We start from the raw sequence: 52,907 nt of genomic DNA, 5'->3' as shown, positions 1-52,907 counted from the left end.
GCGCCTTCCATTGGCAGCCTGTACGCAGCACGTACACAATCGCTTCAAACACCTGCCGCGCTGGCTTGGGTGGGCGGCCCGCCCCGGGCTGACGGACATATGCCTTGTCACTGGGTCGTTCACGCACGGGTATCAATGGCTCTACGCGCTGCCAGAAATCATCTGTGACCACCCAGGAATCCACACGCTTTTTTGTCGCCACGGCTTCGCCCTTGGCCGCGTCTGCTGCGGCTCAGGGCGATAGTTTGCTATTTGCGGATAAATTCTCACTCAGTCTCTCGGGCCGTGCTGGGCAGCACCGTCCAGCGAAGGTCCAACTGTTCGCCCAGGTACCGCAGCAGATCGGCCCGGTCAAACGGCTTGGCCAGGAACACCTGGGCCCCGGCTTCCAACGCTTCATCGCGGTCGGCATTGGAGGCATTGGCTGACAGCGCGATGATGGGCAGGTTGTGGGTGAGCTGCAGGCTGCGCAGGGCCCGGGTGGCCTGCAGCCCGTCCATCACGGGCATGGCCAGGTCCATCAGCACCAGATCCGGCCGGGCCTGGCCGATGCGGTCCAGGGCTTCCTGCCCATCGGCTGCCTCCACCGTGTCGAAGCCCAGCGGGCGCAGGATGTCCACCAGCATGGTGCGGTTGATCTCGACGTCATCGACGATCAGGATGGTGCGGCGGGGCCCTTCGTAGCCGGTCATGTCACTTTGCGGGGCCGTGGCTGATGGCTGGGGTTGCGCCAGGGTGTCGATGGCGGGGCAGTGCACCCGCAACTCAAACCAGAAGTGGCTGCCATGGCCGACCTGGCTTTCCAGGTGCACTTCGCCGCCCATCAGGCGCACCAGCTGGCGCACGATGGCCAGGCCCAGGCCGGTGCCTGCGGCGCGGCTGTGGGCGTCGCCGGCCTGCTCGAAGGGCTCGAACACGCGGGCCTGTTCGTCTTTGGGGATGCCCACGCCGGTGTCGCGCACCTCGAAGCGCAGGGTGGCCATGGTGCTGTGCAGGGCCGTGTCGGTGCGGCGCACGCTCAGGCTCACAGCCCCCTTGGCGGTGAACTTCACGGAGTTGCTCAGCAGGTTGAGCAGCACCTGGCGCAGGCGTTTTTCGTCGATGTCGATGGCCGGGGGCACATTGGCATCGCAGTCGAGCACGTAGTTCAGGCCCTTTTCCTCGGCCTTGATGCGGATGATGTCCGACAGGCCCTGCAGGAAGGTGGAGACGGCCGCGGGCGCCGGGTGCAGCTCGGTCTTGCCGGCTTCGATCTGCGACAGGTCCAGGATGTCGACGATCAGGAGCAGCAGGTGCTCGCCGCTGCTGTGGATGGTCTTGAGGCTCTGCGTCTGGCGCTCGCCCAGGCTCTTGTCCATCTTGAGCAGCTGTGCGTAGCCCATGATGGCGTTGAGCGGGGTGCGCAGCTCGTGGCTCATGCGGGCCAGGAAGGCGCTCTTGGCCTGGTTGGCGATCTCGGCGCGCTCCTTGGCGGTGCGCAGCTCGGCCGTGCGTTCGCGCACCAGGTCTTCCAGGTGATCACGGTGGCGCTGCAGCTCGTCGCCGCGCTCTTGCAGCACGGCGATCATGCGGTTGAAGGCCTGGGCCATGTGCTCGATGTCCTTCGGGCCATCGACCACGGCGCGCACATGCGCCTCGCCGCGTTCGGCACGGGCCATGGCTGCCGACAGCACGTTCAGGGGCCGCGAGATGCGCCGGCTGAGGTAGCGGATGGCCAGCAGGAACAGCGCGGCGAAGAAGAAGGCGCAGGCCAGGTTCACCATGAAGATGTCGGCCATCATGCGCACCAGCGTGGCCTTGCTGTGCACCACCCGCACGTAGCCCAGGAACTCTTCCGTCGGCGCCACGACCTCGAAGGGCGTGTCGGCGGGCTTGGTCCACACCGGCGCCACGAAGCGCCAGGTGTCGTCGGTCTCGGCCTCCAGGTAGGCCTCGCGCGGGTGCAGGCGCGGCAGCGGCAGGTTGCTCGCGCTGCTGTCCTTGCCTACCGCCCCGCGCACCAGCAGCACGCCGCCATCAGCCTTGCGGATCTCGACGCGCAGCACATCGGGGAAGGTCAAGGCCGCGTTGACGGGGTCGGCGGCGTTGTCGCTGGAGGCGTACAGCAGGGCCAGCGTACTTTGCGCGGCCAGGCTGGTGGCGATGTGCGCGCCCTGGCGCATCAGCGTGTCGCGGATCTGGCGGCTTCCTTGCCAGGCGCTGGCGATGGATGAGAACAGGGCCAGCAGGACCACGCCTGCGGCTACGGCGATGCTGAGCTGGCGCTGGAAGGTCATGCGGCGTAGGATGCCGACGGAGCTTCTGTCTTCCGTGGGCAGCGGGGAGTGAGTGCTGTGGCTCGTCATCTCAAGGCTCCGGGAAGACCAGGTGGAAGCGTTGGGGAGTCGCAGTGAGGTTGATGCCCAGGTGGCTGGCGGTGCGTGTGTTTACGGCCAGCAGGACATCCTTGAGGGGGTGCAGGCCACGCGCCGGAGTGCTCGCGGTGCCGGACGGTGTCAGGGCGGTGGAGGCCAGGGCCCGGCCCAACTCCATGTTGTCGGGGTACAGCGAGAACAGCGCGCCGCGCTTGACGTGCGCCACGCTGCTGGAGAACAGCGGCAGGCTCTGGTTCCAGGCCTCGCGCAGCACCAGGGGCAGCACGGCCGATTCATCGACGGTGATGGAGTCCTGCGGCAGCCACAGGGCGTCGCGCCGGGCGTCGGACGAGGACAGCAGCTTCTGGTAGAGGCGTACCGCAGCCTTCAAATCTTCAGCTTCCTGTGCGACGAGTTCCAGCCCTTGCGCCTTGGCCGCTTCGCGGGCGAGCTTGATGAGCCAGCCGTTCTGGCGCGGGTCATAGACGACCAGTACACGGCGGGTGGTGGGCACCAGGCTCTTGAGGCGGGCGAACAGCAGGGCAGGATCTGGTGCGAGGCTGAGCACGGTGGTGTTCTGGGCCTCGGCTTCGGGCACCGACAGCACACCACCGGCCACCACGCTGATGGCGGAACGGTCCAGGCTGGCCGTGGCACGCATGCCGTTGCGGCCCAGCGCAATCACGGTGCGGATGTCGCGCCTGCGCAATTCGGCGGCCAAATCCGCCGTGCTGGCGTTGGCGCTGACCGGATACCCCAGAACGCGGCCTTTGGCCCGGTCTTCGACCCCGTTGATGATTGTTGTAAAGACGCTGCGGAACGGCTCCCCGATATCAGGGTAAACCACAGCGATTGACCGTGTGGCGTCATCCGGGCCCGCCTGGGCCGCGGGCCATTGCAGCGCCCAGAGACCCAGCATTGCCATTCGCAGGGCCACCCAGAACGCTCTGCACGCTACCACCACGGACTCCTCCATCCCGCTCTCTTGCTTGCATATCCCCATAGCTTAGCGAGTCTTTGGGGTTTGCCCCCCGCATTCACGCAGTTCTCCCATGAGAAGGGGGATGACGCGCCGGCCATCAGTTGGCATCATTTTGTTACACAAAGGCCGCGATGAGTGTTGTTTGTTGGTGCGGCCCCTGATCTGCGAGAAGCAACGTGAAGCCATTGGCAGCAGTACCCTCCGAGGCAGACTATCCAGTCCTGCCCTCATCCCTCCCGCAGACCACCGAGGCCGCGACCCTCATCGTCTCCTACCTCGAAGCCATCGGGGTGGAGTATGTGTTCGGCGTGCCAGGTGGTGCGGTCGAGCCCCTGTACAACGCGCTGGCCGTGAGTTCGCGGCGCGGTGGCCCCAAGCCCGTGCTGGCGCGCCACGAAGCCGGTGCGGCCTTCATGGCCGATGGCTATGCGCGTGAAACCGGGCGTCTGGGCGTGTGCGTGGCCACCTCCGGCCCCGGCGCCACCAACCTGTTGACCGGCGTGGCCTGCGCCTACGACAACAGCGTGCCGATGCTGGCCATCACCGGCCAGCCTTCGCTGCCCCTGTTCGGCAAGCGTGCGCTGCAGGAGTCGGCCTGTACGGGCGTGAACACCGTGGGCATGTTCCGCCACTGCACGCGCTACAGCACGCTGGTCTCGCATGCGGACCAGTTGGAGAACAAGCTGGTCAATGCGCTGATGCGTGCATCGCAGTTGCCGCATGGCCCGGTGCACCTGTCCATCCCCGTGGACCTGCTGCGCACGCAGATCGAGCAACGCCTGTCGCCCGCGAGCCTGAAGGCCCTGATGGCCAAGCCCTCGATGATCGACGAGGACGCGGTGCGAGGCCTGTGCCAGCTGGTGCGCCAGAGCAGCAAGACCGTGCTGATCATCGGTGGCGGCTGCGGCGAGGCCATCGATGCGCTGATGCATTTTGCGGAGCTGACCGATTCGAGCTTCGTGACCACGCCGGATGCCAAGGGCCTGGTGCACCCGCACCACCCGCTGTACCGCGGCGTGTTCGGCTTTGCCGGCCATGTGTCGGCGCAGAAGGCATTGCGCGACAACGTGGATCTGGTGCTGGCCGTGGGCACCAGCCTGGGCGAGTGGACCAGCGCCGCCTGGAGCGACAGCGTGCTCAACCAGCGCATGGTGCACATCGATGCCACGGATGAGCACCTGCTGCGCTCGCCCATGGCGCGCCAGCACGTGCGTGGCCGCATTCGCACGGTGTTCGAGCGCCTGCTGGACATGATGCACATCGAGCAGGCCAACTGGGGCGATGCCTGGGGCGCCGCCGAGGTGGGCCAGGTGCGCATCGCGGCCAATGCGGCCGACAAGGTGCATCTGAACGAGCCGCACAAGGTGATGGCGCCCGAGACGCCCATCAAGCCGCAGCGCCTGATGACCGAGCTGTCGCAGCGCTTTCCGCCCACCACGCGCTTCGTGGCCGATGCGGGCAACAGCACGGCCTGGGCCATCCACTACCTGGAACTGCGCAACCGCCGCATGGGCCTGGTGCCCTCGGGCCCGGCTGGCGCCGGGAATCGCCGTGGCGAGCGCCGCCATGACCACGCCGGCTGGCTGCGCGTGCTGATGGACTTCGCGCCCATGGGCTGGGCCATCGGTGCGGCGGTGGGCGTCGCCCGCGGCAAGCCTGATTGCCCGGTGGTGTGCATCACCGGCGATGGCAGCTATCTGATGAACGGCCAGGAGATCACCGTGGCTGCGCAGGAAGGCCTGAACGTGGTCTTCGTGATCCTCAACGACGCGGCACTGGGCATGGTCAAGCACGGCCAACGCCTGGCGGGTGCCGAGCAGGTGGCCTTCGAGCTGCCGCAGATCAACTACGCGGCCATGGCCGAGGCCATGGGCATCGCCGGCCATGTGATCGAATCACCGGAAGACTTCGCCAAGCTGGACATGGACACCATCCTCAAGCGCAAGGGCCCCACGCTGCTCGACATCCGCATCGACGGCGAGGAAGTGCCGCCGATGAGCCTGCGCATGCAGACGCTGGATTCCATCCAGGATTGAATGCAACCCCAGGCTGACCCGGCAGGACCACGACCATGAGCGTCTCACCCATCCATACCCGCATCTGGCAGGAAACGCCGGAACCCGACAATCCCTTCGCGACGCAGATGGCGCGCTGCCATGGCTACGACGTGTACGGTGCCATGCTGGGCCGCGCCGGCTGGGCCGACATGGTCTATCTGCTGTTCCGTGGCGAGGCGCCGCAGCCCTGGCAGGCCCGCATGATGGACATGCTGGCCGTGGCCATGGCCAATGCCGGCCCGCGTGATCCCTCCGTGCATGCCGCGATGGGCGGCGGCATCGGTGGCTCGCCCGCTGCCTCCAGCCTGATGGCCGCGCTGGCCGTCGGGGCAGGGCAGAGCGGTGGCGCGCGCGAGGTGTTCTTGGCCGTGCGCGACTGGCTCGATTGCGGCTGTGACCTCAAGGCATGGCGCGAGCGCATCGCCACGCGCCCCGAGCCCATCGAGGACACCTGGCCCACGCCCGAGCACGCTGCTGGCTTCGATGTGAATGGCGTGTCCACGCCGCTGATCGTGCGCCAGGCCCTGGAAGCTCTGGCCCGCGAGAGCCAGGGCCCTCGCCTGTCCTGGCTGCAGGCCAATTGTGTGACGCTGGAAGAGGCTGCGCGCTCACCGCTGGCCATGACCGGCGTGGCTGCCGCCGCGCTGGCCGACCTGGGCTTCCTGCCCGCACAGGCCGAGATGCTGTTCCTGTTGCTGCGCCTGCCGGGCGCGGCCGCTCATGTGCTGGAGCAGGAAGGCACCAGCTACAAGAACTTCCCCTTCTACCCGATCGAGCTGGAAGACGACCCGGCCCGGCGCGGCCCGACCCTGGAGAGCCTGCCATGAGCCACCCCCATCCCCTGCAGGCCCATGTGGGCGTGCTGCGCACGCGCGTGGGCGGTGCCTTCCCGGGCAGCCGCGCCGTGTTCCGTGGCCATGACCTGCACCAGGACCCGACCGTGCGCAACCTGACCTGGGTCGAGCTGTGCGCCTTCGGCATCACCGGCCGGCGCATCACGCGTGACCAGGCCCGTGTGATCGAGACCATGTGGGTGTGGACCAGCTACCCCGATGCGCGCATCTGGAACAACCGGGTGGCTGCGCTGGCGGGCACCACGCGCAGCACACCCAACCTGGCCATCAGCGCGGCGCAGGCGGTGTCCGAGGCCACCATCTACGGCCGCCGCAACGAGTACCGCGCGCTGTCCTTCTTCCGCTGGGCGCATCAACGCATGCTGGCCGGCGCCACCGTGGAGCAGGCCATCGACGAGCACCTGCGCGCCGGCAAGCGCCTGGCCGGCTACGGCCGCCCGCTGGCTTCGGACGATGAGCGCATCGCGCCCACCATGGCCCTGGCCCGCGAGTTGGGCCTGGCCGATGGCCCGCACGTACGCCTGTGCTTCGAGGTGGACCGCGTGTTGCAGGCCCAGGGCAAGCCGCTGCGCATGAACTTCGGCGCGCTCACCTCGGCTTTCGGCGCCGACTTCGGTTTCACGCCGCGCGAGTACGGGATGATGCATTTCCCCGCCTTCGTGGGCGGCATGCAGCCTTGCTATCTGGAAGCGCTGGACAAGCCGCCTGGCGCCGTCTTCCCGACGCCCTGCGATGGCGTGGTCTACGAGGGCGCGGCTCCGCGTGATTGGCCGGGCGCAGCCCGCTGAGGCGGCCAGGAGAGTCCGGTTTCCCGAAAGCCTCGGACTCTCCTGAAAGGCGGAGGCAGGCGGGCCTGTTTTGGGCGATGATGATGTTCATCGTTGTCCCCATTGCTGAGAGGCCCGCATGCACATCTCCGTGCGCAAAGACCCCGGCGCGCTGATGCGCCACATCATCCATGTGCGCGACCACCTCGTCCCCACCGACATGGACGTGGCGGCCGGTGGCGAGGGCAGTGGCCCGGATCCCCATGACCTGTACGACTCGTCACTGGGCGCGTGCAAGGCTCTGACGGTGCTCTGGTACGCCCGTCGCAAGAACCTGCCGCTGCAGGACATCGAGGTGACCGTGTCGCGCGATGCCAGCCAGGAACGCCAGGGCATCTACCGCCTGAACACCACGCTGCGCCTGGGTGGCGATCTCACCGACGCGCAGCGCCAGGAACTGCTCAACGTGGCCGCCAAGTGCCCCGTGCACAAGCTGATGACCTCGGTCACCACCGAGATCAGCACCGCCCTGGGCGATGAGCCGCCCGGCACCGAGGTGGCGCCATGAGCAGTGAGGGCGACACCCTGCTGCTGACCGGCCACGAATCCGACCTGGGCGGCGGCTTCATCGTGCACCGCCTGCTGCCTTCGGGCAAGCGCCAGCGCGTCGGCCCCTTCATCTTCTTCGACCACTTCGGCCCGGTGATGCACCCGCCCGAGGCCAACACCGATGTGCGCCCGCACCCGCACATTGGCCTGGCCACCGTGACCTACCTGTTCGAGGGCGCGATGATGCACCGCGACAGCCTGGGCTCGGTGCAGCGCATCGAACCCGGCGCCATCAACTGGATGAGCGCGGGCCGCGGCATCGTGCATTCCGAGCGCACGCCCGATGACCTGCGCACCGTGCCGCGTGCCTCGCACGGCCTGCAACTGTGGGTGGCCCTGCCGGCTGATCAGGAAGAGACCGAGCCCAGCTTCGCGCACACTGGCAGCGAACAGATCCCCGAGGTGCCGCTGGACGGCGCGCACGTGCGCGTGCTGGTGGGCAGCGCCTGGGGCGCGACCTCGCCGGTGAGGCCCAACTCCGACACGCTCTACCTGGACATTCGCCTGGAGCCCGGCCGCACGCTGGACCTGCCCGCGTTGGCCACCGAGATGGCCGTCTATGGCGTGGATCGCCCGCTCACCATCAACGGCGCGCCGCTGCCTTCGCACACCATGGCCGTGGTCGATGGCGCCGCGCAGATTCGCAACGACACGGATGGGGAACTGCGCTTCGTGGTGATCGGTGGCGAGCCGTTCGAAGGCGACCGCTTCATCTGGTGGAACTTCGTGTCCAGCCGCAAGGAGCGCGTGGCCCAGGCCGCGCAGGATTGGGATGCGAAACGTTTCGCCGACGTGCCCGGCGAGCATGAGCGCATCGACCTGCCGGTGCGCCGTCCGCACTGGTTCTGAGGAGGCTTTAAAGCCCCGGCCACCTCACGCCAGGTGAGGGCAGGGACGGGGCCAGCCCGTCAGGCCGCCGGCGGTGGCGTATCGGCCGCCAGGGTCTGCGTGCCGACCACGATCATGCGCACCATCACTTCGAGCTGAGCGGTGAACTCGGCGTCCTTCTCGGGCGGCAGGTCCATGGCCGTGGCGCCCATCGCGAACACCAGCCGCGTGATCGCCTTGGCCGTGAGGCCCGGCTCGACCAGCCCGGTGCCATTGGCCTGGGCCAGGCGGATCAGGTCCACGCGCAATTCGTCTTCGAAGAAGGTCAGCTCGCGCTCGACCGCGGCCTTGAAGGCCGGCGAGCCCACGGCGCCTTCGCGCAGCAGGATGTGCAGCAGCTTGTCGTCCGCGCGAAGCTGCTCCATGAAGGCCTCCACTGAACTGCGCACCACGCTGCGGTTGGCCGTGGCGCGGTGGCGGGCCTCGCCGATGATCTGCCGCAGCGAGCGCCCGGCCAGGTCGATCAGGGCCACGGCCAGCTCGTCCATGTCGCGGAACTGCCGGTAGAAGCTGTTGGGGGCGATGCCCGCCTCCCGGGCCACCTCGCGCAGGCTCAGGGTGGACACGCTGCGGTGCGGCCCGACCAGCTTGAGCGCGGCCTGGATGATGTCGTCGCGCGAGATCACGGCCTTGCGGCCCGGCGTGCCATGGCCGCTGACAGCGACAGGCGCGGGGTCGAGCGGGAGGCCGGGGGCGGTGATCGTGGTGGTCATGTCAAGGACGGCTTCACCGTGAGGGCGCTGCTGAAAGGCGCTGAGGGTGTGCTGAGAGGGCGTGAGGCGCGACGCAGCGGGGAAATGCCCATCATAGCCAAATCAATTAATGCACAAGTGTATAGACATTTGTGTTGTGGTCGTTATACTGCGCCTCATGACCACCGCTACCCTTGCCGCGTCGCGGCGCCCTGGTCTGTGGCGCCGGCTGCTTCAACCCCTGGTGAGCCCCGAAGTGTTCGACTTCTGGGCCGGCCTGGTGCGCCCGGGCTGGTCCTGGGACCGCCCCCTGGGCCGCATCGTGGCCCGGCAGGAGGCCGCGCACGAGGCCGTCACCCTGCTGATCCAGCCCAACCGCCACTGGCAGGGTTTTGCGCCTGGCCAGCACCTGAACGTGGGCGTGCAGGTGGACGGCCGCTGGGTGCAGCGCAGCTACAGCCTGAGCGGCATCCCCCGGCGTGATGGCCGCATCGCCATCACCGTGCGTCGTGTCGAAGGCGGCGTGGTCAGCGAATACCTCACGCGCCGCGCCCGTGTGGGCGAGGTGCTGACCCTGGGCCCGGCCTTCGGCGAGATGACCTGGCCGACGCGCGCCACCACTGAGCGAGTTGAACAGGCACCCTGGCTCTTCCTGGCCGCCGGCAGCGGCATCACGCCCCTGATGAGCCTGGTGCGTGCCTGGGCCGAGGCCGACATGCCCACGGGCCTGACCCTGGTCTACTGGGCCCGTACCCGTGCGGAGTTCTGCTTCGCAGATGAGCTGCGTGAGCTGGCCATGCGCAACGGGCGCTTCAAGGTGCACTTCGTGCTGACCCGCGAACCCCAGTTGCGTGACAACGAACTGCAGGGCCGCCTGTCCGAGGCGCGCCTGGCCTCGCTGGTGCCTGATCTGTCCGAGCGCCAGGTGTATGCCTGCGGCCCCTCCGGCTTTGTCGATACCGCACGCCGCGTGGCGGGCAGCGCCCGTGCCTTCCAGGCCGAGGCCTTCACGCCGCCGGCGCTCACCACGGTCGCCCCGCTCACGGGCACGGTGGCCGTGCACCTGGCCTTGTCGCAACGCACGCTGGAAGTCCCGGCTGGCCAATCCCTGCTGACCGCGCTGGAAGCCCAGGGCCTGCGCCCCGCTTTCGGTTGCCGCATCGGCGTGTGCCGCACCTGCGTGTGCCCCAAACAGGACGGCAGCACCCAGGACATGAACACCGGCGACATGCACCACGGCCACGACAGCGCCTTGCGCCTGTGCGTCAGCCGCCCCGCCTCCGACATCACGCTGAACCTCTGACCGTTATCGATCATGACCACCGCCACGCTCAGCCACCCCATCACCACACCGCTCAGCCGCGCCCTCTCACCCACCGAACTGCAAGCCTTTGGCGACGAGATCGACGCCCTGCGCGCCCGCACCGTCGCCAAGATCGGCGATGAAGATGCCCGCTACATCCGCCGCGTCGTCAAGGGCGTGCGCTACCTGGAGGTGGCTGGCCGCGCGCTGCTGTTCGCGGGCATGTTCCCGCCCGCGTGGATCCTGGGCACGGTGCTGCTGTCGCTGGCCAAGATCCTGGAGAACATGGAGCTGGCCCACAACGTGATGCACGGCCAGTACGACTGGATGAACGACCCCACGCTCAATGGCAAGACCTACGAGTGGGACATCGTCGGTACCAGCGACAACTGGCGCAAGACGCACAACTTCAGCCACCACACCTACACCAATGTGCGCGGCATGGACGATGACATCGGCTACGGCCTGCTGCGCATCTTCCCCGAGCAGCGCTGGCGGCCATTCTTCCTGGCCCAGCCTGTCATCGCGGTGATCTTCGCGCTGCTGTTCGAGTGGGGCGTGGCCATCCAGGATCTGCGCCTGGGCCGCTGGTTCGCCGGCAAGATGAAGCCGGGCGAGATGGCGCGTGCCTTCAAGCCCGTGGGCAAGAAGATGCGCCGCCAGATCATCAAGGATTACGTGATCTTCCCGCTACTGGCCGGCCCCTTCTTTCTGCCGGTGCTGCTGGGCAACATCGTGGCCAACCTGGTGCGCAATGTGTGGACCTTCTCGATCATCTTCTGCGGCCACTTCACCGCCGATGCCGAGACCTTCCCCAAGAGCGTACTCAAGAACGAATCGCGCGCCCACTGGTACCTGCGCCAGGTGCGCGGCTCGTCCAACCTGGCCGGTGGCCGCCTGCTCAACCTGATGTCGGGCAACCTGAGCCACCAGATCGAGCACCACCTGTTCCCGGATCTGCCGGCCAACCGCTACGTGGAGATGGCCCCCGAGGTGAAGGACATCTGCGCCCGCTATGGCGTGCACTACAACAATGGTCCGTTCTGGAAGCAGTACGGCCAGGTGCTGTGGCGCATCCTGCGCCATGCCTTCCCCAGCAAGCCCGCGCCCGAGGCCCCGCTGGTGCGCTGCCCCGAGGTGGACGACGAGGACGAAGTGCTCGCCATGTCGCGCCAGGGGTGATGCCCGCCCGCTGGCGCATACAGGCGGCAGCGGCGCACAATGGGTTTGCCTCTGCCTGAAGGAGAGAAAACCATGGACATCAAGCTTCAACGCCTGGAGAGCATCCCTGTCCAGGACGATGCCGGCCATGCCTACACCGTGCATGCCTTCGAACGTCTGGCGCACGTGCCCCTGCTGCTGGACAGCCGTACCCAGTGGGAGCCCACCGGCGAGATTGAATACCGCCTGGCCAGCGGTGAGCAACTCGATGTGAATGCCGATGGCGATTGGCTGTTGCCTGGCAGTGAGCTGCGTCTGCACCGCCATACCGGTGTCGCGCGCCCGAGCGCCCGCGCCACCTGACACACGCGGTTTGATCTGAGGTGGCCGTGCAACGGCCTTCCAGATTAGGGGGTTCATTTTGTGCCCCCGGATGGTGCTGATCGTGCGAGGATCGTGATCCCTTCGTTGACCACTCCCCGCCGAGGATCACCGTGCCATCCACCCTGCATTCACTGTCGTCAGCCTGCCGTGCCTTGTGTCGTCCACAGGGGCTGGCGGGTGCTGTGGCTCTGAGTCTGGCGGCTGCATGCCCGTCCGTGATGGCGCAAGGTGCCGCCACGGGTGCCAGCGCGGTCACGCCGCAGGCGGGCGCTGCCGCTGATGCGGCCCACGCCTTGCCACGCGAGCTGGGCAAGCCGGAGGATGATCTGGTGCTGGATGTCAGCGCCTACCAGATCGATGGCCTGCCGCAGGCTGAGCGTGAAGCCCTGGCCGCCGTCACTGCGCCCTACATCGGCAAGGAGCGCCATTACGAGGATCTGGTCAACGCCGCGGCGGCCATCACCCGCTACATGCAGCGTGACCTGGGCTACTACGTGGGCTTCGCCTACCTGCCGGAACAATCACCGCAAGGCGGCGTGGTGCGCCTACAGGCGCTCGAAGGCCGACTTGAGCGCGTGGACCTGCGCTGGCCTGATGAGCCCATCGCCGTGAAGCGTGAAGTGGTCGAGCGCTACCTGTCGGTGCTGCAGCCGGGCGGCATCCTGCGTGTCGATGAGGTCGAGCGCGTGGCGCTGCTCGTCAATGATCTGCAGGGCCTGAGCGCGCGCTTCGAGATCGAGGCCGGGCAGGCGCCCGGTACGGCCGTGCTGGTGGTCACGCCACAGGCCCAGCGGCGTGTGCGGGGCCGTGTCGACCTGGACACCCTGGGCTCGCGCTATACCGGGCTGGTGCGCCTGAGCGGCCTGCTCACTGTCGCCAGCCCCCTGGGGCAGGGCGATGCGTTGTCTGTCAATGCCCTGGCCTCACACAGCGGCGGGCTGACCCAGGCGGGCATCACCTACGTCACGCCGGTCGGGGCACGGGGCCTGAAGCTGGGCGCCGGCCTGTCGCAGATCCATTACCAGATCGACAAGGACGATTTTCCGACCGACTTGGACGGCCGGGCCACCGCCGCCAGCCTCTACGCGCTGTACCCCTTCGTGCGCTCACGCAACGTCAACCTCTTCGGTCTGGGCAGCTTCGAGCACAAGCGCTTCACCGATGACCAGGGCGGCGTGAGCTACAGCCGCAAGCACAGCGACGACTGGCAGATCGGCGTGATCGGCGATGCGCGCGACAGCCTGGGCGGCGGCGCCATCAACACCTTCGAGGCGCACTGGCTGCATGGCCGCATCCGCTTCGACACGGGCAGCCTGCCTGATGGCTACAAGAGCAGCTACGACAAGCTCTCGCTGGGCTACTCGCGCCTGCAGAACGTGGTGAGCAACCGCCTTCAACTCTATGCGCGCTACAAGGCGCAGATCTCGGCCACCAACCTGGACATCTCCGAGCGTTTCGCCGTGGGCGGCCCGCTGGGCGTGCGGGCGTATGCGCCCGGTGTGGCCAGCGCCGACACCGGCCATGTGCTGACGGCCGAGCTGCGCTTCCTGCCGCCTGAAACCTGGTTCGGCCGCTTCTCGCGCGAGCTGGTCTTCAGCACCTTCTACGACTGGGGTCAGGCCAAGTTCTCGCATGACCCCGACCTGCGCCCGGCCGGGCTGGACAACACCGCCACCCTCAGCGCCTATGGCCTGGGGATGGTGTGGGAGCGCCCGGGCGACATCAGCCTGCGCATGCACCTGGCATGGCGTGGTACGGGTGATCAACTGGCCGATGGCCGCGAGCGCCAGCAACCGCGTGCCAACGCGGTGTTGAGCAAGAGTTTCTGAGCCTGGCCCAGGCCTTGTCATCAGTTTCTGGAGACGATCATGAAGCCCCATTCCTTCTTCCCAGCGGCGGTGGCCGTTCGCCTGCTGCCCATCGCCCTGGCCTGCCTGCTGCCCGTGGCCGTGCAGGCGCAGGCCAGTGTGCCGCCCATCGAGTATCCCCCGACCGATGACCGGCCGGCAGCTCCCGGGGCTCAATACACGCCTGCCGCCGAGGCGGCCAAGGCGGCAGCGGGATCGTCCCTGAACTCGCCGGGTAATGCCGTTGCGCCGACGCGCGGCAGCGTCAATCTGGGGCCCCGGCCAGCTGTGGTGACCGTGGGGGGCAAAGCCGCGGGCGACGGCACGCGCGTGCTCAAGGCCCCGGCGGCGTGCACGCCCAAGACCAACAGCCTCGATTGCGTGGCGGAGACCGGCCAGGCCGGGCAGGGCGCGAACGTGTCTTCGCGTGTTCGCAACAGTGTGATCGGCGAGGTGGGGGCAGGCCGGGCTGCCACCGAAGGTGCTGGCGCCGCCAAGCGCGGGGGGCCGTGCACGCCCCAGGCCGGCAAGCTCACCTGCGATTGAGGGGTGGGCCGCAGAGAAGGGCCCAAAGGAAAACGGCCATTCCGGTTGGAATGGCCGTTGTCTCTTGACATAACCCTCCCTGGGATATCCCGGAAGCTTGCGGCAAGCTTCCGGGTCCAGTCCTCTGCAGTATTTTTTGTTTGCCCCCGAAGGAGCTGATGACAGCGCTTGCTTTAGGACGGCGACGGATGTCACAGATTTGCCACTTCTGCAGCCTTGCCAGCATCCCGGTGGCCGGGATCTCTTGCTAGACTTACAGTCGTTTACGTTTCTGTGTGTCGGCGCCTGCTTTTTTAGAATGAAGCCATTGTCTGGCACGGGGCTTGACACAGTCTTTAAGGTAACCTGAAAGTTCCTTAAATGGCCTGAAACATCAAGGGTGCATACCGATTCGGCGATGATGCGCTGATGCGACCAGTGGGTCTGTGTCGTCAATGAGATGAGAAGAGGGTTCTTTGTCTCGCAGCTACCGTTTTGACCGATTCGAACTGCGTCCCACCGAACGCCTGCTGTACGTTCAGGGAGACCCCGCCCCCTTGGGGTCACGGGCGATCGACCTCTTGCTGGCCCTCGTGGAGCGCCACGGCTGCCTGGTGACCAAGCACGAACTGCTCGACCTGGTGTGGCCGGGCGTGGTGGTGGAGGAGAACAACCTGCAGGTGCAGGTCTCCACCTTGCGCAAGGTGCTGGGCGCGCGCTCCATCGTCACCGTGCCCGGACGCGGCTACCGCTTTGTCGAGCCCGTGGTGGTGGACAGCGGCGCCGCCAGCGGCCCGCCCCCTACCGCACGCACCTCCGATTCCGTCGAAGCCCTGTGGGCGGCCGCGACAGCCGATTCCCCCTTGTCGGTGCTGCCGGCGCTGCCCTCGCGCATCCTCGGGCGCGACCGTGACCTGGCCGCCCTGGAAGACCAGGCCGACCGCCCCCTGGTGACCATCGTCGGCCCTGGCGGCATCGGCAAGACCGCCCTGGCCCTGGCCGCGGCCCATGCCGGGCGGCGCCGCATGCGCGATGGCGTGGCCTGGGTGGAACTGGCGGCCATCACCGATCCGGCCCTGGTGGTCACGGTGGTGGCCCAGGCTCTGGGCCTGCCCACCAATGCCGATGCGCCCCTGGCTTCCCTGCTGGTGGGCCTGCGCCCGCTGAACGTGCTGCTGGTGCTGGACAACGCCGAGCACCTGCTCGATGCGGTCGCGCACCTGGCCAATGCCATCGTCGAGGCCGCGCCCCAGGTGCGGGTGCTGGTCACCAGCCAGCTGGCGCTGAAGGTGCCGGCCGAGCAGGTGTTCCGCCTCAACGCCCTGTCGGTACCGGAGCACGGTGCCTTGATGGACGAAGCGCTGGCGCATGGCGCCGTCGCTCTGTTCGTGGACCAGGCCCAGGCGGCGGACCGGCGCTTTGCCCTGGCCGATGCCAATGTCGCGATGGTCATCGCCCTGTGCCACCGGCTCGACGGCGTGGCCCTGGCCATCAAGCTGGCCGCGTCGCGCATGCCCTTGCTGGGCCTGCAGGGCATCTGGATGCGGCTGGACGAGCGCTTCCGCCTGCTGGCCAGCCGCGGCACCCAGAACCTGTTGCCCGCGCGTCACCAGACCCTGCTGGCCGCGCTTGAATGGAGCCACGACTTGCTGGGCCCCGATGAGCAGGCGGTGTTTCGTCGGCTCAGCGTCTTCTCGGGCGGCTTCTCACTGGCCCTGGTCAGCGTGGTCACCAGCGACGACCGGCTGGACGAATGGACCGTGATCGACTTGCTCGGCGAATTGGTGGACCGCTCCCTGGTGTCCGTTGATGCCGTGCTCGAAGGCGCGGATGCACCCCGCTACCGCCTGCTGGAGAGCACCCTGGCCTTTGCCGAGCTCAAGCTGGCCGATTCCAGCGAGCGCGAAGCGATGGCGCAGCGCCATGCCCGCGCCGTGGCCGGGCTGATGGACCGTGCCTACGAAGGCTACTGGGCCATGCCGGACAACGCATGGCTCAACACCTACGGCCCCGAGATCGACAATGTGCGCAAGGCCCTGGAGTGGGCGCGCCAGAACGATCCGGGCTTGGCCGTGACCCTGGTGGGCGCGGCCAGCGTGCTGTTCCTGCTGCTGGGTCTGGCGCCCGAGTGCCGCCAGCACGCGCTGGCGCTGCAGACGCAGGCTGAGTCGATGTCGGCCAGCGAATCGCTGGCGCGGTACTGGGTCGAGCGCAGCCGCCTGCATTGGGGCATCTCCAACGGCCTGATGCACGAGTTCGCCTTGCGGGCCGCCAAGCAGTGCCGTGATGTGGGTGACCAGCGCGGCCTGTACATGGCGCTGCGCTGCCAGGCCGGCAGCGGCGTGGTATCACCCCAGGATGCGATGGGCCTGCTCGACGAGATGGCCCGCCTGGAGCACACCGGCTGGCCGGTGCGCCTGAAGCTGCAGCGCCTGCTGGCCGAGGTGGGCGTGCTCAAGGCGGGCGACTTCATGATCGAGGCGCGCCTGGTGTGCGACACCTTGCTGATCCGCGCCCAGGCCGCTGGCCTGGACGCCGTGGTCTCGGCCACGCTGAGCGATCTGGCCTCTGTGAGCCTGGCGCTGGGCGACACCGACGCCGCCATCCGGGCTTGCCGCAAGCTGCTGTCACGCGGGTGCCACCGCCGCGACAACTTCGTGCTCCATGCCCTGGCCATCGTGGCCAGCGCCTCGCTGATCCAGGGGGATGCGCACCAGGCCCGTGGTTCGCTGACCGACTTCGTGGCCGCCTCGCGCAGCCGTGACTGGGAGTGGCTGGGCCTGTACTCCGGGCTGTTGGCGCTGCTGGCCGCCGTGGAAGGGCGCCATGAAGCGGCGGCCCGCGTGCTGGGTCACGCTGATCAGGCCTACCGGCAACTCGGTTCGCGCGATGCCCAGGCGCTCAAGGCCCGTGCGCAGGCCAAGGCCCTGATCCAGCAAGCGCTCGATGCCACCGCCATCGAACGGCTGAGCGCCGAGGGCGCCGACATGGACCCGGAAACGCTGTGCGCCTGGGCCCTGGCGCGCGACGATGCCTGATGGCGATGGGCGCCGCATGACAGGCGCATGAAGGGGGCTGGACGGGCTGCATCGGCTCGAAGGACGCGAATGGCCCGGGGCGCGTACACTGGGCCCATGCCGCCCCAGGCCTTGAGGCCCGGGTGGCGCCAACCGGTCGGATACAGATGAAGCCGCTTTCCTCGTGGCTCCAGAGCGTCGGGCTCCTGCACCTCGAGCCCGTGCTGGTGGCCAATGACATCGCCGAAGATGTACTGACCAGCCTCAACGAGCAGGATCTGGAGAAGCTCGGCCTGTCGATGGGCGAGCGCAAGCGCTTGCTCAAGGCGATCGCGGCGCTGGCCCAGGAAGAGGCCGGTGAATCCCCAATCGTCGCACCAGTGCCCGCGCCCCCGCGTGGCCATGTTGGCGAGCTGCGCCAGCTCACCATCATGTTCTGCGACCTGGTCAACTCCACGGTGCTGTGCGAGCGACTGGCGCCTGAGCAGTGGCGCGAGGTGGTGCTGGCCTACCAGCAGGCCTCGGCCGCGGTGATCGAGCGCTACGGCGGGGCCATTGCGCAATACCTGGGTGATGGCTTGCTGGTGTACTTCGGCCACCCTCAGGCGCACGAGGACGCGCCCGAGCGTGCCGTGCGCACCGGCGTGGCCCTGATCGAGACGATCCGCCAACTGCACCTGGAGCCCGTGCAGGCCCAGGGCATGCCGCTGTCCGTGCGCATCGGCATCCATACCGGGCAGGTGGTGATCGGCGACATCGGTGCCGGTGCGCGCCGCGAACTGCTGGCCCTGGGCGACACACCCAACCTGGCGGCGCGCCTGCAAGGCCTGGCTCAGCCCGACACCCTGGTCATCAGCGATGCCACGCGCCTGCTGGCGGGTGGCAGCTTCGCGTATGCGGATCTGGGCCGCCATGAACTCAAGGGCGTGCGCGAGCCCAAGCAGGTCTGGCAGGTGCTGGATGTGCTGCAGACCGCCAGCCGCTTCGACGCAGCTACCAGCGCCGGCCTCACGCCGCTGGTGGGGCGCGCCAGCGAGCTGGCTCTGCTGACCGAGCGCTGGCAACTGGCCAGCCAGGGGCGCGGCCAGACGGTGGTGCTTTCCGGCGAGGCGGGCATCGGCAAATCGCGCATGCTCAAGGAGCTGTGCGACCGTCTGGGCAATGCCGGCCTCAACGCGGTGCGGGTGCAGTGCTCGGCCCACCACATCAACAGCGCCTTCCACCCCAGCATCGACAACATCGAGCGCTCACTGCGGCTCACACGCGAGCAGCCCATGGCCTTGCGGCTGGACCGGCTCGATGCCTTCGCGGTGAGCGAGTTCGGTCTGCCGCGCGCACAGGTGGCGGTGCTGGCCTCGATGCTGTCGATGGCCAATGAAGAGCGCTACGGCCCCATCGTCGACAGCGCCTATGAGCGCGAGCGCGAGACCATCGCCGCGCTGGTGGACCTGATCCGGGCGCGCGCCCGCCAGGCCCCCACGGTGATGATCTATGAGGACGCGCACTGGGCTGATCCAGCCTCGGTGGCGATGCTGCACGAGTTGATCGACCGCACCACCGACGTGCCGCTGCTGCTGGTGATCACGCACCGCCCGGAGTTCGATCTGCCGCCTTCGCTCAAGGCGCGCGGCCATGTCACTTCGCTGAAGGTGCCGTCATTGCGCCGTGACGAGGTGGCCTCGCTGGTGATGCGGCTGGCCGGCGACAGCCTCTTGCCCGATGATCTGGCCCAGCACATCGTGAGCAAGACGGACGGCGTGCCGCTGTTCGTCGAGGAGCTCACGCGCTGGATCCTGGAAAGCCCGGTCAGTGCCGACGGTCGCCGCAAGGAGGTGCCTGCCACCCTGCGCGATTCGCTGATGGCGCGCCTGGACCGCCACGCGCAGGCCAAGGAGATCGCGCAGATTGGCGCGGTGATCGGCCGCGAGTTCAGTCGTGATCTGGTCGAAGCCCTGGCCGACATGCCGCCACGCAGTCTGAGCGAAGCCCTGCGGGCGCTGACGCAATCGGGCCTGGCGCTGGAGCAGGTGGGCCATCAGGGCATCATCTACACCTTCAAGCACGCGCTGGTGCAGGACGCGGCCTACGACTCCCTGCTCACGCCGCGCCGCGAGGCCTTGCATGGGGCCATCGTGACGGTGCTGCAGGAGCGCTTCTCGTCCGTGGCCGAGGCCGAGCCGGAACTGCTGGCCCGGCACGCCAGCGCGGCACGCCAGCCGCGCGTGGCCATTCCCTATTGGCGCCGTGCCAGTGAGCTGGCGGTGCAGCGTCTGGCCCTGCAGGAGGCGGCCGCACACCTGGGGTCGGGCCTGAAGGCCTGTGCTTCATTGCCGCCGTCGTCAGAGCGCAACCAGATCGAACTGCAGCTGCAGGCCTCGCTGGGCACGGCCCACATGCTGGGCCGGGGCTGGGCGGCCGAAGAGGTGTCGCACGCCTTTGCCCGTGCCAACGAACTGGCCAGCGCGGCCGATCAGCTCGAAGAGGCCATCTGGCCGCTGTGGGGCGTGTGCATCTACCACCTGGTGCACGGCGAGATCAACCGCGCGGTGGCCATCGGCCAGCGCATGATGACGGTGGCGCGCCAGTCCAGCAGCCGCAACGCCTGGCTGGTGGCCAACATGATCCATGTGCAGCTGTGCATGTACAGCGGGCAGTTCGACCAGGTGCAGGGCCATGTGGAGCAGGTCGAGCACCGCTACTGCGATCCACAGGACCGGGCCCTGATCGCGCTGTACTCCACCGACCTCAAGCTGGTGTCGATGGTGCATGGCGCCCAGACGCGCTGGTTCATGGGCCTGGAAGACGATGCCGATGCCTTGTGCGTCGAGCAGGAGCACTTCGCGGCCCGCCTGAACCACCCGTACTCCACGGCCTGGACGCTGACCTGGGGCGCCATGTCCTACCTGCACCGTGGGCGGGTCGACGAGTTGCTGGTGCGGGTGGAAGAGGGCCTGCGCCTGGCCACCAAGCACGGCTTTGCCTATGTGGCCGGCATGGCCGTGATCAGCAAGGGCTGGGCCCTGGCCCGCAAGGGGCAGCAGGACGAAGGCATCGCGCTGATGAAGAACGGGTTGACGGCTTTCCGCGCCACCGGGGCCGGCATTGCTGTGCCCTTCTTCCTGGCACTGCTGGCCGAGGCGCTGGGCCGCGCGGGGCTGCGGGCCGAGGGCCTGGCGCGCATCGACGAGGCCGCACAGCTCACGGAGGCCGGCGGTGAGTGCTGGCACGCGGCAGAGCTTCACCGCATCAAGGGCGGGCTGCTGGCCATGGGCCCCGAGCCTGATCTGGTGGCTGCAGAAGCCAGCATCCGCCACGCGCTGGCGGTGGCTTCCGGCCAGCAGGCGCATGCCTGGCGTCGGCGTGCCTTGCACGATTTGCGGGCCTTGCTGCAGTCACAGCAACGGCACGACGAAGCTCAAGCGCTGCTGGTGGCGGTCTGAGCCTCAGGTGCGTGCCTGGGCGTCTTCCATGATCTTCTGCATGTTCTCAGGGCTGAAGAAATCGGCCGGCGAAACCGTCTGGCCGAACATCCCGAAGTAGCGGTCGATCTGCGGCTGGTTGCCGGCCAGTGCGCCGAGCAATTGCACCAGCTCGGGCGGTGGGGGCGTCAGTTCGGCCATCTGCTGGGCGAACAGGTGCCAGGGCACGGCGGTGGCGTCGCGTTGCGCGGCGTAGTCGGCCAGGGCCTTGTCCAGCGAGGCCGCGCCATTGAAGGCCTGGTTCAAGGCCTGCGACAGGTGCTCGGCATCGCGCAGGGCATTGGTGATGCCGGCGGCGGTGATGGGGTCGAAGGTGATGCCGGCATCGCCCACCAGGGCCCAGCCCGGGCCCGAGGCTTGGCGCGCACCCGTGGGGATGGACACGCGCAGCCAGTCGGTCTCGCGGCGACCTGCCTTGAGGCGTGCGGCCAGGTCAGGGGCCATGGTGGACAGCTCGTCCAGGATCAGGGGCTCGAGCCCTTCACGCTCGGTGCGCTGCTCGCGGCCGGGCAGGATGACGCCGCTCATGACCAGGCCATCGTTGGTCTGCCAGGCATAGCCCATGCGCTCGGGGCGGGAGTAGAACTCCACGCCATCCATGGGCACGCCGCTGAAGTAGGCGAACACGTTGACGCTGCACTGCTCGCGTGAGAACTCGTGCGCGTTGGGGCTCTCTACCGAGCGCGCCACGCGCGAGCCGCGGCCATCCGCACCGATGACGCAGCGAGCGTGGATAGTGAAGGGGCTGCCATCGGCCTGCTTGCACTGGATGCCATTGACCACGCCGTCAGCATCGCGGGTGACATCCTGGAAGGTGATGTTGTCGAGCAGCTGGGCGCCGGCTTGGGCTGCGGCGTCGCGCAGCACCTGGTCGAGTACGATGCGGCGCGGCGCGATGGCTGCCTGGGCCTGGGTGTGCGGCGGGTGGCCGCTGAGCACCAGTTCGCCCAGGTCGAGGCTGAAGTTGGTCAGCAGGGGGGTGCCGGCGCGCTGCAGGGCGTCCAGCAGGCCCCACGATTGCAGCAGGTCGACGCCAGCGTGCCACACCAGGTGGGTGGACAGCTTCATGTCGCTGGGGAAGGTGTTCTGGTCCACGACCAGTACGCGATGTCCCTGGCGTGCCAACAGCATCGCTGTTGCCGCGCCGGCGCATCGTCCACCTACCACCACCGCATCGACCGAAACTGCATCGACCATAGAAAGAGACCTCAAAGAGAACTGTCACCTCCCGCAGCACTGGCCGACGAGGGGACGGTGCAACTGGGAATCGGCAGCACGGGCCACCCATAGGGCGGCATCGGCTTGGGATCTATATGTACCACGATCACCTGGGGCTTGCCGGAGGTTTGGGCCGAATTCAGGGCTTTCACGAGGGCTGTGCGGAAGGCCTCGGGGCCCTGGTCGGGCAGGATGGCCACGGCATCGGCGCCCAGGCCCTGCGAGAACAGCACCAGATCAGGGGCGCCCAGCTTGTAGTAGTCCTGCCAGGCGGGGGCTGGTGGCAACAATTGAGCCATGCCCTGGCTGACCATGGCCAGATCATTGTCATTGAGCACGACCCACACGGCGCCGGTGCGGTATTGGGCGGCGGTGGAGACCTCGGCGCCATGCATCATGAAGGCGCCGTCGCCCACGATGGCCAGGCAAGGCTGGTCGGGCAGGGCCATCTTGCCGCCCACGACGGCGGCCACGCCGAAGCCCATCGGGCCCATGGCCAGCGCACTCTGGTAGCGCACGGGGGGATCGACCACGAGGCAGTTGAGCGACCAGCCCACGCAGTTGCCGGCGTCGATGAAGATCTCGCCTTCCTTCACGTGCTCGTTGATGACCCGGATCATGGCCGCCGGGTGCACCGGGGCGGTGTTGGAGTCGCGGCCGGCCGGATCGGCCCAGGCCGTGTGGCTGCGCTTGATCTCGCGGATGAAGGCCTTGCGCTCATCGACCTTGGCGGGATCGGGGTGGTGGTGCTGGTGCGCATGGGCCAGCAGCACGTCCAGGCTGGCGCCGATCTCGCCGATCACGCCGCGCGTGACGGGGAAGTCGCGGCCGATCACGTCGGCATCCAGGTCGAGCTGGATGAAGTGCTGCATGGGCAGCAGGGCCTTGTCGTAGGGGTTGGATGCCGCCGTGGTAGTGGCCAGCTCGCCCAGCGTGGAGCCCAGCACCATCAGCGCATCGTAGTGATCAGGATCGCCCAGGGGCTTGATGTACAGGTCAGGCCAGGCGCTGGCGCACATGCCGTAGTTGCGCAGGGACAGTTCGTGCGTCTCGGGGAAGATGCCCTTGGCATCGGGCGTGGTCATCACCGGGATGCCGAAGCGGTCGACGAACTCGGTGAAGGCACGCAGACGCTCGGGCGATGCCAGCGCGGCGCGGCTGCCATTGCCCAGGAAGAGCAGCGGGCGGCGCGCCTCCAGCAGTTCATGCAACGAAGCCTGCAGGGCTTTCGGATCCGCGCAGGCGGCGCGGGCCTGGTAGCTGCTGGGCGTGGGCTTGGTGGGCGGCGGGCTGATGCAGGTGCCGGCCACGTCGTTGGGCAGGCTGATGTGCGCGGCGCGGTTGGGCAGCGAGCGTGCGTTGCGCAGGGCCTGCTGGAACAGCGTCTGGAAGTTGCTGGGCGACGAGATCATCGCGCTCGATTCCACGGCGTTGCGGAAGATCACGTTGACATCCAGCTTGGCGTCGGTGCCTTCCTGCAGGTAGCCCTGGCCGAAGTACTTCTCGGGCACCTCGCCGGTGATCACCAGCAGCGACACATTGCTGGCTTGCGCGTTCATGGCGCCGGACACCGCGTTGGTGGCGCCTGGCCCCGAGGTGGTCAGCACCACGCCCAGGCCGCCGGTGGCCCGCGCGTGGCCATCGGCCATGTAGGCCGCGCCGCTTTCATGCCGGCAGATGACGAACTCGATCTGGTCGGCGTGCTTCTTGAGCTCGTCCATCAGCCAGACGGCCGCGCCGCCGGGGATGCCGAAGATCTTGGTGACGCCCTCGGCGATCAGGTACTGCACGAGCAGTTGCGCGACGGTGCAGCTGGGAATAGTCTGGGCGCCAGGAATGACGGAAACGGATTGGCCTGTTTGCATGGTGATTCGTCCCTTATTGAATCAATCGATGAAACGTGAAGAAGCCACATTTGTAACCTTCGTGCATGTGTTTCAAACGTAGATATGAAGGGGTTCTGTCGTGGATACAAAGCATTCAGGTATTGAGGTGTTGGACGTCGCCATCGTTGGCGGCGGGGTGTCCGGGCTGTACAGCGGTTGGCGTTTGCTGACCGATGGCGGTTTGAAACCGGGCAAGGTCAAGCTGTTTGAAAGCAGCGGCCGCCTGGGTGGGCGCCTGCTTTCGGTCACGCCGCCGGGCATGCCGCAGGCCCGCATCGAGCTGGGTGGCATGCGCTTCACCACTGGGCAGGAAACCGTGAAGGCGCTGGTGGATTACCTGCAACTGCCTACCGTGGACTTCTCCGTGGGCGAGGCGAACAACGTGGCCTACCTGCGTGGCAAGCACCTGCGCACGGGCGATCTGACCGATCCGGACAAGATCCCCTATGTGCTGACCGAAGACGAGCGCGCGAACATCAAGGACGGTTTCACCGTGCTGGCCGCACAGCGCTTTCTGCAGAAGGTGTTGGGCGTGGATCATGTGGACCTGAAGACGGTCGATTGGGAAAAGCTGGCCCGCAGCGGCCGCTACGAAGGCACTTTGCTGCGCGACCTGGCCATGCGCTACGTCTACAACCGCTCGGTCAGCCACGAGGCCTTCCAGTACGCCGAGGACACCAGCGGCTACGACAGCATCTACTTCACCTGGAACGCAGCCGATGGCTTCCCCTGGAACTTGTCGGACTACGGCGCCACCATCGAGTACAAGCGCCTGGTGGACGGCTATGAATCCCTGCCGCTGACCATCGCCAAGCGCTATGAGGACGCCGGCGGCATCACCCACCTGCACCACCGCCTGGTGCGCTTCGACAAGACCCGCCTGCCCGACGGCAAAGACGGCATCGAGCTGCACATCGAGCACGAGGGGCGTGAGCACGTGGTGCTGGCGCGCAAGCTGGTGCTGGCCATGCCGCGCCGCTCGCTGGAGCTGATCGAGCAGAGCGGCGCCGTGCTGGCGCCCGAGCACCACGAGGTGCACCGCCTGATCCAGTCCGTGGTGCCGATTCCGCTGTTCAAGCTGGCGCTGTGCTACCGCACGCGCTGGTGGGAGAAGCTGGGCATCACGCAGGGCCAGTCCGTCACCGACCTGCCGATCCGCCAGTGCTACTACTGGCCGGTGGGCAATGACACCGAAGCCGGCGCCATCCTGATCTACGACGATGGCCTGGACCTGGACTACTGGGCCGGTCTGCGCGACAACCCGGTCAAGTTCAAGAACCAGGCGCATGCGCCGGCCAGCGAAGGCCTGCCCGCCGACGAGTGGAACGAGCACCCCGCGCCGCAGTTGATGGTGAACGAGGCGCACCGCCTGCTGCTGCAGATGCATGGCGTGCAGGACCACCCCAACCTGCAGCCCTATGCCGCGGCCTACCGTGACTGGGGCGACGACCCCTTCGGCGGTGGCGCCAACTTCTGGCCGCAGCACGTGGAGAGCTACGACGTGGGCCACCGCATCATCCATCCGGTGTCCAACGTGCCGGTCTACATCTGCGGCGAGGCCTACTCGCACGCGCAGGGCTGGGTGGAAGGCGCGCTGGCCACGGCCGAGGAGATGCTGCAGAGCCACCTGGGGCTCAACCCGCCGCCTTACCTGCAGGCGGCCCCGGTGGACGCCTCGCCCGACTCAACCACGAAGGTAAAGTAGGGCGGTCGCGTGCATCTCCATGCCGGTGCCCATCAGCACCAGGTACTTGGTGTTGATCTCGCCATAGCACTTGGCGAGGTTCACCGGCACGGACGATGACACCATGTCGCCCAGGTCCTCCAGCGTGGTGATGTAGGTCGCCGGCTGGATGGCCGCGTTCCAGGCCTCGTAGATGGACTTGGAGCTCTGGTGCGCCACCAGGGTGATGTCCCGGCTGGTGATGCCGTGGCGTGCCAGCATGCGCGCGATGATCTTGGGCGGCACGGGCACGCCGAAGGTCTTCACGGCGGTGGCGCCGTTCTTCTCGTCGATCTTCATCAGCGGCGTGGTGAACAGCGCCAGGTCACCGTGCTTCTCATGGAAGCGCGGCTCCATGCGCAAGGCGCGGAACCACGAGCTGTCGGTCTCGTTGTCCCAGTCGATCAGGGTGAAGCGGCTGGTGTCCTGCGCGGCCCCAACAACCGCTGCACCCGCCGCGTCCGAGGCGGCCATGGCCACGGCCTCGTGGTAGTCCACATGGTGCGTCCAGTTGTTGCCGCAGGCCACCAGGGCCTTGCGGGCAGAGCCGGCCGTGATCAGGTCATTGGCGATGCGCAGGCCATCATGGAAGGCGGTGTAGTCGGTGTTGAGCGTCATCACGCGGCAGGTTGATGGCAGCCCCAACTGGTGGTGCACATCACACAGGTCGTTGGGCGCATAGCAGCCGCTCACCGAGGCCGAGCCAATCAGCAGGTCGATGTCGGCCAGGTCCACCTTGGCATCCGCCACCGCGTTCTTGCAGGCGTGGGCCACGAGTTCGGTGATCTGGTCACCGCGCTCCAGCACACGCCGGTACTTCAGCCCGTCGAACAACTCGCCGCCCGAGGGCGGGTGCTCGCGCAGCCAGTCGAAGACCGGATCGTCGTTGCCGCGGATCTTGTCCGGAAGACAATAACCCACACCCAGGATGGCCACTCTCGATGCATTGCTCATCACATCCTCCCTTGTTGATGGATGATGGGCATATCGGCAGGTGGCGCAGATCACCCAAGCTGTTTTTGCAGGGGTGGGCAACAAGGAGACGGGACATGATCTTGTGCGCGGACGTGGGGGCCACCAAGACCTTGCTGGGGCTGGCCGAGGTGGATGCCGGCACTGGGCGCGTGGTGGTCAAGGCCAGTGAGCGCTATGTGGCCGCACAGGTGCCTTCGTTCGAGGCCATGCTGACCGATTTCCTCGGCAAGCACGGCCCGTCCTTCGGGGCACCGCTGCTGGCCGCGGGCCTGGGTGTGGCCGGCCCAGTGCGTGAGCAGGCCGTGCAGATGACGAACCTGCCCTGGCGGCTCGATGCGCGCACCATCAGTGCTCATCTGGGCGGCGTGCCCGTCAAGCTGGTCAACGATTTCGACGCTGCGGCCCATGGCATCGAGGCCCTGGCGCCAGAGGAGCTGATGACCCTGCAGGCCGGCGATGCGGGTGCCCAGGGCAACCAGTTGGTGATCGGGGCGGGCTCGGGGCTGGGCGTGGCGTTCCGGATTTGGACGGGCGAGGGCGCATCGGCTCGCCATGTGGTGGCGCCTGGTGAGGGTGGCCACTACAGCTTCGCGCCGATCAATGAGTTGCAGGATCTGGTCCTGCAGCGCCTGCGGCCGCTGGTGCCCCGCGTGGTGGTCGAGCACCTGGTGTCCGGCCCGGGCCTGGTCAATTTCTACCAGGGCCTGGCCGACGAGCCGCCCACGAAGGTGCACACGCCGATGGACACCGAGGGCCTGACTGGCGAGGTGGTGTTCCGCAGGGCCACGCAGGAAGGCGATGCCCGCGCCGCGCAGGCGCTGGAGCAGTTCCTGCTGGCCTATGGCTCGGTGGCGGGCGACTACGCCCTGGCCACCCTGGCGCGTGGCGGCGTGTATGTGGCCGGTGGCGTGGCCCAGCGCTGCGGCGAGATGATGCGCGATGGTCGCTTCATGCGCGGCTTCGGGCAGAAGGGCCCCTATGCCGAGTTAATGTCCACCATCCCGGTGCACCTGGTGCTGCAGTCGGAGCTGGGACTGGTGGGTGCCGCGGTGGCTGGCGCGCGCTTGGTGGCCTGAACAGCGCCCGCGGCGCGGGATGTGGTCGACGCGATACCGGGGGCGGGGCCAAGTGCACTCGGTCCATGGCGCAGGCATCGGCACGACGGCCTGGGCCGCGTGCAAGGCCATCGGCAGATTGCGCAGGGCCTGCTGAACCTGGTCCGCGAACTCGGGCGACAGATGGCCATCGGCGGCCTCGCCGCCCTGGCCGGCCAGGAAGACCATCTGGGCCGGTGCCTGGGCGACCACCACATGGCTGTAGCCATTGGGGCTCGGGTCTACAGGCCCGGCGGGTTGATGAAGGCGTGCCCGCTCGGGGCTGTGATGACGGGCTTGGTGGACTGCGGCAGGGACATCGGATGGGTCAAGCACCACGCTTGGCCACCCCTGCACAGGTCAGGGCCATGCCCGTCACCCGATCACTGCCGTGCTCAGGGCAGCGCCGTCACCATCTGCTGCAGCATGGTGGCCACCTCGGCGTGCGTGTCCAGGAAGTAGCGCGCCTTGGACATCGGGTCGTCGCGCCCGATGCGCACCGTGAGCCAGCCGGGCTGGGCGCGCTCGAACACCGTCTCGTCGTTGACGTCGTCGCCGATGAACAGGGCGGCCTGCGCGCCTGTACGCTGCACCAGCGCGGCCACCGCATCGCCCTTGTCGGGTGCATGCGCGGCCACGATGTTGACCACGCACTTGCCGCCGAAGCGGCGCAGCGCCGGGTCCAGCTCGCCCAGGGTGTGGTCGATTACCGCCAGGGCCTGCTCGCGGTCGCGGGCCAGGCGGTAGTGCAAGGTCAGCGAATGCAGCTTGTCTTCCACGGCCACGCCGGCGGCGGCCAGCAGGGGCTGACGTTCGGCGATGCGCTCGCGCAGCTGGTTGAGCTGCTGCGTCAGCGCCGCGTAGACCTCGTTGGAGAGCTGCGGGCTGTCCGGGTCTTCGGCGCCGTGGTTGCCGATGATGAAGTGCGGCTCGAAGCCCAGGCGCGGTGCCACGTCGGCCACGCTGCGGCCGGTGACGATGGCCACGGGCAGGCGGCGGGCCAGTTGCTCCAGCCGCTGCGCCACGCCGATGGACACGCGCGCGTCGTCCGGCAACGTGACGATGGGAGCCAGCGTGCCGTCGAAATCGAAAGCCAGCAGGGGGTGTTGCTGCATCACGGCGTCCAGCGCCTGCAGGCCTTGTTGTGAGAAGAGGTGTTTCACGTCGTCAGACCTCCCGACGGATTGTTATGGAATTGAGGGAAAGGGAAGGGCAAAGGGTCGTCATCCAGCAAAGTTCATCCGACACCGGGTTGATGGCGCTGCACGCGGGCTTCGATGCGCTCGCGAAGGCGCCAGCGCCCGGCGTCGGTCAGCATGCGGCCGGCCCAGCGGTACACGTTGAACTCGTGCACCGTCATGCGCAGGCTGGCCATGCGTTCGCGCTGCTCGGCCTCGGGCATGGTGAGCGAGCGATGCAGCGCGTCGGCGGTTTCCTCCACGTGGTAGGGGTTCACGATCAGGGCCTCGCTCATCTCGCGGGCGGCACCGGCGAAGCGGCTGAGGATCAGCACGCCGCGTTCGTCGTCGCGTGCGGCCACGAACTCCTTGCACACCAGGTTCATGCCGTCGTGCAGGCTGGTCACCATGCAGGCGTCGGCGGCGCGGTAGAGCTCGTTGAGCGCATCCGATTCATGGTGCTCGGCCAGCAGGTGCACGGGCAGGTAGCCCTCGCGGCCGAAGCGTTCGTTGATGCGGCGCGTGGTGTTCTGGATGCGATCCTGGAAGGCCTTGTACTCTTCCAGCGAGCTGCGCGAAGGCGCGGCCACCTGCACGAAGGAGAACTTGCCGACCCATTGCGGGTACTTTTCCAGCAGGCGCTCCACGGCATGCAGGCGCTCCAGGATGCCCTTGGTGTAATCGAAGCGGTCCACACCCACGGCGATGCGGTGATCGGCCGGCAGGCCCAGGCGCTGGAAGACGCGCTCCTTGCACTGCGCCACGGGCGCCCAGGTCGCGACGGTGGCCTCGGTGGGCCAGGCGATCGAGATGGGGTAGCTCTCGACGAAGGTAGTGTCCTCGTGGAAGGAGATGGTCGAGTGTTCGTGCTCGATGCGGGCTTCCAGGTAGCGGTCTACCGTCTCGATGAAGTTCTTGCAATGAAAGCGCGTGTGGAAGCCCAGGATCGTGCTGCCCAGCATGCCTTCGAGGATTTCCTGGCGCCACGGGCAGATGCCGAAAGATTCGGGGTTCGGCCATGGGATGTGCCAGAAGGTGATGATGGTGGCGCGTGGCAACTGCTTGCGGATCATGGCCGGCAGCAGCGCGAAGTGGTAGTCCTGCACCAGCACGACCGGGTCTTCGCTGCGGGCCTCGGCCACCACGGCGTCGGCGAAGCGTTGGTTGATCTTGCGGTACTCCTGCCAGTCGGATTCGCGGAACACAGGGCGGACGTGGGCCACATGGCACAGCGGCCACAGGCCTTCGTTGGCGAAGCCGAAGTAGTAGCCCTTTTCTTCCTCTTCGGTCAGCCAGATGCGGCGCAGGGTGTAGTCGTCCTTGCCGGGCGGCACCAGCACGCGGTCGTGCTTGTCGACGCTGCCGCGGTCGCCGCTGCCGCTGCCATGGGCTACCCAAGTGCCCGAGCAGGCGCGCATCACCGGCTCCACGGCGGTGACCAGGCCGCTGGCCGGGCGCTTGACGCTCAGGCCGTGGCCGGTGTTCTCGTGGATGTAGGGCTCGCGGTTGGAGACCACGATCAGTTCGTCGCCACGCAGTTGGGTGCGCAGCAGGGTGCGCAGGCGCTCGGGGTTCCAGATGGTCTCGGGGCCGAGTGATCGCCGGTATTCGTCCTCCAGATCGCGCAGGCGGCTGCGCAGGTCGGCGGCCAGCGGGGCCAACTCGGGCGAGGGCGGCATCAAGGGGCTGATCAGGCCTTCGCCGCGCAGCAGCGCGCGTGCGCCGGACACCCAGCCGCGCCAGCTGAACTGCGCCACCACCACGGTGATCAGCGCGATGATCACGCCCAGGCCGGAGATCAGGATGATCAGGTACTTCTGCGTGTCCTGGCTGCGGCGCTCGACGAAGCTCAGGTCGTGCAGCAGCACCAGGTCGGCCAGGTGCTCGCCGTTGTCGGCCTTGACGGCGTGCATGCCCACATGCACCGAGCCGCCCTCAATGTGCATCTGCGGATCCTTCTGGCCGGCGGTGTTGCGGGCCTGGGCGCAGTCGAGGTCGTGCGGGAAGGCGGGCGAATGGCGCAGCAGCTTGCCATCGAGCGTGCACAGGCCGATGGCGACCAGGCGCTCATCCTGGACCACGCGGTTGAACAGCACCTGCAGACGCAGGCCGAGCGGATCCTTCAGCGCCTCGGCGATGGGCTCCGACATGGTGTTGGTCATCAGCTCGCCGCGCAGGTTCACATCGCGTGAGAACCAACGCAGGGTGAGGCGGTCCATCAGGGGCAGGGCCAGGTAGGACGCCACCACCAGCGTGATGACCAGGGGGACCAGGAAGCGCAGTTGAAGGCGCAGCGTGTTCATGCGCGGTGTCCTCCTTGTGATGGGTTGGACAGTGTCCGCGCAGGCTTTGTGGGATGCCTATGCATTTCCACAAATATACATGGCTTCCCAAAACCCCCATGTTTCGCCCAGGTTGAGGGCCATGCGGTACAACAGTCACAGCATGGCCCACGACGACGCGTGAGAGGAACAAGAAGATGAGCGAACCCACCGACCAAGCTTCCCTGGGCCTGGCCCTGATCGGCAACTGCACCATCAGCGCGCTGGTGGATCAGCAGGCCCGCATCGTGTGGGCCTGCATGCCCCGCTTCGATGGCGATCCGGTCTTCCACGCGCTGCTCGATTCGGGTGGCGGCTTGAAGCGCGAGGGCACGATGTCGGTGGAGATCGAAGGCCTGGTGCGCACCGAGCAACAGTACGACCCGGGCACCGCCATCCTGCGCACGCGGCTGTTCGATGCGGACGGGCAGGGCATTGAGGTGGTGGATTTCGCACCGCGCTTCTTCCACCGCGAGCGAGCGTTCCGCCCGGCCCAGCTGGTGCGCCGCATCCGGCCGCTGGCGGGCCATCCGCGTGTGCGCCTGAGCATCCAGCCGCGCGGTGACTGGGGCGCCACCAACCCCACGGTGACGCGGGGCAGCAACCACCTGCGCTTCGTGTTCCCGGGCCACACCTTGCGCCTGAGCACCAACGCGCCGCTGACCTATGTGGCGGCGGAGACCTGGTTCTCGCTGCCTGGCCCGGTCAGCCTGTTCCTGGGGCCCGATGAAACGCTGGACAGCGGCATCGAGGAGACTGCGCGCGACTTCGAGGAGCAGACTGCCTGGTACTGGCGCCACTGGACACGCCGCCTGGCCCTGCCCTTCGAGTGGCAGGACGCCGTGATCCGCGCGGCCATCACGCTCAAGCTGTGCCAGTACGAAGAGACCGGGGCTATCGTGGCTGCCATGACCACCAGCATCCCCGAGGCGCCCCACAGCGAGCGCAACTGGGACTACCGCTACTGCTGGCTGCGCGATGCCTTCTTCGTGGTGCGTGCGCTCAACAGCCTGTCCGAGGTGGGCACGATGGAGGAGTACCTGCGCTGGCTGCACGACGTGGTGCGCAGCGCCCAGGGCGGCCACGTGCAGCCGCTGTATGGCATCGGCCTGGAGCGTGAGCTCACCGAAGGCATGGTGCTGCACCTGTCGGGCTACCGGGGCATGGGGCCGGTGCGCGTGGGCAACCAGGCCTTCGAGCACTTCCAGCACGACGTCTACGGCAACATCGTGCTGGGCGCCGCGCAGGCCTTCCATGACCACCGCTTGTTCCGCCGCGCCGATGCCAGCGACTTCATGGCGCTGGAGGCCATGGGCGAGCAGGCCTGGCTGCTGCATGACCAGCCCGACGCGGGCATGTGGGAGCTGCGCACGCGTTCGCGGGTGCACACCTCGTCCTCGCTGATGAGCTGGGCGGCGTGCGACCGCCTGGCCAAGGTGGCGGCCACGCTGGGCCTGGCGGACCGTGCGGCCCACTGGGCCGAACGGGCCCGCATCGTGCGCGACAAGATCTTGGCGCTGGCCTGGAGCGAGGAGCGCCAGGCCTTCGTGGAGAGCTTCGGCGGCAAGGACCTGGACGCCAGCGTGCTGCTGATGGCCGAGGTCAACTTCATCGACCCGAAGGATCCGCGTTTCGTCAAGACGGTCGAGGCGCTGGAGGCCGTGCTGTGCGACGGCCCTTTCATGCGCCGCTACGAGGCGCCGGATGATTTCGGCCGGCCGGAGACCTCCTTCAACGTGTGCTCGTTCTGGCGCATCGACGCGCTGGCCCGCATCGGCCGCACGCAGCAGGCCCGCGAGATCTTCGAGGCCCTGCTGGCCTGCCGCAACCATGTCGGCCTGCTGTCCGAGGACATCGCCGTGGGCAATGGCGAGATGTGGGGCAACTTCCCGCAGACCTACTCCATGGTGGGCATCATCAACGGGGCGATGCGCCTGTCCAAGCCCTGGGACCAGACGGTCTGATCGACGAGGGCTTGGTCGGCGGCGGGGCATGGCTCAGGCCTTGTCCGCCGGGGCCACGGCGTGTTCGTGCCCGGGCGTGGGCGATCGTTGCTCGGGCGCTGGCGGGCGGTGCGCGGTGTCGCTGGGCGGGTCTACCTCGGCGCGCAGGCGGGGCAGGTACTCGGGGTAGTCCTTCTGCATCATGGACATCAGCTCCTCGCGCACCAGGCAGCGCAGGTCCCAGCCCTTGCCCGAATCGGCCGTGCTGACCAGGCAACGCAACTGCATCGACTTCTCGCTGAAGTCCGTCACCTGCACCAGGCACACGCGGCCATCCCACAGCGGAGAGCCTTCGCACACGCGCTTGAGCGCATCGCGGATGGGCTGCAGCGGCATGCGGTAATCCACCCACAAAAAGACGGTGCCCAGCAACTGGGCGCTGGAGCGTGTCCAGTTCTGGAAGGGTTTTTCGATCCAGTACTGCAGGGGCACGATCAGGCGGCGCTCGTCCCAGATGCGCACGACCACGTAGGTGCTGGTGATCTCTTCGATGCGGCCCCATTCGCCTTCCACGATCACGACGTCATCGAGCCGGATGGGCTGGCTGAAGGCGATCTGCAAGCCGGCGATCAGGTTGCCCAGCACGGGCCGCGCGGCCAGGCCCGCGGCGATACCCGCCACACCGGCCGAGGCCAGCAGGCTGGTGCCGATCTGGCGCACGTCGGGGATGGTCATCAGCGCCAGGGAGATGCCGATCAGCACCACCACGCCGGCCACCATGCGCGTGACCACCTTGGTTTGCGTCTGGATGCGGCGGGCCATCAGGTTGTCGCTGATGTTCTCGATGGGACGCGACAGGATCACCGCATCGCCGCAGGACTGGACGATGCGCACCACCAGCCAAGTGACGGCAGCGATCAGGACGATGGTGGTGAACTGGCGCGCCAGGCCGATGCCGGAAAGATCATCTGGGGCGGCGCGCAGTACGAACTGCAGGGCCAGCAGCGGCAGCACATGGGCGGCGGGCCGGCGGGCGGATTGCGTGACCAGCGAGGCGGAAGGAGAGCGTGCCACGGCACGCCGCAGCACCGCCGCGCCGGTCTGGAAGACCAGCCATGCGGCCACCATCGCGATCACCGCGGACACGAGTGTCAGCCCCCAGGGACCGAGCGGGAGGCGGTCCAACCAATCTGTGTAAGTCTGTTCCATGGGCCCCGAGTATCCACGCCAGAGGTGCCTGCCGCACGTTCAGGGTTTTGGGCGCCACGATGCCATCATGATGGCGCCAGGATGTTGTCAGAACCGGACGGCCAGTCCCACGCCCCAGGCGAAGTCGGGCGTCTCCTTGGTGGCGGCCCAGGAGAAGCTCACATCTACCTGTGCGTCGTTGGTGATCAGGTAGGTGGCGCCAGTACCCCAAGAGGCGATGTTGCCGCCGTTTCTTGAGGAGGCCAGTTGCTGACCAGCCAGTTCAACGAAGGTGTTGAAGCGGTCTGTCCAGGATTTGCCCACTGTGATGGCCGCGATGCCGCCCCGCCGCCCTCGTTCTTCTCGACAAAGACGCCAGGCATCACGCCGATGGACCAGGCGCTGGGCAACTCCCATTCGGCCACGACGCGCAGCGAGGGGCGCACGCCATCGCCACGAAAGGCACGCGAGCCGGTCTCCAGATCGGCGTGCAGCAGCAAGCTCATGGCAGGGATGCCGTTGGCGGCGTCGCCGTCCTGTGCGTGCCACTTGATGCCGATGGCCATGTCGGAGTAGCCGCTTTCGCCCGTAGTTATGCGGGTGGCTGTGTCTTCGCTGCGCAGGCGGCTGATACCGTCTGTCTCGATGCGGAACTCCAGTGTGTCGTTCAGGCCGACTCGTAGCAGCGTGGGCGTGGTTGTCAGGCGCTCCCGGACGCTATCTGCCTTGTTGCGCTCGGTGGTGAAGCCCGTCTCTAACTGGAAACGGCCCGCGCCGACCACGTTGCTGGATTCGACCAAGCCAGGCCGATCAGGGATGATTTGTTCTTCGGCAAGGGCCGTGTGCGCGAAGGACATGGGCAGCAACGGGGCGAAGGCCATCGCGGCGTGGCGAATGGTCGGTCGGACGAAATGGCGTGAACGCATGGGGCCTCCTGTGGATGAACCCGGCGGCCATGTCGTGGGGCGAGCCTGTGTTGCGCACTGGTCTGCGGCCGGGCGTGGCAGACTGTACTGCAGCGACACGGCCCTGCCCAGCCAGGTGTGCCGTGGATGAGACGGCCCCCGGCGCCCTCACTGGGTGCAGCTGTCGATGAACACCTGCATCTTCTTGACGTCGTCGTCGCTGGGGGCGGTCTTGAGGTTTTCGAGCTTGTTCATCCAGCCCGAGGCCTCCTTGGCGCGCTTGGCCCAGGCGTCATCGAGCAGCCCCAGGGCATCGAGGAAGCCCTTGGTCTTGGTGAACTGCCCGGCGAGCTCCTTGATGACTTTCTCCGGCCACTTGTTGTTTTTGCCGAAGATGAAGATGGCCTCGGTGTTGCGCACCTGCTTGAGGTAGCCCGCCTCGGCCTTGGCGACGTCTTCCATCGTCTTCTTGTGGGCGCGCGTGCCCTTCATGATCTTGTCGATGTCGGCCACGAACTTGGGGTACTTCTTCTCGACGGCCTTCTTGTAGGTTTCGAGGTTGTTCAGCAGCTTTTCCGTGTCCTGGACGTTTTTGGCGGCCGTCTTGATCGAAAAGGACTTGTGCACCGGGTCGATGGAATCGCCGATGCTGACCTTGGCGGCGCCCTTGGGCACCTTGGCGGCGTCGCGCTTGTCCTGCCATTGCTTGCGGGTGGGCACGAGGATGTCGTAGAGAGGCATGGTCATCACTCCTGTGGCGTGGATGCTGGCCGGCACCATGCGGCCGTGGCACCACGCATGTTAGGAATGAGGGCCCAGGCGCACTACCTGCTAAACAAGCAGGTCCGAAAGGATGTTCGTGGGGGGAGGGCGCTTCGGCGCTTCAGGCTTCGTCTGGTGGCGCCAGGTTGTCCCGAAGGCGCTGCAGCAGCGTGGAGAGCTGGTCGATTTCATCCGCACCCAGGCCCCTGACCATGCTCTGCCCCAGCCGCTGGCGATGGCGGTGCAGCACCCGCTGCAGGGCTGTGCCTTGCGCCGTGGGCGTGAGCCGCTGCTGGCGACGGTCGTTCGGGTCGGGCTCGCGCTGCAGCAGGTCGCGGTCGACCAGCAACTGCACCAGCCGTGTCACCTGGGCCTTGTCGCGGCCGCTGTGCTCGACCAGATCACTGGCGGTGCTGCCAGGGTGCCGTGCGAAGAACATCAGTGCCTTGGCTTCCATGGGGGCCAGGCTGCCACCCTTTTGCTGCACGGCCTGGCGCAGGCGGGACTTGAACAGGTGGGTCAGGTCGGCCAACTGGTCGACCACTTCGTCTCGGGCGGGGGCGTGGGCATGGAGGGCGTCGTGTGGGGACGGATGGCGCAAGAGCATATGGTCGACATAGTCAATCATGAAAGTCTGCTGTATGTTGACATTATCAACCATTTAGGAGTTCTTGTGATCATGATGGATACAAGCTCATCGACCGACCTCACGGTGCAGCGTGTGCGGCACCCCGTCAAGGTGCGTCGCCTGCAGGTCGCCAGACCCGCCTGCTCAGCCCGAACCAGTTGCTCGTCACCGTGGGTGGCCCCGATTCGCCGCGCCCGCTGATGCAGGACTACACGCCGCGTCGCTTCGATGCACAGGAACTGGGCATCGAGTTCGCGCTGCATGGCGATGGGCCGGCCGCCAACTGGGCGCGTCAGGCTCAGCCCGGCCAGACCCTGACCGTGGCGGGCTCGCGCGGCAGCTTCATCGTGCCCACGGGGTTTGATTGGCACTTGCTGGTGGGTGATGATTCTGCGCTGCCGGCCATCGCCCGGCGCCTGGAAGAGCTGCCCGAAGGCAAGCCCGTCACCGTGGTGCTGGCGCTGGCCCCGGCCTACTGGAAGCAGGGGCAGGCCGATCACCATGAATCGTTGGGTGCGTGAGGCGGCGGCGGGGTCTGTCCGGCATCCCTGATGCGGGGCGGGCTTTGCCTTGCGTGGCGCAGAAGTTGCGTGTCCAGTGGTCTTTCCCTGGATTCCCTGAAGAGATCACCATGACGACCGCCCTGAACCTTGCCGCCGCCAACAGCCTGATCACCGCCGCCCTGGCCCACGCCCGCACGCACAGCATGGCCTCCCTGTGCGTGGCGGTGCTTGATGCCGGTGGCCATGTGATGGCGCTGCAACGGGAAGACGGCGCCAGCATCCTGCGCCCGCAGATCGCCACGGCCAAGGCGCGCGGCTCGCTGGGCATGGGCTTCGGTGGCCGTGAGCTGGCGCGCCGTGCGGCGGCCAACCCTGCCTTCATCGGGGCCTTGGCCGCGCTGGCCGACGGCGACATGCTGCCGGTGCCGGGCGGTGTGCTGGTGCGCACGGCCGATGGCGCCTTGATCGGCGCGGTCGGCATCAGCGGTGATCTGTCTGACAAGGATGAGGCCTGCGCCATCGCCGGCATCGTGGCTATCGGCCTGGTGGCCGATGTGGGCGTGCAGGAACTGCACACCGATCTGCCCGCCGCTTGAGTGAGCGGCGGCTCAGGCCGCCTTCGGGCTCAGCGCCACACCGCCGTGCATCACACCACGGTGCTGGGCGTACATCTGGCGCACCCAGGCCATCGAGGGGCGCACCTGCCAGGGCGCAGCGGCGCCGGCCATGGTCTGACGGAAGGTGGCATCGCCATACACCGGGTGCTCTGAAGGGCAGGCCAGCGGTGCCAGCAGCGAGGCCGCGGTCAGATCGGCCGTGGTGAGCTGGTGGCCGACCAGGAAGGTGCGGCCATCGGCCAGGCGCGCATCCAGCCAGGCCACTGCGGCATCGATGCGCTGGTGCGCCCGGTGCGCGCCGGCTTCGGTGATGTGCAGCTTGCGCCGGAAGGCCCACTGGATCAGCGGATAGGCGCGGCGGATGAACACGGCCTGGGTGGGCGTGGCGTGGTCTGTCCACAGGCGCTTGATGTGCTCGTCGCCGCTGCCGAAGCTGTGCGCGTACAGGTAGCGGGCCACGTCCTTGCCGATGGCATCGAAGCGTTTGGCCACGTCCTCGATCTCGGGCAGGTGGGCTGCGGGCATCAGGGCCATCGGGCCGTGGTGCTCGCGCAGCCAGCGCAGGATGCGGGGGCTGTCCTGGATGCTGCCTTGCGGTGTCTTGAGCACGGGCAGCGTGGTCTGGCCGCGCTTGCCCATGGTGAGTGCCGGCAGCAGGTGGAAGACGGGCGTGAGGCACACCTCGCGGTAGGCGATGCCGCTGGCATCCAGCGTCCAGCGGATCTTCTCGCTGTAGTGCGACATCGCGAAGGTGTAGAGCGTGTAGGGCGGTTGGTTCATCGTCAGGCCTGCTGCAGGCGGTAACCCAGGCGGGGGAAGTGCACGTGCACACGGCCGGCGCGGTCGGTGTCCAGCGCCAGGGTCACGCGTTGGGTGTTCAGGTGTGCCAGGATGCCGGTCACGGTGGTGCCGTGGCCCAGCAGTTCCGGCCGGACGCTCACGGTGCGGCCCAGAACCAGCCCGCTCGGATCCGGCGTGTCGCTGGTGGGCGGGGGCAGTGCAGCGGGCTTGGCCTGCTGCGCCAGGGTGATGGCTTCGTCGGCGCTCATGTCGCCGCGCTGGCCGTGCCCGAAGGCGCGCATGCGCTCCATCCAGGCCTGCGTGGCCGGGAAGGGGCTGAAATCGAAGCGCCCATTGCGCGCGAACCACAGCGTGCTGTAGAGCGTGAAGTCGCCGCTGCCCGGGCGCACGCCGTTGACGAAGCCGGGCCCGCCGGCCAGGCCACGCTCGATCCAGGCGATCTGGGCAGCCAGGTTCTGCGCGGCCAGGGGCACCGAGGCCTTCAAGGCGGCCCGGTCCAGCGGCGCACCCCGCAGGGCGGCCCGGTCGGCCAGGAAGGCATCGTCCAGGTGGTCGACGATGGCGCCCAGGGTGTAGGCCACGGCCTGGCCGAACAGGTTCACGTCCACCCAGTGCTCGACCACATCGTTCCAGCCGGGTGACACGGTGGTGGCGGCAGGCGCGGGTGCCAGGCGCTCGATCTCCTGCGCGATCAGGCGGGTGTCGCAGTACAGGTCGGCGCCCAGTTGCAGCACCGGCACCTTGCGGTAGCCGCCGGTCAGCGCGACCAGATCCGGTTTGGGCGCGATGCGCGGCACGATCACCGAGTGCCAGGCCAGGTCCTTGTAGCCCAGCAGGGTGCGGATCTTCTCCGCATAGGGCGATTCGGGGTAGTGGTGGAGGATGGGGTGGCTCACAGCGGTGTCGTCTCTTTCTGAGGGGCGTTGCATGGATTGTGGTGATCACCGGCCTTGCCTAGAATTGTCATTTTGGACATCTTTGAGGCTGATATGGCCAATTTGACAGCCGGGGCCGGCCGAACGCCCAGGCCACCCAAGCAGTTGCACCGGGTGGCCGTGGTGCTGTGCCGCCATCACAGCCTGGCCAGCCTGGGCCTGGTGATGGACACCTTCCGCATGGCCAACCAGGTGCCCAGCGCGCACCGCTTCGAGCTGCTGCGGGTGAGTGCGGACGGCCAGCCTGTGCCGCACCCCGATGGCCTGCTGGGCGTCGATGGCGGCGTGGCCTTGCTGGCCCAGGCCGAGGCAGTGCTGATCCCCTCGCTGTGGACGCAGGGCGATGCGGCGGTGGCCGAGAACGCCGTGCTGATCAAGGCCCTGCGCGATCTGCCACCGGCCGTGCTGGTGGCCTCGCTGTGCACGGGCGCCTACCTGCTGGCCGCCACCGGGCGGCTGGACAGCCAGCCCGCCACCCTGCACTGGAACCTGGCCCAGGCCTTCCAGCAGCGCTTTCCGCAGGTGCACGTGCAGGTGCAGGAGACGCTCACGGAGGCTGGCGGGCTGATCTGCTCCGGCGGCTCCATGGCCGCCATGGACGGCTGCCTGCACGTGCTGCGCCGCCTGGCCGACCGCGACACCGCCCGGCGCGTGGCCCAGATGATGGTGATGGACGAGCGCCACGGCCCGCAGACCCAGTACATGCCGGCCTATGGCTGGCGCCGCCATGGCGACCCGGAGATGCGGCGCGTCGAGGCCTGCCTGGTGTCACGCCATGCCGAGCCCCTGACCCTGGACGAGCTGGCCGCCCTGGCCCACGTCAGTGTGCGCACCTTGCAGCGGCGCTTCCTGGCCGCCACCGGCCTCACGCCGATCCAGTACCAGCAGGCCGTGCGCATCGAGCGCGCCAAGGCCCTGTTGGAAGCCGGCCAGTTGGCCGTGCCCGAGGTGGCGGCCCAGGTGGGCTACCAGGACAGGGTGGCCTTCGGCCGCCTGTTCAAGAAGGCCGCGGGCATGACGCCAGCAGCCTGGCGGCAGCGGCACCCCGCATCAGATTTCACTCAATGAAAATATGAGTGTTGACTGAGAAGAAGGCCAGAAAAAAGCCTAAAGCCCCCCTCTTTTTCGTCGATAGGACGGCTAAGAGGTACGCTATGAAACCAGTTTCCACCATCGCCCTGTCGGGCATGCAGGCCGCTCGGGTTCAACTTGACGTGGCCGCACACAACATCGCCAACGTGCAGACGCCGGGCTTTCGGCGCCAGCAGGTCGCGCAGCAGGCCCAGCCCGAGGGCGGTGTCACGACCACGGTCAGCCTGGTCAACACGCCCGGCCCGGATTTCACGGGCGATGTGGTCAACCAGCTGGGCGCGGGCTATGCCTTCGTGGCCAATCTCAAGACCATCGAGACCGACCAGAAGATGACCGGCACGCTGCTGGACATCACTGCCTGACCCTGCACGGGCACGTGGGCACCGCGCCCGCGCTACAGTTCGGCCCAGCATGAGCCGGACAGACAGCGCGCGAGACCACGATCACCAGGTGCATACCGATGCCCGCCAGCGCAGGATTGCCCATCTCGACATGGACGCCTTCTTCGCGTCCGTCGAGTTGCTGCGCTACCCCCAGCTTCGCGGTCTGCCGGTGGTCATCGGCGGTGGCAGGCGACCGGGCGCCACGCAGGCCGACGGCGTCGTGTCCGCCGAGATTCCCGTCGATGCCTTTGCCAGGTTGAGGGACTACCGTGGCCGGGGCGTCATCACCACGGCCACGTACGAGGCTCGCCAGTTCGGAATCGGATCGGCGATGGGCTTGATGAAGGCCGCCCAGATGTGTCCCGATGCGATCCTGCTGCCGACGGATTTCGAGGCCTACCGGCGGTATTCGGCTGCCTTCAAGCACGTGATCGCCGAGATCGCCCCCGTCATCGAGAACCGGGGCATCGACGAAGTGTTCATCGATTTCACGGACGTGCCGGGTGGCCAGCGCCAGGGCGGGGCCGTGTTGGCGCGGCTGATCCAGAAGTCCATCTTCGAGGCCACCGGGCTCACATGTTCTGTTGGGGTGGCGCCCAACAAGCTGCTCGCCAAGATGTGCAGCGAGTTCAACAAGCCCAATGGCATCTCCATCGTGATGGCGCAAGACCTTCGCTCGCTGATCTGGCCCCTGCCGTGCCGTAAGGTCAATGGCATCGGGCCCAAGAGCGACGAGCGTCTCAAGGCCATGGGCATCCACACGATCGCAGAGCTGGCGGTGCAGCCCGTCGAACTCCTGGTGGAACGGTTCGGCCAGAGCCATGGCGTATGGCTGCACGAGGCCGCGTGGGGGCGGGACGAGCGCCCCGTCGTGACCAGCAGCGAGCCCGTGACCATGAGCCGAGAGACCACCTTCGAGCGCGATCTTCATGCGGTGCGCGACAAGGCTGAACTCGGTGCCATCTTTACGCGCCTGTGCGAGCAGGTGGCGGCCGATCTGCAGCGCAAGGGCTATGCAGGACGGACCATTGCCGTCAAGTTGCGTGATGACCGGTTCAAGATCACCACGCGCAGCCACAGTTGCCCGCACCCGGTGAACGATGCGGCGGCCATCCGGCGTGCGGCGGGCCTGGCCTTGAAGCGCGCCGAGCTGACGCGGCCACTGCGCCTGCTCGGCGTCCGTGTGGATGGCCTGGTCAGGATCGAGCCCGGTGAGGTCGCCCCCTCGCCCGTCGAGCAGGAGGAATATGCCCAGGGCCAGCTGTTCTAGCGGTCTCGGGCGCGTGGTGGCTGGTCAGAATGTCGACCACTCGTTGTCGGCGTTGGTCAGGGCTGCTTTGCTTGGCAGGGCTGGCGGGGCCACGGGCCTGGCCTTGCCGGCCACGGGTGGCGCGGTCTTTCTGGTGCTCTGCGGTGGTACGCGGGTCGATTCCGGTGCGTGCACCAGCCGGGCAGTTGGCAGCTCGATGCCGGCCTCGTCCTCGGGCGAGAGCTTGAACGTTGCCACGGCATCCACAAGTTGACGTGCCTGCACCTTCAGACTTTCGGCTGCTGCGGCGCTTTCCTCCACCAAGGCGGCGTTCTGTTGGGTCACCTGGTCCATCTGGCCCACCGCAGTTCCTACCTGCTGGATGCCTGAGCTTTGTTCTACCGTGGCCGAGGTGATCTCGGCCACGATGTCGCTCACGCGACGGATCGAGCCGACGATTTCGTCCATGGTCTTGCCGGCCTGGTCCACCAGATGGGTGCCCTGTTCTACCTGTTCGAGGCTGCGGTTGATCAGCGCCTTGATCTCCTTGGCGGCTTCGGCGCTGCGTTGTGCCAGCGTGCGCACTTCTCCGGCCACCACGGCGAAGCCTCGGCCTTGTTCGCCGGCACGGGCAGCTTCCACCGCAGCGTTGAGCGCCAGGATGTTGGTCTGGAAGGCGATGCCGTCGATCACACCGATGATGTCGCCGATCTTGCGGCTGCTGCCGCTGATCTCCTGCATGGTGGTGACGACTTTGCCGACGACTTCGCCGCCCTGGGCGGCGACCGTCGAGGCGCCTTGGGCCAATTGGTTGGCCTGATGGGCGTTGTCAGTGTTGTTGCGCACCGTGGTGCCCAGCTCCTCCATCGTGGCGGCCGTCTGCTGGAGGGCACTGGCCTGTTCCTCGGTGCGCTGGCTCAGATCCTGATTGCCCTGCGCGATCTGGGCGCTGGCCGTGGCCACGCTCTCGGAGTTTTGGCGGACGTTGGCGACCACCCTGGCCAAGTTGGCCCGCATGTCGGTCAGCACGGCCATGACGCTGTGCGTGTCACCTGCGCGCAGGTTACCGTGCTGGCTCAGATCGCCCGCGGCGACACGGCGGGCCAGTTCGACGGCCTCTTCCGGTTCGCCGCCGAGCTGGCGTGTCAGTCCGCGCGTGAGCCAGATGCCCAGGCCCACGCCGGCCATCAGCGATGCGAAGACCAGGCCAATCATCAAGTTGCGGGCGCGCTCGTAGGCCTGCGCGTTGTCCTCATAAACGCGCTTGCCATTGCTTTCCTTGATGTGGACCAACTGCGTGATCTGGTCATCGACTTGGTTGACCTGCTTGGCGAAGTCGCTGAACAGGTAGTTGGTGGCGTCCTGTCGGTTGGTCAGATCCGCCTGTTCCGTCATGCTCCGCAGCTTGGCCACGGCGGCCACGTAGGCTGACCAATTGGTTTCCAGGGTCTCGAACGCCAACTTGCCTTCATGGGACCAGTACAGGGGCTTGGCATCATCGAGCTTCTTGCGCGTCAGCGCGAGGTTCTCGTCAGCCTTGAGCAAGGCCGCCTGCCGCTGCTCAGTCGTCGGGGCGAGCAATGCGTTGCGCAGGGACCGTCCCACGTACAGCAGATTGATCTTGGCTTCCTTGGCATGGGACACGCCCATCGTGTCCAAGGTGAACATCTTCTCGGTGGATTCGTTCATCGTCGACATGTTGTGGATGCCGATGGCACTGACCACGGCGCCCATGGCGCACACACCGATGAAACCCGAAATAAGTTTGACTGCAAGCTTCATGTTCTCGTACGACTTCGTATTGGCTGAAACCGCGACGAGCTGCCCAGGATCCTTTGTGGGAAGTGATGCAGCCCCGGGTGCAGCCCCCGGTAAAGGGGGGTGAGCGCTTATCGACTGGTTTGCGGACAAGTTAAGTGCCGGCAATCGATCGATCGGTCATAGTTGACGCCAGCGGCCATGGCGGTGTCGCCACGCTTGCTCAAGCCGCGTCGAATGCCGGTTCCGCCAGGCGCCGGCCGTGGTCGCGCAGATCCGTGGGCCAGGCCTGCGTCAGCTCGGTGAAGCGTTCGCGTTGGCTGGCGTACAGCGCGCGTGCGGCTTCTTCATAGCCCGGCAGGTTGCCCGCCATGGCCATCATGAAGCGATCGGCGCTGGCCTGGGCCTGGCGTATGCGCTCCTGGTGCGTGGACGCGGCCCGTGCGCTGTCGACCAGCTTGCGCAAGGTCACCGAGGCGCCGCCGGGTTGCGCGGCCAGCCAGTCCCAGTGGCGGGGCAGCAGGGTCACCTCGCGCGCGACCACACCCAGCTTGGGGCGGCCGGGGCTGCGGGCCTGGGCGTCGGTGGTGGCGGGTTCAGCCGTGCCCGCCGCAGGCACCAAACGTGCGGCGATGTCGTCGGCGGTGCCGCGCAGGTCCAGGTCTACCAGGCGGCCGGTCTGGTCGTCGAAGGTCAGCGCGCTGGTGTTCGGATCGCCCTTCAGGGCTGCCTGCACCGCCAGGGCCACGTCCAGCGGGGTGCCGCGCGCCAGCAGGCGGGTGCCGGCAAAGGCCGTCCACTGAGGGGCTGAATCGGGCGTAGGTGTCGTATCAATGAACGCGGTCATGGCGTGCTCCGGCGCCGTCATGCCGGCGCAGCGAAAAAGTCTGCGTTTAAATTTACCCGGGTAAATCTATGATGTCAATATCACCCGGGTAAAATTACAGACTCAAGAGAAGCGGTCCGCGCCCGATATCCCCGGTGACTTTCTTTCTGGAACACCACCCTTGTCCATGTCCCTGGGGTCCGCCACGTCGCTGCCCGCCCTGGAGTCTCAAGCACCCCAAAGCGACGACCAATTGGCCCGGCGCTGCGTGCTCGACACCGCGGCGCGCAGTGCCACGGGCACCTTCGTCTACCCCGCCATCTGGTTCACGCTCGTGCTGGCCACCGGTACGCATGAGCGTTGGCCCCTGTTCGCTTGGCTGAACGTGCTGGGCCTGGGCGGGCTCGCGGTGCTGCGCATGGGGCTGAACCGGCGGCTGCCGCGTCTGTTGACCGTGCGCCAGCGCACCACCAGTTGGGCGTTCACCCTGCTGACCCTGCTGATGGCCTTCTACTGGGGGGCGCTCACGGCCGTGTGCATGGTGCGCGCGCCGGACGAGACCTTGTCGTGGGTGATGCTCGCCGCCACGGTGGGCTTTTGCGCCGGTGGCAACACCATGGTGGGTATCAACCCCGCATTGCGCCTGACTTACCCGGGCCTGATGATCGCGCCGGTCTTCGCGGTGGAACTGCTGATGCCTACCGCCTCGCACCTGATGATGGCAGCGCTGGAAGGTGCCTTCGGTGTCTACCTGGTGCGCTCCTCACGCGTGGTGCACGACGACTACTGGCAGATGCTGCAGACGCAGCGCCTCTCGGATGCGCGCGCCCGCAGCCTGGAGCTGGCCAGCCTGACCGATGGCCTCACGCAGATCCCCAACCGCCCGCATTTCGACCGCCAGTTCCAGTACGAGTGGGAGCGCCAGTGCCGCCATGGTGCGCCGGTGTCCGTGATGCTGGTGGATCTGGACCACTTCAAATCCATCAACGACACCTATGGCCACCCCTTCGGCGATGCCTGCCTGCAGGCCGTGAGCCGGGCCCTGAGCGAGACCATGGGCCGCTCCACCGATTTCGTGGCGCGCTACGGCGGCGAGGAGTTCGCCGTGCTGCTGGCGCAGACCGACGGCGAGGGCGCGCGCATCGTGGCCGAGCGCCTGCTGCAGCAGGTGCGTGAAGTGAACCTGAGCTACCAGGGCGCGCCGGTGCGCATCACCTGCAGCATCGGCGCGGCGTCCACCGTGCCGCATGGCAGCGAGCTGCCCGAGGCGCTGATCAAGCGGGCGGATGACGCCCTGTACCGGGCCAAGCACCACGGGCGCAACCGCGCCGAGATGGCGGTCTGAGGCGGCTCATATCCCGCTGCGGCCAGGGTCGGTCACAGCGGGCACGGTGGGCATGGCGCAACTCAGTGCGCCACTTCCAGCACGATCTTGCCGATGTGATCGCCGCCCTCCATCAGGCGGTGCGCCTCGGCGGCCTGCGCCAGCGGGAAGGTGGCGTGGATCAGCGGCAGGCAGCGGCCGGCATTGAGCGCGGGCCACACCAGGCGCTGCAGCTCACGGGCCACGGCGGCTTTCTCGTCGCGCGTGCGGGCCCGCATGGTCGAGCCGGTGATGGTCAGGCGCCGGCTGGCCACGGTCACCAGGTCCAGCTGCTCGGCGCGTGCACCGCCCAGGAAGCCGATGATCAGCAGGCGGCCATCGACCGCCAGGGTGGCGATGTTGCGCTGGAAGTAGGCGGCGCCCATGATGTCCAGGATGGCATCGACGCCGCGCCCGCCCGTGGCGGCCATCACCTCGCGGTTGAAATCCTGCTCGCGGTGGTTGATGGGCTCGCCGCCCAACAGGCGCACGGCCTCGCACTTGTCGGCGCTGCCGGCCGTGGCGAAGGCGCGCACGCCGAACTCCTTGGCCAGCATCAGCGCCGTGGTGCCGATGCCGCTGGTGCCGCCATGGATCAGCACCGAATCGCCGGCTTTCACGCGGCCCATCATGAACACATTGGCCCACACGGTGAAAAAGGTCTCGGGGATGGCCGCGGCCTGCACCGCACTCAGGCCCTCGGGCCAGGGCAGCGCCTGCGTGGCCGGCACGGTGCAGTACTGCGCGTAGCCGCCGCCATTGACCAGCGCGCACACCTTGTCGCCCGGCACGAAGCCTTGCGCGCCCGGGCCCACGCGCACCACGGTGCCGGCCACTTCCAGGCCCGGTGTGGGGTTGGCGCCCGGTGGCGGCGGGTACTTGCCCTGGCGCTGCAGCACATCGGGCCGGTTGATGCCGGCCGCCTCCACGCGGATCAGCAGTTCGCCCTCGGTGGGCTGGGGCAGGGGCACGGTGCGGGGCTGCAGCACCTCGGGTGCGCCGGGGGCCGTGATGGCGATCTCCTGCATCGAATCGGGCAGGGCAGGTTCTTGAAGCGGCATGGGTGGGATCAGGGTGAAGCTGGCGGCACGAAGCCCACACAGTACACCGGTGGCAGGTGGTTCGACACGGCCTGCCAATGATCACCCTGGTCGTCGCTGACCCACAGCCCGCCGGTGGCCGAGGCCAGCACCAGGCGGTTGCCCGTGTCGTCTACCGCCAGACCATGGCGGTAGACCAGGTCGTAGGCGTGCTGCTGGGGCAGGCCCTGGCGCAGCACCTCGAAGCTGCGTCCACCGTTGCGTGTGCGGCTCACCACCAACTGGGCATTCACCGGCACGCGGCATTCGTCCTTCACGGCGGGCTCGGGCGCGTCCGGTGCTGCGTTGTCTGCTGCGGCCTTGTCGGATGTCTGCGCTGGATAGGCCGACATACCCACCTCGACCCAGGTCATGCCTTGGTCGCTTGAGCGGTGCAGCTTGAGTCGAGGGGTAACCCTTGTATCGCCCCCCCAGGCGGGCGTTGACGTCTTGTGACATCTCTTTGCAGAATCCATCCGTCCATAACAGGGAGACAACACTCATGGCATTGCGTCAGTTCACGGCCGCCCTGGCCGCCGTCGCCGCTTCGTGCATTTCCGTGTCGGCCATGGCTGCGCCGGTGGTCTACAACTATTCGGCCTCCACCTTCTTTTCCTCACCCGATGCCACCCTGCGGGCCCTGCTGGGAACGTCGGCCAGTGTGTCAGGCAGTTTCGTCTATGACGCTGCCACGCCTTTCACCACCTACTCCCAGAACATCGGCTACGCGGCAGGTGGGGCGCTCTACTCGGGCGCGATCTCCCAGCTCAGCGGCACGGTCAACAGCTCGGTCAGCGGCCTGACATTCACGGATGCCAGCGGGACCATCTCCCAGGGCAATGAAGCGGCGCCCCCCGGCCTGGACTGGTTCACCATGAACGCCGATGCCACGCCGCGCCCTGGCCAGAACACCACGCCGGCTGAGTACGCGCGTGACCTCGCAGGCTTCACCGTGGGGGCCTACACCCTGCACAACGTGCGCCTGTACTGGATCGAGGGCTCTTTCGGCGCCACGGACTTCATCTCCAGCGATGCCCTGCTGCCCACGCCGCCGTCTTTCAACGGCGTGCTGGCACTCGATTTCGTCCTGACTGCCGATCCCACCAACATCGCCAACACGCCCTACAACAGCCGCACGGTGTACTTCACCGGCCTGACAGTCGTGGCCGCGCCTGTGCCCGAGCCCGGCACGTCGGCCCTGGCCCTGGCCGGTATGGCCGGTGTGGCGCTCGCCCTGCGCCGCCGCAAGGCCTGAGCCTCACGGCTTTGCTTCGAGCACGCCACCGCCCGCGGTGGCGTTGTGCTTTCTGGGGGTAACACGCCCCCCGATCCGGGGCGTCTCCCGGGAATATCCGCATCGGTCGGCTAACGCCCGTCGTTACCCTCGCGTTCAATTGCTGCAAACCCCGACCAGGGCTTCACGATGAACGCTACGCCCGCCGAGCACGGCCCGCTTTCCGCCGCATTCGCTGCCTCCGCCGCGAGCCCCCAGCCTGCAGACCGCCAGGCCCTCTACGACCAGATCGAGGCCGAATTCGAGGCCATCAAGCAGCGCTACCGCGCCAAGCTGGGCCCGGCCGATGTGGCCTACATCAAGGGCCTGCGCTTCAAGTCGCGCCTGGCCGAGTTCTTCGGCCGCAGCTTCATCTGGATCAGCCCCGAGCCCATCACCTTCGGCGTGGGCGTGGCCCTGCTGGCCCTGCACCGCAACCTCGAAGCCATCGAGATCGGCCACAACGTGCTGCATGGCCAGTACGACAGCTTCTCCGAGATTCCCCAGTTCCACTCGCGCAACTTCAAGTGGAAGGCCCCGGTCGATGAAGAGGCCTGGCGCCGCGAACACAACGGCCAGCACCACGTGCACACCAATGTGTTCGAGATGGACCCGGATCTGAACCACGGCATCCTGCGCATGAACGACCGCACGCCGTGGAACCCCTACCACCGCTGGCAGGTGCCCATGTACCTGTTCCTGGCCTACCCCATCGTGCTGTATGGCTTCAACCTGCAGAACCTGGGCCTGAGGCAGGTGTGGCGCGAGGAGAAGTTCCCCAAGGGCAACGAAGGCTATGCGCCCGTGCACCCTGGCGGTGATCTGGCCGACTGCAAGCGCCGCCATCGCCTGTCGACGTGGCGCATCCTGTTCAAGGAGTACGCGCTGTTCCCGCTGCTGGCGCTGGCCTCGGGCTTCTCGTTCTGGAAGGTGATGCTGGGCAACGCGCTGGCCGATGTCATCAACAACTACTGGGTGAGCTTCACCATCCAGGCCACACACCTGACCGAGCCGCTGCAGCCTGAAGACGCCCTGGCCCACAAGGGCCGCTGGTACCTGTCGCAGATGGACTCCACCGTGAACTTCAAGGGCAGCCGCCGCATGAGCATCCTGTGGGGCCACCTGAACTACCAGATCGAGCACCACCTGTTCCCCGACATCCCTTCGCGCCACTACCCGGACATGGCCAAGGAGGTCAAGCAGGTCTGCGCCAAGTACGGCATCCCCTACAAGTGCAACGAGAACTGGTTCCAGGCCATTCGCAACTACATGGGCGCGATGTGGAAGTACTCCTTCCCGACGCCGGCCGAGCGCGCGCAGATGGACGAAGAGGAGGCCCGCCATGCTTGAGCGTGCCGAGCGCATCGTCCACGGGGCCAGCCGCTGGGTGCTCGACCGTGTCGATCCGCAATGGGTCGACTACGTGGCCAGCAACACGATGACGGACATCAACCGTCGCCTGAACCGCTTCATCTGGACCTACGAGCTGCAGGCCCAGGTGGTGCGCGTGATCGACGAGGCTCCGGGCGTGAAGACCTACGAGCTGCGCCCCAACCAGCTGTGGCGCGGCATGCAACCCGGGCAGCACATCGAGGTGCTGCTGCCGGTCGATGGCGAGCGCGCCGCGCCGCTGCGGCGCCACTACAGCGCCACCGTGCTGCCACGCGGTCGCCTGAGCATTACCGTCAAGCGCCTGATCGGTGGCCAGGGTTCGAGCTGGATGCACGAGCACCTGCGCCCCGGCGTGCTGCTGCGCCTGGGCGCCGCGCAGGGCAGCTTCGTGCACCGGGGGCAGGCCAAGGTGCTGCACCTGTGCGCCGGCTCGGGCATCACGCCCGCGCATTCGATGATCGAATCCCTGCTGGCGGGCACTGAAGACCAGTGCCCCGACCAGCAACTCATCGCGCAGTTCAGCCGTACCGAGGATGTCATCTTCAAGGCGGTGCTGCCGCGCTGGCAGCAGGCTGGTGTCAAGGTCGATACCGTGTTCGGCGGGCAGGCCGGCGCGCGTCTCACGGCCGAGAAGCTGCAGGCCCTGTGCCCTGATTTGCTCGAACGAGATATCTACCTGTGCGGCCCCGAAGGCTTCATGGACACGATGATGTCGAACCTGGCCGCCCTGGGCGTGGACCTGGCCCGCGTGCACACCGAGCGCTTCACCGCACCGAGCGCCGTGGCCAGCCCGGCCGGTGGCTTCAGCGCCGAAGGCACCGAGGTGGTCTTCAAGCACTTGGGAAAGCGCATCACCCTCACCGCGGCCGATCAGAACAAGACCCTGCTGCAGGCTGCGCGCGACCACGGCCTGGACCTTGAATCCGGCTGCTGCCAGGGCATGTGCGGCACCTGCAAGCTCACCGTGCACGAGGGTGAGGTCAGCGGCAACACGCTGGGGCGCGCCGTCTACATGTGCACGGCCTACCCGGCCTCGCGCACCCTGGTGCTGGGCGGTTGAGCCCGAGCGCCGCGGGGCCCCCTTGAGGGGGTAGCCCGCCCGCATGATCCGTGCTGTTTTCATGGCAGAGTGCAGCCATCACAACAAGGCTGCAGGGGATGCCATGGGGCACACGGACACGGGGATTGGCGGACACATCGCGGCCATGGCGCAGGCCATGCAAAGGCTGCGCAGCCCAGGCACAGGTACTACCCGGGCGCTCATGCGCTCGGCTCTGGGTGTGCTGCTGGCCGGTACGGCAACGCTGGCGCTGGCCGGCCCCTTGCCCCGCAGCGAGGTGCCCGCGTCCCTGAAGGACTGGCTGCCCTGGGCTCTGCATGGCCAGGAAGCACTGCTGTGCCCGCCTGCCTACAACGCCGATAGCGACAAGGCCTGTGTCTGGCCCTCGTCGCTGGCCGTGCAGGCCGATGCCAATGGCGCGCGCTTTCGCTACGAGGTGCAGCTGTTCGGCCCGCAGGCCCTGGTGGCCCTGCCCGGTGAGCCCGGCCGCTGGCCTGTCGACGTGCGCGGCGATGGCCAGCCCCTGCCCGTGGCCGAGCAGGATGGCCGCCCCCTGGCCCTGCTGGGCGCGGGCCGCCATGTGATCGAAGGGCGCATCGACTGGTCCGCGCTGCCGCCGGATCTGCGCCTGCCCCAAGGGGTGGGCAGCCTGGCCTTGTCCGTCGGTGGCGTGCCCGTGCAGCGCGCGCCGGACAACGAAGGCCGCGTGTGGCTGCGCCAGACCCCCGAGGTCGAGCAGAGCACCGATGCCTACAGCGTGCACACCACGCGCCGCATTGACGATGGCGTGCCCCTGCGTGTGAACACGCACATCGAGATCGCCGTGTCCGGCAAGGCGCGCGAGATCGTGTTGCCGGTGGCCCTGCTGCCCGGTCTGGTGCCCGAGGCCCTCGAATCGGCCCTGCCCGCGCGGTTGAAAGAGGGCGGTGCGCTCATCGTGCAGGCCCGCCCGGGCCGCTGGCAGATCAGCCTGCGCGCACGCCTGATGTCGCCCGTGCAGTCGCTGACGCTGCCGGCGCAGGCCCCTGAGGCAGAGGTCTGGTCCTTCGAGGCCCGCAACGATGTGCGCCTTGTCAGTGTCGAAGGCGCCCCCTCGGTCGATCCGCGCCAAGTGGCCATGCCCGAAGACTGGCGCAGCTTGCCTGCCTATCGCCTGGCGCCGGGCGCCACGCTCAAGCTGGTGCAGTCTCGCCGGGGCAACCCCGAGCCGCCGCCCGATCGCCTCACGCTGCAGCGTGACCTCTGGCTGGATTTCGATGGCCAGGGCTACACAGCACGTGATGTGATCGGCGGCACCTTGTCGCGCTCATCGCGGCTGGAGATGGCGGCACCGGCCGTGCTGGGCCGTGCGTCGGTCGATGGGGGTGACCAGCCCGTCACCCGCCTGAAGGAGGGCGGGCCGCAGGGCATCGAGGTGCGAGGGGGCACGGCCCGTCTCAGCGCCGACAGCCGTATCGACAGCGCCGACCGAACCCTGCCGGCCACGGGCTGGCAGGTGGACATCAACCAGGCCTCTGCCCAGTTGAACCTGCCGCCGGGCTGGCGCCTGCTGCATGCCACCGGGGTCGACAACGCCCAGGGTTCCTGGCTGTCGCGCTGGACGCTGTGGGATTTCTTCTTCGTGCTGCTCAGCGCCCTGGCGGCGGGCAAGCTCTTTGGTGTGGCCACCGGTGGCGTGCTGGGCCTGGCCCTGGTGCTGTCCTGGCACATGCCGGGTGCTCCGCAGAGCCTGTGGCTGGTGCTGCTGGCGCTGCATGCGCTGGGCCGCGTGTTGCCGGCGGGCCGGCTGCTGCCCTGGGTGCGCTGGGGCGAGCGCGTCGCCGCGCTGCTGATCGC

The 52,907-nt window shown here is 67.6% G+C and carries 43 protein-coding genes and 2 pseudogenes; 25 read left to right on the top strand and 20 right to left on the bottom strand.

Going from position 1 to position 52,907, the window contains the following annotated elements:
- The 3 genes from WAQ08_RS02380 to WAQ08_RS02370 all read right to left on the bottom strand — a co-directional run.
- The coding region (locus WAQ08_RS02380) for a transposase (protein ID WP_422189035.1) at positions 1–202 on the bottom strand (202 nt) is incomplete at its 3' end.
- A 64-nt stretch (positions 203–266) separates the two neighbouring features.
- Entirely contained in the window at positions 267–2,345 is a 2,079-nt protein-coding gene (locus tag WAQ08_RS02375) for an ATP-binding protein (RefSeq protein WP_422189034.1), read from the bottom strand.
- A gap of 1 nt (position 2,346) precedes the next feature.
- The gene (locus tag WAQ08_RS02370) at positions 2,347–3,075 is read right to left on the bottom strand and encodes an ABC transporter substrate-binding protein (protein WP_422189033.1); all 729 of its coding nucleotides are present in this window, start codon (positions 3,073–3,075) and stop codon (positions 2,347–2,349) included.
- A gap of 437 nt (positions 3,076–3,512) precedes the next feature.
- Here WAQ08_RS02370 and WAQ08_RS02365 point away from each other — a divergent pair, with 437 nt between their 5' ends.
- The 5 genes from WAQ08_RS02365 (at position 3,513) to WAQ08_RS02345 (ending at position 8,472) form a co-directional block, all read left to right on the top strand.
- On the top strand, positions 3,513–5,372 hold the full coding sequence (locus tag WAQ08_RS02365) for a thiamine pyrophosphate-binding protein (RefSeq protein ID WP_422189032.1): 1,860 nt from the start codon (positions 3,513–3,515) through the stop codon (positions 5,370–5,372).
- A 35-nt stretch (positions 5,373–5,407) separates the two neighbouring features.
- Complete coding sequence (locus tag WAQ08_RS02360; RefSeq protein ID WP_422189031.1) at positions 5,408–6,220, top strand: citryl-CoA lyase; 813 nt, start codon at positions 5,408–5,410, stop codon at positions 6,218–6,220.
- The gene (locus WAQ08_RS02355; RefSeq protein WP_422189030.1) at positions 6,217–7,035 is read left to right on the top strand and encodes a hypothetical protein; all 819 of its coding nucleotides are present in this window, start codon (positions 6,217–6,219) and stop codon (positions 7,033–7,035) included. Before WAQ08_RS02360 ends, WAQ08_RS02355 begins: the two co-directional genes overlap by 4 nt.
- Before the next feature lie 118 nt (positions 7,036–7,153).
- Positions 7,154–7,582 carry an OsmC family protein gene (locus tag WAQ08_RS02350; protein ID WP_422189029.1) on the top strand — a complete coding sequence of 143 codons (429 nt, stop codon included), beginning with the start codon at positions 7,154–7,156 and terminating at the stop codon, positions 7,580–7,582.
- Positions 7,579–8,472 carry a pirin family protein gene (locus WAQ08_RS02345; protein WP_422189028.1) on the top strand — a complete coding sequence of 298 codons (894 nt, stop codon included), beginning with the start codon at positions 7,579–7,581 and terminating at the stop codon, positions 8,470–8,472. The genes WAQ08_RS02350 and WAQ08_RS02345 overlap by 4 nt, the downstream gene beginning before the upstream one ends.
- A gap of 59 nt (positions 8,473–8,531) precedes the next feature.
- Here the strand turns inward: WAQ08_RS02345 and fabR are convergent, their stop codons facing one another.
- A complete protein-coding gene (fabR, locus tag WAQ08_RS02340; protein ID WP_422189027.1) occupies positions 8,532–9,224 on the bottom strand; it encodes an HTH-type transcriptional repressor FabR in 693 nt (230 codons plus the stop codon).
- 157 nt (positions 9,225–9,381) lie between these two features.
- On the opposite strand from fabR, the gene WAQ08_RS02335 reads away from it, so the two are divergent.
- The 7 genes from WAQ08_RS02335 to WAQ08_RS02305 all read left to right on the top strand — a co-directional run bounded on the left by WAQ08_RS02335 (position 9,382) and on the right by WAQ08_RS02305 (position 20,880).
- On the top strand, positions 9,382–10,506 hold the full coding sequence (locus tag WAQ08_RS02335) for a ferredoxin reductase (RefSeq protein WP_422189026.1): 1,125 nt from the start codon (positions 9,382–9,384) through the stop codon (positions 10,504–10,506).
- 39 nt (positions 10,507–10,545) lie between these two features.
- Positions 10,546–11,688, top strand: a complete 1,143-nt coding sequence (locus tag WAQ08_RS02330) for a fatty acid desaturase family protein (protein ID WP_422189038.1) — start codon at positions 10,546–10,548, stop codon at positions 11,686–11,688.
- 72 nt (positions 11,689–11,760) lie between these two features.
- The gene (locus WAQ08_RS02325; RefSeq protein ID WP_422189025.1) at positions 11,761–12,030 is read left to right on the top strand and encodes a hypothetical protein; all 270 of its coding nucleotides are present in this window, start codon (positions 11,761–11,763) and stop codon (positions 12,028–12,030) included.
- A 131-nt stretch (positions 12,031–12,161) separates the two neighbouring features.
- Positions 12,162–13,880 (top strand): ShlB/FhaC/HecB family hemolysin secretion/activation protein, encoded by a 1,719-nt coding sequence (locus WAQ08_RS02320; RefSeq protein WP_422189024.1) that lies wholly within the window; start codon positions 12,162–12,164, stop codon positions 13,878–13,880.
- A 39-nt stretch (positions 13,881–13,919) separates the two neighbouring features.
- Positions 13,920–14,444 (top strand): hypothetical protein, encoded by a 525-nt coding sequence (locus WAQ08_RS02315; RefSeq protein WP_422189023.1) that lies wholly within the window; start codon positions 13,920–13,922, stop codon positions 14,442–14,444.
- Between the two features lie 455 nt (positions 14,445–14,899).
- A complete protein-coding gene (locus WAQ08_RS02310; RefSeq protein ID WP_422189022.1) occupies positions 14,900–17,461 on the top strand; it encodes an ATP-binding protein in 2,562 nt (853 codons plus the stop codon).
- 146 nt (positions 17,462–17,607) lie between these two features.
- Positions 17,608–20,880 (top strand): AAA family ATPase, encoded by a 3,273-nt coding sequence (locus WAQ08_RS02305; RefSeq protein WP_422189021.1) that lies wholly within the window; start codon positions 17,608–17,610, stop codon positions 20,878–20,880.
- A 3-nt stretch (positions 20,881–20,883) separates the two neighbouring features.
- Here WAQ08_RS02305 and WAQ08_RS02300 read toward each other — a convergent pair whose 3' ends face one another.
- On the bottom strand, positions 20,884–22,116 hold the full coding sequence (locus tag WAQ08_RS02300) for an NAD(P)/FAD-dependent oxidoreductase (protein WP_422189020.1): 1,233 nt from the start codon (positions 22,114–22,116) through the stop codon (positions 20,884–20,886).
- 11 nt (positions 22,117–22,127) lie between these two features.
- Positions 22,128–24,002, bottom strand: a complete 1,875-nt coding sequence (locus tag WAQ08_RS02295; protein WP_422189019.1) for a thiamine pyrophosphate-binding protein — start codon at positions 24,000–24,002, stop codon at positions 22,128–22,130.
- Between the two features lie 127 nt (positions 24,003–24,129).
- Here WAQ08_RS02295 and WAQ08_RS02290 point away from each other — a divergent pair, with 127 nt between their 5' ends.
- Positions 24,130–25,728, top strand: a complete 1,599-nt coding sequence (locus tag WAQ08_RS02290; RefSeq protein ID WP_422189018.1) for a flavin monoamine oxidase family protein — start codon at positions 24,130–24,132, stop codon at positions 25,726–25,728.
- Here the strand turns inward: WAQ08_RS02290 and WAQ08_RS02285 are convergent.
- Positions 25,708–26,700: a hypothetical protein gene (locus WAQ08_RS02285; RefSeq protein WP_422189017.1), complete on the bottom strand. Its 993-nt coding sequence runs from the start codon at positions 26,698–26,700 to the stop codon at positions 25,708–25,710. The two genes, WAQ08_RS02290 and WAQ08_RS02285, sit on opposite strands and share 21 nt — an antisense overlap.
- 95 nt (positions 26,701–26,795) lie before the next feature.
- On the opposite strand from WAQ08_RS02285, the gene glk reads away from it, so the two are divergent.
- Positions 26,796–27,797 carry a glucokinase gene (gene glk / locus WAQ08_RS02280; RefSeq protein ID WP_422189016.1) on the top strand — a complete coding sequence of 334 codons (1,002 nt, stop codon included), beginning with the start codon at positions 26,796–26,798 and terminating at the stop codon, positions 27,795–27,797.
- Between the two features lie 413 nt (positions 27,798–28,210).
- Here glk and otsB read toward each other — a convergent pair whose 3' ends face one another.
- Positions 28,211–28,978, bottom strand: coding sequence for a trehalose-phosphatase (gene otsB, locus WAQ08_RS02275; protein ID WP_422189015.1), 768 nt, complete (start codon positions 28,976–28,978; stop codon positions 28,211–28,213).
- 74 nt (positions 28,979–29,052) lie between these two features.
- Complete coding sequence (locus WAQ08_RS02270; protein WP_422189014.1) at positions 29,053–31,296, bottom strand: alpha,alpha-trehalose-phosphate synthase (UDP-forming); 2,244 nt, start codon at positions 31,294–31,296, stop codon at positions 29,053–29,055.
- Positions 31,297–31,472: 176 nt separating this feature from the next.
- Here WAQ08_RS02270 and WAQ08_RS02265 point away from each other — a divergent pair, with 176 nt between their 5' ends.
- Positions 31,473–33,278, top strand: a complete 1,806-nt coding sequence (locus WAQ08_RS02265) for a glycoside hydrolase family 15 protein (protein WP_422189013.1) — start codon at positions 31,473–31,475, stop codon at positions 33,276–33,278.
- 33 nt (positions 33,279–33,311) lie between these two features.
- Here WAQ08_RS02265 and WAQ08_RS02260 read toward each other — a convergent pair whose 3' ends face one another.
- The 5 genes from WAQ08_RS02260 to WAQ08_RS02240 form a co-directional block, all read right to left on the bottom strand.
- Positions 33,312–34,466, bottom strand: coding sequence for a mechanosensitive ion channel family protein (locus WAQ08_RS02260; RefSeq protein WP_422189012.1), 1,155 nt, complete (start codon positions 34,464–34,466; stop codon positions 33,312–33,314).
- Between the two features lie 87 nt (positions 34,467–34,553).
- A complete protein-coding gene (locus tag WAQ08_RS02255; protein WP_422189037.1) occupies positions 34,554–34,727 on the bottom strand; it encodes a transporter in 174 nt (57 codons plus the stop codon).
- On the bottom strand, positions 34,652–35,371 hold the full coding sequence (locus WAQ08_RS02250) for a transporter (protein ID WP_422189011.1): 720 nt from the start codon (positions 35,369–35,371) through the stop codon (positions 34,652–34,654). Before WAQ08_RS02250 ends, WAQ08_RS02255 begins: the two co-directional genes overlap by 76 nt.
- Positions 35,372–35,518: 147 nt before the next feature.
- A complete protein-coding gene (locus WAQ08_RS02245) occupies positions 35,519–36,091 on the bottom strand; it encodes a hypothetical protein (protein WP_422189010.1) in 573 nt (190 codons plus the stop codon).
- Between the two features lie 142 nt (positions 36,092–36,233).
- A complete protein-coding gene (locus WAQ08_RS02240) occupies positions 36,234–36,740 on the bottom strand; it encodes a MarR family winged helix-turn-helix transcriptional regulator (RefSeq protein ID WP_422189009.1) in 507 nt (168 codons plus the stop codon).
- Between the two features lie 51 nt (positions 36,741–36,791).
- On the opposite strand from WAQ08_RS02240, the pseudogene WAQ08_RS02235 reads away from it, so the two are divergent.
- Positions 36,792–37,207: pseudogene (locus WAQ08_RS02235) on the top strand (siderophore-interacting protein); the annotation flags it as partial.
- Positions 37,208–37,371: 164 nt separating this feature from the next.
- Positions 37,372–37,839, top strand: coding sequence for a GlcG/HbpS family heme-binding protein (locus WAQ08_RS02230; protein ID WP_422189008.1), 468 nt, complete (start codon positions 37,372–37,374; stop codon positions 37,837–37,839).
- 12 nt (positions 37,840–37,851) lie between these two features.
- On the opposite strand, the gene WAQ08_RS02225 is transcribed toward WAQ08_RS02230, so the two are convergent.
- Both WAQ08_RS02225 and WAQ08_RS02220 read right to left on the bottom strand, forming a co-directional pair.
- Entirely contained in the window at positions 37,852–38,640 is a 789-nt protein-coding gene (locus WAQ08_RS02225; RefSeq protein ID WP_422189007.1) for a glutathione S-transferase family protein, read from the bottom strand.
- A 2-nt stretch (positions 38,641–38,642) separates the two neighbouring features.
- A complete protein-coding gene (locus tag WAQ08_RS02220; RefSeq protein WP_422189006.1) occupies positions 38,643–39,590 on the bottom strand; it encodes a glutathione S-transferase family protein in 948 nt (315 codons plus the stop codon).
- A 60-nt stretch (positions 39,591–39,650) separates the two neighbouring features.
- Between WAQ08_RS02220 and WAQ08_RS02215 the strand changes: the two genes are divergently transcribed.
- From WAQ08_RS02215 to WAQ08_RS02205, 3 genes are all read left to right on the top strand, one after another.
- Positions 39,651–40,664 carry a GlxA family transcriptional regulator gene (locus WAQ08_RS02215; protein ID WP_422189005.1) on the top strand — a complete coding sequence of 338 codons (1,014 nt, stop codon included), beginning with the start codon at positions 39,651–39,653 and terminating at the stop codon, positions 40,662–40,664.
- An 86-nt stretch (positions 40,665–40,750) separates the two neighbouring features.
- Complete coding sequence (locus tag WAQ08_RS02210; protein WP_422189004.1) at positions 40,751–41,050, top strand: flagellar basal body protein; 300 nt, start codon at positions 40,751–40,753, stop codon at positions 41,048–41,050.
- Positions 41,051–41,099: 49 nt separating this feature from the next.
- Positions 41,100–42,341, top strand: a complete 1,242-nt coding sequence (locus tag WAQ08_RS02205) for a Y-family DNA polymerase (protein WP_422189003.1) — start codon at positions 41,100–41,102, stop codon at positions 42,339–42,341.
- A 24-nt stretch (positions 42,342–42,365) separates the two neighbouring features.
- Here WAQ08_RS02205 and WAQ08_RS02200 read toward each other — a convergent pair whose 3' ends face one another.
- Together WAQ08_RS02200 and WAQ08_RS02195 are read right to left on the bottom strand one after the other, a co-directional pair.
- Positions 42,366–44,102 carry a methyl-accepting chemotaxis protein gene (locus tag WAQ08_RS02200; RefSeq protein ID WP_422189002.1) on the bottom strand — a complete coding sequence of 579 codons (1,737 nt, stop codon included), beginning with the start codon at positions 44,100–44,102 and terminating at the stop codon, positions 42,366–42,368.
- Between the two features lie 199 nt (positions 44,103–44,301).
- Positions 44,302–44,925, bottom strand: a complete 624-nt coding sequence (locus tag WAQ08_RS02195) for a DUF2239 family protein (RefSeq protein ID WP_422189001.1) — start codon at positions 44,923–44,925, stop codon at positions 44,302–44,304.
- A 166-nt stretch (positions 44,926–45,091) separates the two neighbouring features.
- Between WAQ08_RS02195 and WAQ08_RS02190 the strand changes: the two genes are divergently transcribed.
- Positions 45,092–46,249, top strand: coding sequence for a diguanylate cyclase domain-containing protein (locus WAQ08_RS02190; protein ID WP_422189000.1), 1,158 nt, complete (start codon positions 45,092–45,094; stop codon positions 46,247–46,249).
- Positions 46,250–46,311: 62 nt separating this feature from the next.
- Here the strand turns inward: WAQ08_RS02190 and WAQ08_RS02185 are convergent, their stop codons facing one another.
- Both WAQ08_RS02185 and WAQ08_RS02180 read right to left on the bottom strand, forming a co-directional pair.
- The gene (locus WAQ08_RS02185; RefSeq protein ID WP_422189036.1) at positions 46,312–47,295 is read right to left on the bottom strand and encodes an NAD(P)H-quinone oxidoreductase; all 984 of its coding nucleotides are present in this window, start codon (positions 47,293–47,295) and stop codon (positions 46,312–46,314) included.
- 41 nt (positions 47,296–47,336) lie between these two features.
- Positions 47,337–47,645, bottom strand: a pseudogene (locus WAQ08_RS02180) (hypothetical protein); the annotation flags it as partial.
- 203 nt (positions 47,646–47,848) lie between these two features.
- Between WAQ08_RS02180 and WAQ08_RS02175 the strand changes: the two are divergent.
- From WAQ08_RS02175 to WAQ08_RS02160, 4 genes are all read left to right on the top strand, one after another.
- The gene (locus tag WAQ08_RS02175; protein WP_422188999.1) at positions 47,849–48,601 is read left to right on the top strand and encodes a PEP-CTERM sorting domain-containing protein; all 753 of its coding nucleotides are present in this window, start codon (positions 47,849–47,851) and stop codon (positions 48,599–48,601) included.
- Between the two features lie 168 nt (positions 48,602–48,769).
- Entirely contained in the window at positions 48,770–49,969 is a 1,200-nt protein-coding gene (locus WAQ08_RS02170) for a fatty acid desaturase family protein (RefSeq protein ID WP_422188998.1), read from the top strand.
- Entirely contained in the window at positions 49,962–51,071 is a 1,110-nt protein-coding gene (locus WAQ08_RS02165; RefSeq protein WP_422188997.1) for a flavin reductase family protein, read from the top strand. The genes WAQ08_RS02170 and WAQ08_RS02165 overlap by 8 nt, the downstream gene beginning before the upstream one ends.
- A 103-nt stretch (positions 51,072–51,174) precedes the next feature.
- Positions 51,175–52,907, top strand: a 1,733-nt coding sequence (locus tag WAQ08_RS02160) for a hypothetical protein (RefSeq protein ID WP_422188996.1), incomplete at its 3' end; no start/stop codon positions are given.

The organism is Aquabacterium sp. (assembly GCF_049274795.1).
Lineage (GTDB): Bacteria > Pseudomonadota > Gammaproteobacteria > Burkholderiales > Burkholderiaceae_C > Aquabacterium.
This window is presented reverse-complemented; position numbering and strand designations above follow the sequence as displayed.

Excerpts from the sequence above, each read along its gene's own strand:
- WAQ08_RS02350 (WP_422189029.1), top strand. The coding sequence starts at position 7,154 with ATGCACATCTCCGTGCGCAAAGACCCCGGCGCGCTGATGCGCCACATC.
- WAQ08_RS02345 (WP_422189028.1), top strand. The coding sequence starts at position 7,579 with ATGAGCAGTGAGGGCGACACCCTGCTGCTGACCGGCCACGAATCCGAC.
- WAQ08_RS02295 (WP_422189019.1), bottom strand. The coding sequence starts at position 24,002 with ATGCAAACAGGCCAATCCGTTTCCGTCATTCCTGGCGCCCAGACTATT.
- WAQ08_RS02285 (WP_422189017.1), bottom strand. The coding sequence starts at position 26,700 with ATGAGCAATGCATCGAGAGTGGCCATCCTGGGTGTGGGTTATTGTCTT.
- WAQ08_RS02185 (WP_422189036.1), bottom strand. The coding sequence starts at position 47,295 with ATGCAGGAGATCGCCATCACGGCCCCCGGCGCACCCGAGGTGCTGCAG.
- WAQ08_RS02195 (WP_422189001.1), bottom strand. The coding sequence starts at position 44,925 with ATGACCGCGTTCATTGATACGACACCTACGCCCGATTCAGCCCCTCAG.
- WAQ08_RS02210 (WP_422189004.1), top strand. The coding sequence starts at position 40,751 with ATGAAACCAGTTTCCACCATCGCCCTGTCGGGCATGCAGGCCGCTCGG.
- WAQ08_RS02300 (WP_422189020.1), bottom strand. The coding sequence starts at position 22,116 with ATGGTCGATGCAGTTTCGGTCGATGCGGTGGTGGTAGGTGGACGATGC.
- WAQ08_RS02375 (WP_422189034.1), bottom strand. The coding sequence starts at position 2,345 with ATGACGAGCCACAGCACTCACTCCCCGCTGCCCACGGAAGACAGAAGC.
- WAQ08_RS02325 (WP_422189025.1), top strand. The coding sequence starts at position 11,761 with ATGGACATCAAGCTTCAACGCCTGGAGAGCATCCCTGTCCAGGACGAT.
- glk (WP_422189016.1), top strand. The coding sequence starts at position 26,796 with ATGATCTTGTGCGCGGACGTGGGGGCCACCAAGACCTTGCTGGGGCTG.
- WAQ08_RS02165 (WP_422188997.1), top strand. The coding sequence starts at position 49,962 with ATGCTTGAGCGTGCCGAGCGCATCGTCCACGGGGCCAGCCGCTGGGTG.
- WAQ08_RS02355 (WP_422189030.1), top strand. The coding sequence starts at position 6,217 with ATGAGCCACCCCCATCCCCTGCAGGCCCATGTGGGCGTGCTGCGCACG.
- WAQ08_RS02205 (WP_422189003.1), top strand. The coding sequence starts at position 41,100 with ATGAGCCGGACAGACAGCGCGCGAGACCACGATCACCAGGTGCATACC.
- WAQ08_RS02220 (WP_422189006.1), bottom strand. The coding sequence starts at position 39,590 with ATGCAACGCCCCTCAGAAAGAGACGACACCGCTGTGAGCCACCCCATC.
- WAQ08_RS02315 (WP_422189023.1), top strand. The coding sequence starts at position 13,920 with ATGAAGCCCCATTCCTTCTTCCCAGCGGCGGTGGCCGTTCGCCTGCTG.
- WAQ08_RS02250 (WP_422189011.1), bottom strand. The coding sequence starts at position 35,371 with ATGCGTTCACGCCATTTCGTCCGACCGACCATTCGCCACGCCGCGATG.
- WAQ08_RS02215 (WP_422189005.1), top strand. The coding sequence starts at position 39,651 with ATGGCCAATTTGACAGCCGGGGCCGGCCGAACGCCCAGGCCACCCAAG.
- WAQ08_RS02270 (WP_422189014.1), bottom strand. The coding sequence starts at position 31,296 with ATGAACACGCTGCGCCTTCAACTGCGCTTCCTGGTCCCCCTGGTCATC.
- WAQ08_RS02230 (WP_422189008.1), top strand. The coding sequence starts at position 37,372 with ATGACGACCGCCCTGAACCTTGCCGCCGCCAACAGCCTGATCACCGCC.
- WAQ08_RS02175 (WP_422188999.1), top strand. The coding sequence starts at position 47,849 with ATGGCATTGCGTCAGTTCACGGCCGCCCTGGCCGCCGTCGCCGCTTCG.
- WAQ08_RS02245 (WP_422189010.1), bottom strand. The coding sequence starts at position 36,091 with ATGCCTCTCTACGACATCCTCGTGCCCACCCGCAAGCAATGGCAGGAC.
- WAQ08_RS02200 (WP_422189002.1), bottom strand. The coding sequence starts at position 44,102 with ATGAAGCTTGCAGTCAAACTTATTTCGGGTTTCATCGGTGTGTGCGCC.
- fabR (WP_422189027.1), bottom strand. The coding sequence starts at position 9,224 with ATGACCACCACGATCACCGCCCCCGGCCTCCCGCTCGACCCCGCGCCT.
- WAQ08_RS02360 (WP_422189031.1), top strand. The coding sequence starts at position 5,408 with ATGAGCGTCTCACCCATCCATACCCGCATCTGGCAGGAAACGCCGGAA.
- WAQ08_RS02335 (WP_422189026.1), top strand. The coding sequence starts at position 9,382 with ATGACCACCGCTACCCTTGCCGCGTCGCGGCGCCCTGGTCTGTGGCGC.
- WAQ08_RS02190 (WP_422189000.1), top strand. The coding sequence starts at position 45,092 with ATGTCCCTGGGGTCCGCCACGTCGCTGCCCGCCCTGGAGTCTCAAGCA.
- WAQ08_RS02240 (WP_422189009.1), bottom strand. The coding sequence starts at position 36,740 with ATGATTGACTATGTCGACCATATGCTCTTGCGCCATCCGTCCCCACAC.
- WAQ08_RS02170 (WP_422188998.1), top strand. The coding sequence starts at position 48,770 with ATGAACGCTACGCCCGCCGAGCACGGCCCGCTTTCCGCCGCATTCGCT.
- WAQ08_RS02225 (WP_422189007.1), bottom strand. The coding sequence starts at position 38,640 with ATGAACCAACCGCCCTACACGCTCTACACCTTCGCGATGTCGCACTAC.
- WAQ08_RS02305 (WP_422189021.1), top strand. The coding sequence starts at position 17,608 with ATGAAGCCGCTTTCCTCGTGGCTCCAGAGCGTCGGGCTCCTGCACCTC.
- WAQ08_RS02260 (WP_422189012.1), bottom strand. The coding sequence starts at position 34,466 with ATGGAACAGACTTACACAGATTGGTTGGACCGCCTCCCGCTCGGTCCC.
- WAQ08_RS02265 (WP_422189013.1), top strand. The coding sequence starts at position 31,473 with ATGAGCGAACCCACCGACCAAGCTTCCCTGGGCCTGGCCCTGATCGGC.